Here is a 56,612-nt window from a genome sequence, read left to right as displayed (position 1 = left end):
CGGCAGATCGCCGCGCAGCACGATGCGCTCCTTGTTCGCCTCGATCTCCGGATCCGGGATCGGGATCGACGAGAGCAGCGCCTGCGTGTACGGGTGGCGCGGATCGGCGTACAGATCCTCGCTGTCGGCGATCTCGACGAGCTTGCCGAGGTACATGACGGCGATGCGGTCGCTGATGTGCTTGACCATCGCCAGGTCATGCGCGATGAACAGGTACGTCAGGCCTTCGGCGCGCTGCAGGTTCTGCAGCAGGTTGACGACCTGCGCCTGGATCGACACGTCGAGCGCGGAGATCGGCTCGTCGGCGACGATGAATTTCGGATCGACCGCGAGCGCGCGGGCGATGCCGATGCGCTGGCGCTGGCCGCCGGAGAATTCATGCGGGTAGCGCGTCAGATGCGAGGGGTTCAGGCCGACCTTATCGAGCAGGCGCTCGACGGCGACCTTGCGCTCCTTGGGACTGGACACGAGCTTGTGGATGTCCAGCGGCTCGGCGATGATGTTCTCGACCGTCCAGCGCGGGTTCAGCGAGGCGTACGGATCCTGGAATACCATCTGCATCTCGCGACGGAAAGCCTTGAGCTTGGAGCCTTTGAGATCGTAGATGTTGGAGCCATTGTAGCGCACTTGGCCGGAAGTCGGCTCGTACAGGCGCATGATCGTGCGGCCGGCCGTCGACTTGCCGCAGCCGGACTCGCCGACCATGCCGAGCGTCTCGCCCTTGCGGATGGACAGGCTCAGGCCGTTGACCGCCTTGAGCGTCTTGCCCTTGCCGACTTCAAAAAACTTGCTGAGGTTGTCCACCTCGAGCATCGCGTTCGGTTGGCTTGCCATCGGTTCTCCTCCTTACTCCGGCTTGGCGTGGAGCCAGCACTTGGATTCGTGGGTGTCGCTGTGCGTAAACATATACGGATCCTGCTCGAGGCAGACCTCCATCGCGTACGGACAGCGGGCGGCGAACGCGCAGCCTTGCGGAGGATTCGCCATGTCGGGAGGCGTTCCATCGATCGGGATGAGCGGCTCGTCCTTGCGCTGGTCCAGACGCGGCAGCGACTTGAGCAAGCCTTGGGTGTACGGATGCTGCGGCGACTTGAAGATCTCGAACTTGTTGCCGCGCTCCACGACTTGGCCCGCATACATTACGATCACTTTATCACACATGTCGGCGACGATGCCAAGGTCATGCGTGATAAGGATGATCGACGTGCCGAGCTTCTCCTGCATGTCCTTCATGACCTGCAGGATCTGCGCCTGGATCGTCACGTCGAGCGCGGTCGTCGGCTCGTCGGCGATCAGCAGCGTCGGGTCGCAGCTGAGCGCGATCGCGATCATCGCGCGCTGGCGCATGCCGCCCGAAAACTCGAACGGGTACTGCTTCACGCGGGCTTCCGGGTTCGGAATGCCGACGAGGCGGAGCATGTCGACCGCCTTTTTGGAGGCGGCGTCCTTGCTCATGTTCTGGTGGCGCGTCAGCACCTCGACGATCTGGGAGCCGATCGTCATCGTCGGATTGAGCGACGTCATCGGGTCCTGGAAGATCATTCCGATATCGCGTCCACGCACGGATTCCATCTGCTTCTCCGTCTTCTTGAGCAGGTCGCTCCCCTCAAAGACGATCTGTCCGCCCTTGTACGTGCCGGGCGGCGTCGGAATGAGGCGCATCATCGACTGGGCCGTGACGCTCTTGCCCGAGCCGGATTCGCCGACGATCGCAAGCGCCTCGCCCTTGGCCATCTCGAAGGATACGCCGCGCACGGCTTGGACTTCGCCGCCGCGCACGCGGAACGAGACGCGCAGATCATCGACTTTAAGAATCGGTTCCATGGTGCTTCACCTTCCTCATCTATCGGTTGCTTAGCGCAGGGGCCGCGCTAGGCCCGCTGCGAGAAGTCATATGAAATGCTGCCGCCCTGCCTTCACCGGCAGCCGGCGGCGGCAGAACGTTCATGGTCGGATCGGACGTTTTATTCCACCCGGGTCTTCGGATCGAACGCATCCCGAAGTCCATCGCCGAAAATATTGAACGCGAGCATGGCGAGGCAGAGCATGCCTGCCGGGAAGAGCAGCGTCCACGGGTAGATCGTCCAGCTCGTAAGCGAGTCGTTGATCATGACGCCCCATGATGCGGCCGGGGATTGCACGCCGAGGCCGAGGAAGCTGAGGAACGCCTCCGCGAAGATGGCGCTCGGTACGGTCAGCGTCATCGTGACGATGATCGGGCCCATCGTGTTCGGGATGAGATGCTTGAACAGAATGCGGAAGCCGCCGGAGCCCATGGCTCTGGCTGCCAGGACATACTCCTGGTTTTTGAGCTGCATGATCTGGCCGCGCACGATCCAGGCCATGTTGATCCAGCCCGTCGCGGTGAGCGCGATGATGAGCGTCCACATGCCTTGGCCGAGCACGACGCCGAGCAGGATGACGACGAGCAGGTAAGGAATGGAGTAGAGAATTTCGCTGATCTTGTTGAGCACCTCGTCGACCTTGCCGCCGAAGTAGCCCATGATGCCGCCGATGATGATGCCGAGGATGACGTCGGCGATGGCGGCGACGATGCCGACCGTCAGCGAGATCTGAGCGCCTTTCCAAGCGCGGGCGAACAGGTCGCGGCCGAGCTCGTCCGTACCGAAGTAATGCGTGCCGCCTGGCGCGAGGAACGTGTCCAGCAGCTGCTGCGAGCGGAAGTCATGCGGCGTGAACAGCGGGTAGATGACCGCCATGATGATCATCAGCAGCAGCACGACACCCGAAGCCATGGCGAACTTGTTGGCCGTCAGCTTCATCATGGCCAGCTTCCAGGTCGTGTAGCTCGGCGCCATTTGCTGCTGCGCGAAATCGCGCTTTTTCAGCGGCACGAACTTCTTCGGATCGGGAAGAGGCCGTTTCGTTTCTTTGATCTGGTCCATTGTTGATCAGCCTCCCTTGCTGCTCTTCTTCATCCGCGGATCCACCATCGCGTAGCCGATGTCGGCGAGGAAGCGGGCGAACATCAGGATGACCGCATAGAACAGGGTAATGCCCATGATGAGCGGATAGTCGCGGTTCGTGACGCTGTTCGTGAAGAACTGGCCGAGTCCCGGCACGTTGTAGATCTTCTCGACGACGACGCCGCCGGTGATGATGTTGGCGCTCATCGGCCCGAGATAGGTGACGACGGGCAGGATCGCGTTGCGCAGGCCATGGCGGAGCGTGATGCGCAGCGGCGACATGCCTTTGGCCTTGGCGGTGCGGATGTAGTCGGCCGTCAGCACCTCCAGCATGGAGGAGCGGGTCAGCCGCGCGATGAACGCGATCGGCAGCGCCGACAGCGCGAACGTCGGCAGCACGTAGCCGAGCGGCGAGTTGAGGCCGGAAACCGGCAGCCATCTCCACTCTGCGCCGATATAGTACTGCGTGACGGAAGCGACGACGAAGTTCGGGATCGAGATGCCCAGGATGGAGATTACGACGGCGAACTTGTCGATGAGCTTGCGGTTGTACATCGCGGAGATCATGCCGAGCGCGACGCCGACGATGACCGAGACGATGATCGCGAAGATGCCCAGCTTGGCCGAGTAGAGGAACGACTGGGAGATGATCTGCGTGACGGTTTGGCCCGGCGTTTTATAGGAAATGCCGAGATCGCCCTGCACGATGTTGCCCAGGTAGACGAGATATTGCTGCCAGAGCGGCTTGTCGAGGCCGTAAAAGGCTTTGAGAGCTTCTTGCGCAGCCTTCGGAGTCTTTTCATCCAGGAAAGGGTTGCCCGGCACCGCCTGCATGAGGAAGAAGGTCAGGGTTGCAAGGACAAACAGAGACAGGAGAATGTTCAGAAATCTCCGGCCGATGAAACGAATCATTCCAGCACCTCTTTTCATTACCTTGCCCAACCGCAAAGAAAGAAGGGACGTCCGGAGACGGTCCGGCGCCGGAAAGCGCCGGACGACGGCTCCTGCCGCGGTCCCTTCTTCTCTCTGTCAGTTGCTCAGGCGGTATGCTTATTTGGAGATGTAAGCGTAGTTGTAGTTGATGTTGCCGTTGTACGTCATGAAGGCATCCTTCACATAAGCCTTGACGAGGGAAGAGCTGGTGTCATAGTAAACCGGCATGACAGCCATGTCGTCGATCAGGATTTTTTCCGCTTGAGCGAGCAGCTTCACGCGCTCAGCCTTGTCGGCGGAAGCGTAAGCGTCCTTGATCAGCTTGTCGTAATCGGCGTTTTTGTAGCCGATGTCGTTGTTGCCGCTGCCCGTGATGTAGAGGTCGAGGAACGTCATCGGATCGTTGTAGTCCGCGCCCCAGCCTGCACGAGCGATGTCGTACTTCAGGTTGGTGCGGTTGTCGAGGAAGACTTTCCATTCCTGGACTTCGGTCTTCACTTCGATGCCGAGGTTCTGCTTCCACATTTCCGTGATTGCGGTCGCGATCTTGGCGTGCTTGTCCGACGTGTTGTAGATGAGCGTCGTCGCCGGGAAGGAGTCCATGCCCTCTTCCTTGAGGCCTTCGGCCAGCAGCGTCTTGGCTTCATCGACGTTTTCGGAGAAGTACGTCTCTTGCGTCTCTTCGCGGAAGCTCTTCTCGGCGCCGGTGATGCTAGGCGGCACGAATCCGAATGCCGGCTTCTGGCCTTCGAGCACGACGCGGTCGATCAGCAGCTGGCGGTCGATGGACATCGACAGAGCCTTGCGGACCTTGGCGTTGTTGAACGGCTTTTTGCTTTGGTTGAAGATGTAGTAGTACGAGCTCGCGGCGTCGGTGATCTTCAGCTGCGGATCGTTCTCCTTGCGAAGCTTGTCGATCTGCGGGCCCGGAATCGTGCCCGTCGGCTTGCCGGCCCAGTCGAGCTGGTCCGTGTTGAAGTTGTTCAGCTCGGTGTTGGAGTCCGCCATCATGGCGAAGTCGACCTTGTCGAGCTTCACGTCGGCTTGGCCGTAGTAGTTCTCGTTGCGCTCGATCACGACTTTGGCGTTGTGCTCCCATTGGGTCAGCTTGAACGGACCGTTGCTGGAGAAGGTAGCGGCTTCGTTCGCCCAGTTGGGATCTTTTTCGACGGTGACTTTGTCGACCGGGTAGTACGTGTAGAAGTTGACGAGGCTGAGGAAGTACGTCGTCGGGTTGACGAGCTTCACTTCGAGCGTCGTGTCGTCGAGAGCCTTGACGCCTACGCCGGCTGCATCGCCCTTGCCGGTGTTGTAGGCTTCAGCGCCTTCGATGTAGTACAGCTGGTAAGCGTAAGGAGCCGGCTTGGCCGCGTTCGGGTCGAGCGTGCGCTTCCAGGAGAATTCGAAGTCATGCGCGGTGACCGGGTTGCCGGAAGACCATTTGGAGTCCGAGCGGATCTTGAACGTGTACGTCTTGCCGTCCTCGGATACTTCCCAGCTCTCGGCCATGCCTGGAACGGTCTCGCCGTTCTTGTCGTTCTTGGTCAGGCCTTCGAAGATGCCGTCGGCTACCGTGCCGGACACGTTGTCCTGCATCAGGGCCGGGTCGAGCGTCGGAGGCTCGGACGTGAGGTTCATGCGGAACACTTGGTCGCCGGAAGGAGCTGCCGCTTCTCCGCCTGCATTGTTCGCAGCCGCATTCTCGTTGCCCGTATTGGCTGCGCCGGTGTTGCCTGCATTGCCATTATTGCTGTCGCCGCATGCAGCAAGTACGCCGCCCGCGATCATAAGTGCCGCCAGTGTCAATCCTGTCTTTTTGTACACTAACCTTACACGCCCCTCACATTAATGGTTGAATAGCATATATTGAATTATACTATTCTACTTGATGAAGCACAACTTGCATTATTTTCTTTTGCCAAATAAATTTATCACTATGCACTCATCGTGTAAATCATTTAAATTTACTGATAATTATGCAGTTTTATTGACTAATACGTTGTCGCTTTATTCAATTAACGCAAATGTTTGATAAAGTAAAACATCTGCATAATATAAGCTTTTTTTGCTTCCATTCCCTTCCTTGTCCGCTTGCGGCCTCTTGGAAGCCAGAAACCGAAATAAATATCCATTCATCTTTATTCATAATATTTCACGCCACTCCCGGCTCCGCAACGGCCGGGGCATCCGCATCCGCTCGGCTCCGGATTCGCTTCTCCGTTTCCGAGGCTCCTTGACGGGATCGTCCGCCTGTGTATTTTTACCTGCTCTCCTTGGTTTTATGTATCTGTCCCAAGGCCCTCCCCGACGCCGCATCCGCCCTACGCCAAAATCGTTTTCTGCGAGAACGGACCTAAGCCTCCTGTCCTGTCGAGACGGGAGGCCGGCCATAGATTCCATTCTGATGTCAGGTATTCGAAATGCCTGGAGCCGTGTTCTTCTTCTCTTGCCGATATTCTGTCGGCGTCATCTGGAATCGCTTGCGGAACACCTGCGTGAAATGCCGCATGTCCTGATAGCCGATCCGCTCCGCGATCTCTCCGAGCTTCAGATCGGACTCCCGCAGCAGCTGGCGCGCTTCCTCCAGGCGCAAGCCGATCAGGTAGTCCTTGAAGCCCTGGCCCGTCTTCTGCTTGAACAGCTGGCTGAAATAGACCGGATTGAGATAAACGACGGCCGCGATCCGCTCCAGCGACAGCGACTCCTCCCGATAGTGGGCGGCGATATATTGAAGGGCGACCTCGATCGCCTTGTTGTCGCTGCCGCCCTTGATGCGCAGCGGCGCCTGGCCCGGCTCGTCCGCGGCCGTCATCGTCCGGTACAGCTTCCGCACGGCGTCCGGAACTTCCCCGATCTCGCCGATCCGGCCGCTGGAGGCGATCTGGAACGGAATCCGCAGGTAGCGGCCGAGGTAGCCGCGCAGGCTGGCCAGCAGGCCGGACAGCGCCTCCTCCGCTTCCACGGCGGCGACGCCGATGAGCGTATGCCGGTCATAGCTGACGACGAATCCGTCGCCGCTGCGCTCCAGCAGCTCGCTGAACACGTTGTCCACGACAAAATGCTCCAGCCCCGCGTCGCGCAGTCCCGGCTCGAGGCGCACCATGACGAGATGGAACGAAGGATAGCGGTCCATCAGGGAAGGCACGTCCAGCTGCCCGACATCCTGGCCCGAGGCGAGCCGCTGGAACATCGCCTCGCGCAAGTATTTGCGGCTGCTGCGCAGCAGCTCTCCCTCCTTGAGGGCGCTGCTCTCCGCCGCGAGCTCGGCCGCCAGCTCCCCGACGAGCTCCAGCAGCCGCTTCTTGCCGATCGGCTTCAGCAGATAGTCCTTCGCGCCGAGCTGCACCGCTTTTTGCGCGTAGGCGAATTCCGAATGAGCCGAGATGACGACCCATTTGATGGCGGGATAACTGCGCCGCGACAGGCGCATGAACTCCAAGCCGTCCATGCCGGGCATGAGGATGTCGGTCAGCACGATGTCGATGGGATGCTCCGACAGCACGCGCGCCGCCTCGTCGGCCGAGGCGGCCAGATGGATGCCGCAGTCCGGCATGGACTGCTCCAGCGTCCGGCGGATGCCGGTGCGGATGATGCTTTCGTCGTCTGCGATCAGGATGTTCATGACTGCTGCGTCTCCTCTCCCTTTTGCGAGTCGGCTGCCGGCGCAGGCTCCGCCTGCGCTTGCGTCCGTCCGGCCAGCGGCGGAATCGGCAGCGTCAGCCGGATGACGGTGCCGCCGTCCGGCTCGCGGTCCGCCTGCAGGCCGTAGCCGGCGCCGAACGTGTGGCGCAGCCGGCGATGCACGTTGGCGAGCCCGATCCCGCCCTGCCTGCGCTCGGCTCCCGGCTGGATCTTGACCTGCGGCGCAGCCTCGAACGAGGCGCGCAGCCGCGCGAGCGTCTCCTCCGGCATGCCGACGCCGTTGTCGCGCACCGTCAGCAGCAGCCGACCTTCCCGCGCCTCGGCCGTCAGCTCCAGCCGGCCGTCGCCGGACAACGGCTCGAGGCCGTGCTTGACGGCGTTCTCGATGACCGGCTGCAGGATCATTTTAGGCATCGGCACGTCCAGCCATTCCTCCGGAATGTCGATGCCGACCGACACCCGGCCCTCCAGCCGGATCGTGATGATCGTCAAATAGTCGCGGATCTGCTCCAGCTCCTCCCTCAGCGTCACCGGCGCGCCCTGCTCCCAGTGGCTGCTGTAGCGGAACATCCGCGAGAGCGCGAGCACGACCTCTCCGAGATCGTCCTCCTCCCGCTCGTCCAGCATCCAATAGATCATGTCGAGCGTGTTGTACAGGAAATGCGGATTGACCTGGGACTGCAGCGCGAGCAGCTCGGCGTTCTTCTCGCCGGCCGCGCTCTGGCGCACCCGGTCGACGAGCCGTCCGATCTGCCGCACCATGCGGTTGAACGAGGACGCCATCGCGTCCATCTCGCGGTAGCTGCCCGATTCGATGACGCCCTGGAAGTTGCCGAGCTCGACGCGCTTCATCTCGCGGATGAGGCGGCGCATCGGCGAGGAGATCATGTTGGACAGCACCGAGGCGGCGACGATCGACAGCAGCACGAGCACGACGCCGACGATGATGAGATAGCGCTGCATTTCGACGAGCTCCACCTTGAGGTCGCGCGCCGGCGTCACCGTGATCGCCGTCCACTCCGCGAACGGCAGGCGCGAGGAGACGACGAGCTTGCCGTCCTTCTCCGTGACGAGCGATTCCCCGGCCGTCTCCGGACGCGGCCCCTCGGCGATCGCCGGCAGCTGCCGCGCTCCGCCGGTCGAGCTCACGAGCCGGCCGCCCTCGTCGATCAGATACACCTCGCTGCTCGGACTCAGCTTGAGGTTGGCGAGCGCCGCGACGATGGGGGCTGGACTCGACTCGTACAGCACGACGCCGATCGGGCGATGCTCGTCGAGGTCGAACAGCTGCCGTCCGAAGGCAAGCACCGGACGATGCTCGTTCTGGTCCACGATCGACGACGGATAGATGCCGAGCCAGACGATCTTGCCGCCTTCCTCGACGATCGAGCGGTACCAGTCCGCCGAGCGGTAGCCGGGCACCATCTCATTGATGTAATTGCCGTAATTGTACACCGGCCCGCGGTCGGTGATGATATGGATGCCGATCATATCGTCGCGGGAGAAGTAGTTGGTGCCGATGATGTTCGTGATCGCCCGCTCGTTCGCGAACCGCTCGCGCGGCTCGGTCGGGCTCGCCTGCAGCAGCCGCACGAGGTCGAAGTTGTTGGAGATCGACTTGGACAGGCTGTCGAAGCCTTTGTCCAGCAGGTCGAACAGGCCGATCGTCTGCGACACGTTGCGCTGGGACAGGTCGGTGATCTTGCGCTGCAGCTGCTCGGTCGTGCGGTTGTAGAACAGCAGGCTGACGACGATGACGATCCCGGTCATGCAGCAGAGCAGCACGAGAAAGAGCCGTTGCTGGAGCGTCTGGCTGCGCGGCCACATGAGCTTCCCCCCTTTGGACGGCAGAATGACGGCAAAGCCCCGCGCTCCCGCGCGAAAAAAATTCGCGCGGGAGGCGGGGTTCGCTTTTGAAGCGGATGAACCGAATAAGCGGTTGACGATGAAGGCTCCGGACCGCTCCGGCAGAACCGGCCCTGCCCGGCTCTGCCGAGAGCGTCAGCCCTTGACGGCGCCGGCCACCATGCCCTTGGTGATGCGCTCGGACAGGATGAAGTAGATCAGGATGACCGGAATCGCGCCCATCACGAGGAACGCGCCGATGTTGCCGTAATTGGTCGTGTACTGGCTGACGAAGCTGTTGACGCCGAACGGCAGCGTCTTGAGCCGCTCCGAGGATATGAACGTCGCCGCCAGGATGTACTCGTTCCAGATGTTGATGAACGTCAGGATGCAGACGGTCATGATCGGCGGCACCGAGATCGGCAGGATGATGCTGCGGAAGATCCGGTACACGCTCGCGCCGTCCATGAACGCCGACTCCTCGATCTCATGCGGGATGCCTTTCATGAAGCCGCTCAGGATGAACACCGCGACCGGCGTCTGGAACGCGATGTACGGCAGGATGAGCGACCAATGCGTGTTGAGGATGCCGATGTTCTTGAACATGACCATCAGCGGCAGCAGCGTCGCCTGCATCGGGATCATGAGGCCGAGCATGAAGACGAGCAGCGCGGCCGGCGCCAGCTTCCAGCGGAAGCGGGAGATCGCATAGGCGACCATCGACGCCAGCACGATGACGACGACCATCGTGATGACGGTGACGAAGATGCTGTTGAACAGATAGCGCAGATAGTTGCCCTGCTCGTACGCCTCCGTATAATTCGCGAAGCGCGGAGACGCCGGGAGCGCGAAGAAGCTCCCGCCTAGGATTTCCTCATTGGTCTTGAAGGAATACAGGATGAGCCAGAGCAGCGGGTACACCTGCGTGACGACAAGGATGCCGAGGAGAAGATACACGACTCCTTTTTTGATGGATGCCATAGACCGTATCTCCCCCTTAGCCGACCTTTTTCTCGATGCGGTTGAAGACGCCGTTGATGACGAAGGTGAACGCCAGGCAGATGAACACCAGCGTCATGGCCAAGGCGCTGCCGTACCCGTACTTGAAGGTCAGGAACGTGTTGTTGTACATGAGCGTCGAGATGACGTCCGTCGCGTGGGCCGGTCCGCCGCCGGTCATGACCATGATGAGGTCGAATGCCTGCAGGGAGCCGATGAACGCCAGCACGATGGAAATCTTGAACACCGGCACGATGAGCGGCAGCGTGATGTAGCGGTCCGCCTTGAAGCCGTCCGCGCCGTCGATCTTGGCCGCCTCGTAGATGTCGGACGGGATGTTCTGGACGCCGGTGAACTGGATGATGAGGTGATAGCCGAAATACTGCCAGAGCGAGACGAAGTACAGGCAGTACATCGCGAACTGCGGCGAGCTCAGCCAGGCGCGCATATGCCCCTGCATGCCGAGCGCGTTCAGGATGCCGTTGATCATGCCGCCCATGTCGAGCGGGTTGTAGATCGTCTTCCACAGCTGGCCGATGATGACGACCGACAGGATGACCGGCATGAAGTAGATCGACACGAGCCGGTTGCCGCGCTTGACGTAGCGGTTGATCAGGATCGCGAACAGCAGGCAGATCGGAATTTCCGCCATGGAGAACACCGCGTACATCAGCGTGCGGCGCACCGCCGGCCAGAAATGCGGGTCATGGAACAGGATGTCGACGTAGTTGTCGAGGCCGACGAACGTCTTGTTGACGCCGATGCCGTCCCACTCGACCAGGCTCGTATAGCCCGAGATGACGATCGGGACGAATACCATCATCATATACAGCAGCAGACAAGGAAGCACGAAGATTCCGATCGTCCACCAACGCACTTTGAGCACATTCATGGTTTTATCTCTACTCCTCTCCCGCAGCGGACGAGAGCCGTCCGCTGTGCCGAAAAGGCAAGGACAGCCCCCTTTCGGGGAAACCGTCCTTGCCGCCCGGCCTTTCTTCCGGCCAGGGGGCCGGCTAGCTGCCTATCGCAGGCTTACTTGTTGGCCGCGAACGCGTCTTGATGCTCTTTCGCCACTTGCTTGGAATCGACCTTCTGCACGAACAGGTTCTGGATGCTGCTCAGATGAGCCTGAGCTACGGCCGGGTTCATCGTGTTGTCGAAGGCGAGGTCGCCGCCGCTGACGCTCTTGAACAGATCGAGGATGCCGACCGCCAGATCGGAGTAGCCCGCTGCCGCGAAGTCGCCTTCGACGACTTGGCCGAGGCCGACTGCGTCCTTCAGCTCGAATTTCTTTTTCGGGAAGTTCGTCATGAAGTAGTTCAGGAAGTCCTTCGTTTCTTGCGGATGCTTGCTGTTCGCGCTGATCGCGAAGCCGGAGCCCGGCGCCAGCATGAACTGGTTGACGTCGCCCTTGCCGTTCACCGTCGGGAAGGAGAACGCGCCGACCTTGCCCGCTACGCTGGAAGCGTCGATGTTGCCCGTTTCCCACGAGCCGATGATGAACATGGCCGCTTTGCCCGTCTTGAAAATGTTGCCGCCTGCGTTGGCGTCGATGCTCGTCGCGCCCTCTGGGAACGCGCCGGCCTGCACCAGCTCCTGGAACGCGTCGACCGCTTCCGTGAACGCCGGATCGTTGAAGTCCTTCTTGCCGTCCATGACGTCCTGCAGGAAGCCCGGGCCGCCGTTCGTGCGGAGCAGGATGTTCATGAACAGGAACGAGCCGGTCCATGTATCCTTCTCGCCGATCGCGATCGGCGTGATGCCTTTCGCCTTGAGCGCCTTGACGTCCTCGAGCATCTCGTCGAACGTCTTCGGCACGTCGGTGATGCCCGCTTGGGCGAACAGGTCCTTGTTATAGTAGACGACCTCGATGTTGTTGCCGTCCGGCAGGGCGTATACGTTGCCGTCGAAGCTGTAGTAGTCGAGCAGCCCTTTTTGGAACGTATCCTTCAGGCCGTTCTGGTCGAGCATGTCGTTGAGCGGCGCCAGCACGCCCGCGTCGACGAACGGCTTCATCTGGGCGGCCGGGTTCACGATCGTGATGTCCGGCACTTCCTTGGAGGCCGCTTGCGTCTTCAGCTTCAGCTTCTGCTGGTCGGTATTGAGCGAGTCGAGCTCGATCTTGATGTTCGGGTTGGCCGCCTCGTAGTCGGCGACGAGCTCCTTCATGATCTTGTTCGTCACGGAGGTTTCGTCCGGGTAAATGTTCTGGAACGTGATCGTCACTTTTTTGCCGCTGTCGCCGCCGGAGGTTCCCGTATTGGCTGCCGCCTCGTTGGACGCGCCGCCCGTATTGGCCGCCGGCTCGTTGCCGCTGCCGCATGCCGCGAGGCCGACCGCCAGCGCGCCTGCCGTCAGCAGCAGCGCGGATTTCTTCAGAGCTTTCTTTTCGGACCTTCTCATCTGTTTTTCCACCTTTCAAGTCCCCCTTGGCAAGTTATATCTGGATTATGCGCTCGTGAAGCGGTTGCAACAAGGCAGGAACTTCAGGGGTGAGGTTTGATTTTTTCAGGTGTTGGTTCGGCAGCCCCTCCGTCTCGAGACGGAGGGGCCGCCGGGCTTTCGTCCGATTTTCGCGCCGCTATCTTGCCATGATGAATAGCGCGTGGTATGTTGGTTCCAGCGAACGGTATTCCTCATCGACAGCTATTACACATTAATCAATACCGTGCATAAGATAGGAGCCATGCGGATGAACGTGCAATTCAAAAAAGGCGTGCTCGACCTGTGCGTCCTCTCCCTGACCGCTTGGGAGGACCGCTACGGCTACGAGCTGGCGGTGGCCATGTCGTCCAAGTTCGAGGTCGCGGTCGGCAGCGTCTATCCGCTGCTCAACCGGCTGACGCAGGAAGGGTACTTCACGACCTACCTGCGCGAGTCGACGGAAGGCCCTCCCCGCAAGTACTACAAGCTGACGCCGCTCGGGCATCAGCATCTGATGGAGCTCGTGCGCGAGTGGCGGACCTTCTCGCATGCCGTCGACGAATTGATCAAGGAAGGTGTGGAACGATGACGAGGGAGCATTACTTGAACGAGCTGTGGCAGCAGCTCGCCCCCGTTCCCGAGGCGAAGCGGCGGGAATGGATGTACGACTACGAGGAGCATTTTCGGATCGCGGCGGAGCAGGGGCAGCCGGAGGAGCAGACAGCGGGGGAGCTCGGCGATCCGCGGGCGGTCGCGCGCGAGCTGCTGCTCGGCTACCGCGTCGAGGCAGCCAGCCAAGGAGGCGGAGGCGTGCGGCTCGTCTCGAGGGCGGTGTTCGCCGCGGTCGGGCTCGGCTTTTTCAATCTCGTGTTCGTGCTCGGCCCGTACCTCGCCCTGCTCGGGCTGCTGCTCGCGCTGTGGGCTGTCGCCGGCTCGTTCGTCATCGCCGCCTTCGCGGTCCTGCTGGAAGGATGGACCGGCGACGCGATCGCGATGCCGCTCGCTGTCTTCGGCGCGATGATCGCCGGCGGACTCGGGCTGCTGCTCGGAGCCGCGGCCTATAAGCTGACCGGAGGCATCATGCGGCTGACGCTGAAGTATTTGCTGGCCAACACGAAGATGATGAAAAGGAGCGTGGCGAGATGAACCGCAGCATGAGGAACGTCGTCCTGCTCGGCCTGATCCTGCTGCTCGGCGGCTTGATCGGCGCCGGCGTGACGTTTGGCCAAGGCGACCGGGAGTCGCTCCTCCAGTTCGGCACGGAAGAAGTGAGGCTGAGCGAGGAGGTGCCGGCGGACGGCATCTCGCGCCTTCGGGCGGAGGCCGGCAGCATGGACATCGAGCTGGCGGCAGGCGCGAGCGACGACAAGATCGTCGCGACGATCACCGGCCGCGCGAGCAAGAAGTCGCTCGACAAGATCAAGCTGGAGCTTGATCCGCAAGGCGACGAGCTGACGGTCAAGGGCAAGGAAGGCGGCGTCTTCACGTTCGGCTTCAACATCGTGAACGTGACGATGCGCATCGAGGTCCCGGCGCGGAAGTTCGAAGCGCTGCAAGCGGAGCTCGGCAGCGGCGATATCGACGCCCAAGGGGTCGAGGCCGGGGAGCTGACGTTCAAGACCGGCTCCGGCGACATCGAGCTGACCGGTGTCAAAGGCGGCGTCATCAGCCTGCGGTCCGGCTCGGGCAGCATCGACGGCGAAGGCGTCGTCGCGGAGGAGCTGGCGGCCAAGGCGAGCAGCGGCAACATCTCGCTCGAAGACGTGCTGGCCGCCCTCCAGCTCGATGCGGGCAGCGGCAACATCCGGGCCGAGATGGACCGGCTGGAGCTGCCGGTCACCGCGAGCAGCGGCAGCGGCAACATTACGCTGGCGACGAGAATCGCCCCGGCCTCCGCGACGGTCCAGTACTCGGTCGGCTCCGGCCGCTTCCGCAGCGACTGGAACGAGGACGAGGACGGCGAGCGCAAATCGCACGAGCTGGTCTTCGGCGACGGCCAGGTGCAGGTGAAGCTGAGCACAGGCTCGGGCAACATCTCGCTGCGGGAGGAATGACGCCTTCCGGCCTGCCGGCCGCAAGGGCTCCGGCACGGCGCAGATGGAAGCGCATCGCGAAAAACGGGAACAAACCGGCTCTTTCCGCCGGTTTGTTCCCGTTTTCACGCCGCTTCGCGCGCTCGGCTCCCGCCGCGCCCGCTCGGCTACTTCTTCTCGATGGCCGCCTGATAGATGTCGATGTACTGCTTCAGGTTCAGGCCTTCGAAGCCTTTGACATACGCGTCCCAATCCGCGTCCAGATCCTTGTTGCCGATGACGAACTGGGCGAGGTTGGTCATGACGTACTCCTTGATTCCCGTCGTCAGCTGGGCCGCCGTCTCCGTATCCTCCGGACGCAGGTACGCGCCGGACGGATAGAACTCTGCGGGAGCGTACGGCTCGTACAGCTTGGTCGCTTGGGCGAGCCGCGTCTCGTAGCCCTTCGAGCTGAGCGGGTTCTGACTGGAGGCGAACGCGTCGCGGAACTCCTTGGACATATCCTTCGGTCCGAGCAGCGACCAGCTGTCGTTGCGGATCTCGTTCTCGTCGGCGGGCGGCAGGTTGTCGAAGCTGTACTTGGCCGGCTTGCCCCAGATGTTGAGCTCGCCCTCCTTCGCCTTGTTCCAGCCGATGCCCTCTTGGACGCCGTATTCGCTCAGCAGCGCGCCTTCCTCGCTGAACGCGTAGTCCACGAGCTGAATCGCCGCGATCTGCTGCCGCTCGGACGCCTTGTTCGTCAGCGCGAAGGCGAAGTCGGTGATGCCCTGCTGCACGCCGGTCAGCTGCACGCCTCCCGGTCCCTTGAGCGGCGGCACGGCGACCCAATGCTGATGGCGCGTGATGCCGTCGTCCCACACATTGACGAGATAGCTGAGCAGCGCCGTCGTCATCGAGCCGACGATCTCGTCTCCCTCGCGATTGCCGAGCTGGCTGATCGCCTGGTCGTTCTGCGTGAACGCGGCCGGATCGATGAGCCCTTCCTTGTACAGCTTGCGCATATAGGCGAGGCCCTCCCTCCACTCCGGCTTGTCGGCCGCGAAGCCGACCTGGCCGTCCTGGAGCGTCAGGTACTTGTCATTGTCGTTATAGATGAAGGCATTCATCAAATAAGCGTCGAAATTGCCGTTCCAGACGTTTTTGTTCGGAGCCCCCGTAAGCGGGATCTCGTCGGCCTTGCCGTTGCCGTTCGGATCCTTCGTCTTGAAGGCCCGGAGCACCTCGTACAGCTCGTCGGTCGTCGTCGGCACCTGCAGCCCGAGCTTGTCGAGCCAGTCCTTGTTCATCCAGTACTTCTCGGAATAAGTGCAGTGGTAGCACTCGTTGAAGCGCGGGATGCCGTAAATGTTGCCGTCGGGAGCCGTCATCGACTCCTTCAAGTACGGCTTCTTCTCCATGAGCGCCTTCAAGTTGGGCGCGTACTGGTCGATCAAGCCGTTGAGCGGAATCAGCACCCCCTGCTTGCTGTACGTCAGCAGGTCGGTGTTGGAGAACTTGCCCTCGAGGAACACCTCCGGGTAGTCGCCGCTGGCCAGCAGCAGCTGCCGCCGGTCCTTGAGCGCGTCCTGCGGAGCGAGATCCCACTTGATCTTGACGCCGAACTTCTCCTCCACCCGCTTCGTATACTCGTTCTCTTCCAGCGGAGCCTTGCCCTGGACGGCAAAAAACGTCATCTCGACCGGCTTTCCGTCCTCCGCCGCTCCCGCTGCCTCGCCCCCGGCCGCTCCGTTCTCGCTCCCGCTCGAGCAGGCTCCCAGCAGCAGGCCCGTCGCCGCCAGCAGCACGGCCAGCCGCTTCCCCTCGCGCTTCCATCCCATACGCTCAGCCCCCTTCGATATGGTCCAATCCGATCATGCTCAGCCTTGCTCCGGCCCGTCCGGCTTTTCGCGGACGAGCCGGCCGTGCTGTCTCCCGCGCCTCCTCCCAGGGAAGAGGCGCGCAGACGGAAAGCATCACCTCCTTGAAGCCGCGCGCCGGTCAGCCCTTCAGCGAGCCGACCATGACGCCCTTGGCGAAATGCTTCTGCACGAACGGATACAGAACCAGCACCGGCACGCTGGCGACGACGATGAGCGCATACTTCAGCGCCTGCTCAAAGCCCTGGTCGCGCATCCCCTTGGTCGTATTGGCCAGCATTTCCGGATCCGACGCGTTCAGGATGAGCAGGTTGCGCAGCACGTACTGCAGCGGGAACAGATGCTCCGACCGCAGGTAGATGAGCGCGTCGAAATAGGCGTTCCAGTGGCCGACCGCATACATGAGCGTGAGCACGGCGAGGATCGGCTTGGACAGCGGCAGCACGACGCTCCACAGGTAGCGGATATCGCGGCAGCCGTCGATCTCGGCGGCTTCCTGCAGCTCGGCCGGAATCGACGTCTGGAAGAAGGTGCGGGCGACGATGACCTGGAATACCGAGAACACGCCCGGCAGCCACATCGCCCAGCGGGTATCGAGCAGATGCAGCTCCTTCACGAGCAGATAGGTGGGAATGAGGCCGCCGCTGAAAAACATCGTCGTCATCATCAGCACCATGAAGAAGCCTCTTCCGGCCAGGCGCCGCTGCGACAGCGGAAAGGCCATGAGCACCGTGAACGCCACGTTCAGGAACGTGCCGACGACGGTGTAGACGATGCTGTTCCAGTAGCCGAGCATGAGCTGCGAGCTCTGGAAGATCGAGGCATAGGCCCGCAGCGAAAAGTCGACCGGCAGCAGCCACACCTGTCCGGAGACGACCGCTCGCGGAGAGCTGAAGGACGAGCTTACGATGTAGAGCAGCGGATAGGCGACGGCGACGGCGACAAGAGCGAGAGCCGCGTAGATGGCGGCGACGAGCATGCGGTCGCCGATCGGCTCCTTGATGCGCCGGGAGCGGAGCATGGGCATCCTCCCTTCTTTTACCACAGGCTGTTCTGCGACACCCTGCGGGAGATCGTGTTGACCGCGACGAGCAGGATGAGGTTGATGACGGAATTGAACAGGCCGACGGCGGACGAGAAGCTGAAGTTCGCCCCGAGCAGGCCGACCTTGTACACATAGGTCGCGATGACTTCGGAGGTGGCGACGTTGAGCGGGTTCTGCATGAGGTAGATCTTCTCGAAGCCGACGCCCATGATGTTGCCGAGGCTCAGGATGAGCAGGATGACGGTGATCGGCACGAGCGCGGGCAGGTCGATGTGGAGCATCTTGCGCAGCCTCGACGCGCCGTCCATCCTCGCCGCCTCGTACAGCGACGGATCGACGCCGGCCAGCGCCGCCATATAGATGATCGAGGCGTAGCCCATCTCCTGCCAGACGCCGGACCAGACGTAGATGGACTTGAAGAAGCCCGGCTCGCCCATGAAGTTGGGCGCGGTCCAGCCGAACAGGCCGTACAGCCGGTCGGCGATGCCCACATGCGGCGAGAGCATCAGGATGAGGATCGAGACCATGACGACGGTGGAGATGAAATGCGGCGCGTAGGTGACGAGCTGCACCGATCGCTTGAACAGTCCGGTCCGCACCTCGTTCAGCGCCAGCGCCAGCAGGATCGGCACCGGGAAGCCCGCTGCGAGCGAGTACAGGCTGATGAGCAGCGTGTTCTGGATGAGGATCGGAAAGTTCGGCGAGCGGAACAGCGCCTCGAAATGCTTGAGGCCGACCCATGGGCTCCCGAGGATGCCCTGGACGATGTTGAAATCCTTGAAGGCGATCAGGACGCCGAACATCGGAACGTACTTGAAGACGATCAGATACAGGACAGGCAGCAGCAGCAGCACGTACAGCTCCCAGCTGCGCTTGACCCTTGTCCATGCATGAGCCATAGGCATCTCCTTTCGCAACCGCTTGGATGGGACCGGCTCGGCCCGGGCGGCCGGCGTCGCTGATTCGATGGTAGCCCGCCCGCCTCCGCAGCCGCAATGCGTAAGATTCGTTGACTTCACGATTTTCTCCGCGCCGTTTCGGGCCGAAACGGCCGCCATTCCGATCCGGTCGCAGCCGTCTCTGTGACGTCCGCGTCATATTATCTGACCCGATCGGCGAGCGGAATAGAAAAAAGCCTTGCCTGCGCCAAATGGCGTAGGCAAGGCCGGAAGGCCGGAAGGCTGCGGATCACCCGGCGCTCGGTCGCGGCGCCCGCTTGCGGAAATCGCTCGGCGACATGCCGGTATGGTTCTTGAACGCGCGGTTGAAGGAATTGTAGTTGTAATACCCGATGTGCCGGCTGATCTCCTGCAGCGACAGCGACGGTTCGCCGAGCATGCGCTTCGCCTGCTCCATCCGAAGCCCCATCAGGAAGTCGATGAAGTTTTCGCCGAACTGCTCCTTGAACAGCTTGCTGATCGTCTTGGGATGGATGGAGAAGCGATCGCCGAAATAGTCCAGCGACAGCTCCGGGCTGCCGAAGTTCTCCTCCATGTAAGCCCGGATCTGAGCGATCTCGCTGCGGGCCGACTGCGAGTCGCGCAGCTCGCTCATCCGCGCGTCCATCCGCTCCAGCGCGCCGAGGCAGCCTGCCTCCAGCTCGTCCAGCGCCTCCCACTCCCGGTCGAGGGCGAGCAGCTCCGCCTCCGCCTCCTTCCACGCCGTCCAGTACTCCTTGGCCAGCTCCAGGAACATCCGATCCATCTGCTGGTACAGCACCTGCTGCAGGCTCTCGATCTCCTGACGCGAGAAGCAGGACTGGCGGATCTGCGCGTACAGGCTGCGCAGCCGCTCCCTCCAGCCGGGGTCGCCCGTGCGGAACGCCTGGGCGAGCTGCTGGATCGTGCCGAAATGGTCATGCAGCGGACTGCCGCCGCTGCCGAGACGATCCGGCGTGATGACCTCGCCCGTGCCGAGCGCGGCCTTGTAGGCCAGCAGGCTGGCGGCGATGTCCGCCGAGCGGCGGATCTCCTCGAGCGGTCCGGCCGGACCGTGCAGCGCCATCGTGGCGCCGAACGCCAGATTGTCGCGGATCCAGTCCGACGCCTCGGCGGCCAGCCGCCTCGCCTCGTCCAGCCCCGCCTCCGGCGGCAGCCAGACGATCGCGCTCATGCGCCGGTCTCCCGTCCATTCCGCCCAAGCCGCTCCGCCGCCGCCCTGCACCGTCTCCGTTACGACGCTTGCGAGCACGAACTTGAGCATCGCCTGGTCGTGGGCGCTGTAGGCTCGGGAAAAAGCGGCATGGCGGTCGATCTCCAGCGTCCACGCAAACGCCGTCCGCCCGCGGGGCTCGAAGCCAAGACGCTCCAGATCGGACTCCCACTCGGCCTAGGAGATCGGAGCGCCGCCCGTCAGCGCCTCCAGAAAGCGATGCCGCTTGCGCAGCAGCCGGTTCTCCGTATCCTGCTGCTTGGAGCGCTTCATCTCCTCCATCAGCTGCTCCAGCGACAGGCGGATGAAGCCGAGCTCGTTGCGATCGGCTCCCGGGCCGTCCTGCGGTACGAGCGAGCTGGATCGGATCAGCGAGACGAGCTGGCTGATCGGCCGGTAATTGCGGCGGGTGACATGCACGACCCAGGCGATGCCGAGCAGGACGGCGCCCAGCGCCAGCACGAGCCAGACGCTGTACAGGTCGAGCGTCAGCTTCAGCCCTTTGCCCGTCGGGCCGCTGGAAACCGTCCAGCCTGTGTACGGCGAGACATACTGGGCCAGAACGAGCTCGCCGCCGTCCAGCCTCGGCCCGATCGCAGGCTGGCCGCTGCGGTCGGACATGGCGATGAACGTCTGGCCGGGGTCGTACATGGAAGCCAGCTCCTGCCCCAGCTTGGACAAGCTGACGTTTACGACGACGTAGCCCGTCTTGGCGCTGGAAAAGCCCGGGTAGGCCCGCACGATCGTCATCACCTCCGCCGGCTTGGACATGGCATACGGCTGGAACGAGCGCTTGTCGCTCCATTGGCCGATCGGCCGCTCCCCGTCGAGATAGGATCGGAGGAAGGCGGCGTCGCGGAACGGCTCGGTCTTGAGCGAGCCGTCGCCGAAGACAAAGCCGTCGCGGGGGCGGTACAAATAAATGGAGTCGATGGCGGGATTGCCGAACGCCCATGAGTCCATCAGCCGGTCCGCCTGCAGGTTGACGAAGACGTCCTCCGCCTCCGCCCGGTAGAAGTCCTTGAGCACGGCGGAGCCGAGGATGTCCTGCAGGATGCGGTAGTCATGGCGCGCAACGAGTTGTCGGCATGGCGGATCGCCTGCTGCACGAGGAAGTCGTTCGCCTTGGCCGCTTCCTTGCGGCTCTGCTCGTTCAGAGCTTGAAAAAAGACGACGAACAGGATCGACACGACGATGAAAAAAGCGGGAAGGTACGAGAGCAGAAGCTTGCGGAACCAGCTGCTTTTCATCAAGATCCTCCCTTCAGCCATGGTAGACGAAGCCCGAAGCGGCCCTACGGCGCGGCGCTTGCGCGATTGGCGGCCGTTATTCAGACGCGAAGGCGCAGCATAGGCGCGATCGGAGCGGGACGGTCCGCGGCGGGTTCGGTTGCGGGGCGCGCGGATGCGGCGGCGGATTCGGTTGCAGGGGTCGCCGAGGCGGCGGTGGCTGCGGCTGCGGCCGCTTCGGTTGCAGGGGTCGCCGAGGCGGCGGATTCGGTTGCGGCGGATTCGGTTGCGGCGGATTCGATTGCGGGGGTCGCCGAGGCGGCGTCAGCTTCGGATGCGGCGGCTCCGGTTGCGGGGGTCGCCGATTCGGCGGCGGACTCGGCCGCGACGGCTTCGGGTGCGGGGCTCTCCGGGGCGGCGGCGGCTTCGGGTGCGGCGGCGAACTCGGCTGCGGCAGGACGAGGCCCGCCGGGGCTTTCTAGGCTTCGCTTTGCTTTTTTCTCCATGCTAACCTATCCTCCTCTCTCAGGCTACCATACGCAGGAAGACGAGCTTTGCCAATTCTCAACATTCGCCGACTTCACGATTTTCCCCGCCGCTGATCCGGCCTCCGCCGCAGCCCGCTTTTTCGCCGGTGATGCGGCATGCTCCCCCGCTTCGCCCCCTCTCCCTTGCGCCGCGCCGCCTCCCACGCGCTCACGCCGTTTTCCGTCCTGACGCGCGGCTTCCTTGAATCCGGCAGCCCGCAGGAGTATCGTTAGAGGAAGCAGCCGAACCTGCCCCGGCCTCGCCGCGCCCATGCGGCCCGAGGACCGGCAGGCGGCACATCCGAGGAAAGAGGTCCATTCCGAATGAAAAAACGTATCCTGCCCGACCCGCCCGCCTATGTCCTGATCGTCGCCGCCGTCGAAGCAGAGCGGGATGCCGTCGTGCGGGGCCTGATGAAGGCTTGCCCCGAAGAAAGCTGCGGCGAGGCGGAAGGCCCCCTGCGCCGGGTCGGGCGCTACATCGTCGTCGCCGGCGGCGTCGGCCCGGCCGCTGCGGCAGCCAGCACGGCGCTGGCGATCGCCGGCGGGCCGCCGCTGCGCTATGTCGTCAGCGCCGGCATCGGCGGCGGCTTCCCCGGAGCCGCGCCGGTCGGCTCCGTCGTCGTCGCGACCGAGATCGTATGCGCCGATCTCGGAGCGGAGACCGCGCAGGGCTTCGCCAGCGTGGACGAGCTCGGCTTCGGCTCGTGGCGCGTGAAGACGGACCCCGAAGTCGCCGAGGCGCTGGCCGAGGCGCTGCGGCAGGCCGGCATGGCCGCGACAGCGGCGCCGGTGCTGACGCTGTCCACGGTGACGGGCAGCGGAGAGACGGCCGCCGAGCTGCTGCGCCGGGTGCCCGGCGCGGCGGCGGAGGCGATGGAAGGCTACGGCGCGGCGCTCGCCGCCTCGATGCACGGCATCGAGGCGATGGAGGTCCGCGCCATCTCGAACGCGGTCGGTCCGCGCGACCGCGACGCCTGGCGCATCGGCGACGCGCTGGCGGCGCTGGAGCGGACGGCCGCGATTTTGCCGGAGGTGCTGAACATCCGATGAAGATGAAAATCGCTTATTCTCCTTGTCCCAACGATACCTTCGTGTTCCATGCCTGGGCGCACGGCCTGATCGCGGGCGCGCCCGAGCTCGACGTGACGTACGCCGACATCGACGTCACCAACGGCTGGGCCGCTCGCGGCGAAGGACCCGAGGTCATGAAGATCTCGTATGCCGCTCTCCCCTACGTGCTGGACCGCTACGCCCTCATCCCATGCGGCGGCGCGCTCGGCCGCGGCTGCGGCCCGCTCGTTCTGACGGCCGGCGGCGGCCGGATCGCTGCGGAGCGGGCGGAAGTTGGCGGCGCTGCGGAGCCGACCGCAGGGACCGATCGGCGAGAAGCCGGAAATGCCGCGGCGAGCTCGCAAGGCGGCAGCGGCGCAGCGGCCCGCCCGTCGGCCGACGCGTCAGCCGGAGCGGCTCGCTCCCATGTCGGCGCTGCTGCGCCGGGCATGGACCCGTCCTGGCTGAGCGGCCGGACGGTCGCCGTGCCGAGCGACCGCTCCACGGCGTACCTGCTGTTCCGGCTGTGGACGGCGCAGCAGATCGCCGGCGAGCCGCCGCGCATCGTCGTCCTGCCTTTTCACGAAATCATGCCCGCCGTCCGAGACGGCCGCGTCGATGCGGGCCTCGTCATCCACGAGGCGCGCTTCACCTATCCCGACTACGGCCTGACGCTCATGGCCGACATGGGCGTCTGGTGGGAGGCCGACACCGGCCTGCCGATTCCGCTCGGCGCGATCATCGCCCGCCGCGGCATGGACGTCGAGTCGCTGGCCCGTTGGACGCGCGCCTCGGTCGAATACGCTTGGGCGCATCCGGACGAATCGGCGGGCTATGTACGCGAGCACGCCCAAGAGATGTCGCCGGACGTCGCGCGTTCCCACATCGCGCTTTACGTCAACGAGTTCACGCGGTCGCTCGGCGAGGACGGGCTGGCCGCCGTCCAGTCGCTGCTCGGCCGCGCCGCCCGCGAGGGCCTCGTCCCCGACTTCGACCCGGCGCTGCTGCGGAGCTAGGCGCGGCGCGAATGTCCCGGTGCGGAGCCTTTGCGGGAATGGCGCTGCGGTCCTCCAGGCCATACGAGCAATTAGCCTCGAACAGCTGCGATCCGCCCTGATTCGCAGCTTGGATCGGGGCTTTTTTGCAGCTATTCGAGCGATAAACCATGCCGGCCTCTTCGTCGCGCTTCGTCCCGATCGCGTGCATCGCACCTTCGCTCCAGCGGAAGGCGCTCCGTTTTGCAAGCGGCTTCTCCGGTCGATACATGACGGCTGCTGACGACGAATCAGATCGTTAGCAGCCCTAAATGGGGCAGCTTCAATATCTAACGACGCGCGAGGAGCTTAGCGATGCCAAAACGCCGGAAAAACATGCGGAAAGAGGCGAATTGCTAGTCTAAGCGTCTGAGGAGTCGTTCGAGTTTTGGAGACGCGAAAAAAGGGCGGCTAAGCGTCTGAGGAGTCGTTGGCATCGAATGGGAAGCGCATGGTTCTCCAGGCGAGCGCCGTTCTCGACTCTCTATTCAGCCTCCCTCACGGCTTGACATGACGAGGCGGCTCAACTAAACTCAATATATGAACAAATGCTCATATATTATCATGGGATAAGGGGGCTCTTTATGAGTCATGAACCGGATCTAAGGCGCAGAGTTGGAAAGGACACGCCTCCATTCGAAAGCACGCGCAGCCTTGGGCAGGCAGAGCCAGGGCAAACCCACAACCATGACCACCTCAGCCGCTCCCACGACGGACACAGCCACGCCCGCTCTGCCCATAGCCGCTCCCACGACGGACACAGCCATTCCCATTCTGCCCATAGCCACTCCGGCAACGGACACAGCCATTCCTACGCGGGCCATAGCCACTCCCACAATCACGGCCACTCCCACGCCGGGCACGGTCATTTCCACGGAGGCGGGAGCGGCAACAAGCGCGGGCTGCTCATCGCCCTCCTCATTACGACCGGCATCATGGTGCTGGAGTTCGTCGGCGGCCTGGCGACGGGCAGCCTGGCGCTGCTGTCCGACAGCGGACATATGCTCAGCGACGCCGGCGCGCTGCTGCTGAGCCTCGTCGCCGTCGGCTTCGCCGCCCGCCCGTCCTCGCCGAAGCGCACGTTCGGCTTCCGCCGGTTCGAGACTCTGGCCGCCTTGTTCAACGGCGCGACGCTGATCGCCATCGCGATCTTCATTGTCGTCGAGGCTTGGGGCCGATTCTGGGAGCCGCCGACGGTCGCCAGCCGCTCGATGCTGCTGATCGCCGCGGTCGGGCTGCTCGCCAATCTCGCCAGCGCCTGGTTCCTGATGCGCCAGGGCGACGTGAAGGGCAACGTCAACCTGAAGAGCGCCTATCTGCATGTGCTCGGCGACGCTCTCGGCTCGGTCGGCGCGATCGCGGCCGGGGCGCTGATGTGGGCGTTCGGCTGGTACTGGGCCGATCCGGCGATCTCCGTGCTCGTGTCGCTGCTGATCGTAAAAAGCGCCTGGGGCATGCTCAGAAGCACCGTCCATATCCTCATGGAAGGCGCTCCCGAGACGGTGGATACGCAGCGGGTGCAGCTCGAGCTGGAGTCGCTGCCCGGCGTCATCGACGTGCATGATCTCCATGTCTGGACGATCACCTCCGGCTTCGACGCCATGACCTGCCATCTGCTCGTCGAGGACGACGCCGACAGCCGCCGCGTCCTGCAGCAGGCGATCACCCTCCTGCGGGACGGGCACGGCATCCGCCACTGCACGATCCAGATCGAGGATTCCAGCGTCCGGCACGAAGAGCTGGGCTGCTGATCGCTCCGGCATTCGCCCCGAGCCCAGCCGCGAGGCCCCTTTCCTTGCCGTTCCACGCCAAAAAGCCCATCCCGGCGATCCTCTCGCGGGATGGGCTTTTAACTATCGTTTCATTGCGCGGTTATGAACTGAATGACGCCGATTGAAAACAAAAATAGAATGAGAACAGCCGCGACGACGCCGAAGCCGGTCAGAAAGCTTTTGCCGAACCCTTTCTCCTTTGCCACAGCAGGCGCATATCTCCGCTCCGACGGCCCTCGACCTACCGCCCGCTCCCGCTCCTCCAGCTCCTCGACCCGCCGCTTCAAGTCCTGCACTTCCCGCTCCAGATCCATAGATGCATCCCTCCTCGCCATACCCTATCACAGTTCATCCGGATTTTGGAAGATCACAGAAACCTTTCCATTCCCTTTACGTCTAAAGGAAAGGAAAATAAGAGCCCCGCTCCTCAGGCTCCACTACAGCGCCAAGGAGAGAGAATCCATGCTGCATCACATCGAGCTATATGTCTCCGATCTGCAAAAGTCCGCTTCTTTCTGGGGCTGGTTCCTCGGCGAGCTCGGGTACGAGCCCTTTCAGGAATGGCCGGAGGGCCGCAGCTGGAAGCACGGCTCGACCTACCTCGTGTTCGTGCAGGCCAAAGAGAAATACTTGGACGTGCCGTACCACCGTGCCCGGGTCGGACTGAACCATCTCGCTTTCCACGCCGCCTCGCGCGAGCAGGTGGACCGGATGACGGGCGAGGTCCGCGCCAGAGGAATGAACCTGCTCTATGAAGACCGCCATCCCCATGCGGGCGGGGCGGGGACGTACATCCTCTTTTTCGAGGATCCGGACCGGATCAAGGTCGAGCTCGTCGCGCCGGCCGAGGAGCAGAGACTGCCCGAATGACCGATCAAAGGAGATGAGCTTATGAACCCTGTCCGCCATGCTCATGCAAAAGCCCGCCTCGGAACGAGGCGCGCCGGCCGCAGCGCGCTCGGCATGCTGCTCGCCGGGCTCCTGCTGTCCGGCTCGGCGACGACGCCCGCAGCGGCTGCCGAGCCGGCTGCTTCACCAGCGCCAGCGACCTCCTTCAAGGAGCGGGCCGCTTCCTGCGGGCCAAGCACGCTGAAGTCGGTGCTAATCGGCGGGGCGAGCGGCGTCGACGACCAGTTGTACGGAGCCCGCAAGGAGGATTCTGCGCGGATCAAAAAGGTTTGCGGGATGGTGCAAGCCTTTGCGAAGAAAGGCAAGCCCGTCAAGGCTTTCGATGCTACGCCCTACAGCTTCTTCTATGGGCTCAGCCTGACCTTCTCCAACTAAGGGCGATGCCTCCATCTTCGGCTCGACCGGCGGCCTGTACCTGGAATCCGGCTCCACCTTCCTGCAGCTTGACGACATCAGCGTGTCGAAAGACTACAGCTCGCTGTTCGTCAGGAATGAGGAAATCGCCGAGATTCCCGCGACCGCTCGCTTCGGAGAGAAGATTCGGCTGAAAGGACATGATCCGCTCCTTTTCTCCCCGGAGCTCTTTGTGTATTGGACGCCGAATGCCGAAACCTATGCCTCCTCCTCGGATTCATCCGGTTATCCCTATGACCACTCCCTGCTGATCGGCACAGGCACGCAGCAATTCGGCTACTACGACTTCTCCATCACGCTGCCCGCCTATGGCAAAGCAAAGGATGGAACGATGAAATTCCTTGAATCAAAAGGTTCTCTCAGCCTATACGTCGCCTATGGAGGCAATGGCAGCCGAACGTTAGGGGAGATGTCGCTGCTCCCCGCCGACGAGCCGTTCCTGTCCGTGGACGGCAAGCCCGCGCTGGACGCTGCGCTGCGCCCCATCCTGCGCGAAGGGCGCGCCCTGCTGCCGCTGCGCTCCATCGCCAAGCTCGCCGGCAAGTCCGTCGTCTGGGACAAGGCGTCGTGGAGCGCGCTCATCCGCTCCGAGCCGCCCGCTCCGCGCACCGGCGCCTACTCCTTCCCGCAGCTGTGGATCGACGGCAAGCTCGCCGCTCCGGAGCTGCAGCCGATTCTGCGCGACGGGCTGACCTACGTGCCGATCCGTGCGCTGACCGCGGCGTTCGGCATCTCCGTCTCCTGGAATGCGGCCAGCCGCAGCGTCGATATCGAGCTGCCCTGAGCTATGGTATAATGGCCGGAGCCAAGCCCGATCCGGGCCATCCCCCTTTGCAAAGGAGCGCCGCCGCCATGGCCTATATCCGACCTCTCCATACCGATGCCGACTTCCAGGAAGCGCTCGACGAGCGCATCCCGGTCCGCGTCTTCCGCGACGACCATATGGTCGAGTCCGGCAGCTGCATTGTGCGCTTCGACGAGCGCACCGTCGTGCTGCAATCGGGCGTCGCCGATCTCGCCTACCACGCGCGGGCGCAATGCGAGTTTTTCGAGCTGCGCAAAAAAAGCTGAACCCGCCCGGGCCAGGCGCGCGGCGGAACTCCCGCATGCGCGGTCCAGATTTAAATCAAGCAAAAAAAGCCTGCCGCTTCGGCAGGCTTTTTTGCACTATTCAAACTATATACTCCAAGCCTACATCTGAAGCTGCTTGAGGTTGTAGAACTCGCCCTTGCGCGCGATCAGCTCGTCGAACGTGCCGACCTCGGCGATGCGTCCGCGCTTCATGACGACGATGCGGTCCGCATGGCGGATCGTCGAAAGTCGATGGGCGACGATGAACGTCGTGCGCCCCTGGATGAGCTGCTGCATCGCCTGCTGCACATGATGCTCGGAGGCGTTGTCGAGCGCGGACGTCGCCTCGTCGAGCAGGATGACGCTCGGATCGCGCACGAGCGCGCGGGCGATCGCGATCCGCTGGCGCTGGCCGCCGGACAGCTTGCCGCCATGCTCGCCGACCATCGTGTCGATGCCCTTCGGCAGGCGCGAGACCATCTCGGTCAGATGCGCCCGCTCCACCGCCTCCATCACCTGCTCCTCCGTAATGCCCTGCAGGCCGTAGGTGATGTTGTCGCGGATCGAGCCGGAAAACAGGATGTTCGTCTGCGGCACAACGGCCAGATGGCGGCGGTACTCGGACAGATCAAGCGCGGACAGCGGCACGCCGTCGACGAGCACCCGTCCGGAGGTCGGGTTCAAGAACCCGATGACGAGGTTGAGGATCGTCGACTTGCCCGCGCCGGACTCCCCGACGAACGCGATGCACTCGCCCGCGCGCACGTCGAGCGATACTTCCTCGAGCACATGCTGGTCGCCGTCCGGGAACTTCAGCTGCACGTCCTCGAAGCGGTACTCCCCGCTCAGCCGGGTCAGCTTGAGCTTGCCGGCGTTGTCCTCGATGTCGGTCGAGCGCAGGATCTCCGTGATCGAGGAGATCGACTCCGTGCCCTTGGCGATCATCGGGTAGACGTTGATGAGCGCCGTGATCGAGCCGAGGATCATGCCGAAGTAGCCCTGGTACATGACGATGTTGCCGACCGGGATGCTGCCCGTGTAGGCGAGATAGGCGGTGAACAGCAGGCAGAAGACCTGCACGATCTGGAACGTCACCCAGCCGGAGGCGCCGAAGTACGCCTCGACGAGGTCCATCCGGTAGCCCTTGCCCTGCAGGCGCCGCAGCGTCGTGTCGATGCGGTCGATCTCGACCTGCTCGAGCCCGTGCGCCTTGGTGACGGGGATCATCTCCACCATCTCGGAGACGTGGCTGCTCATCGTCTCGATCTCCTTACGGAACTCGCGGTTGCTCTGCCGGATGCGCCGCTTGAACATCTGCATGACGCCGATCGCCGCCGGCACCGTCAGCACGTAGAAGAGCGAGACGAGCCAGTTGGAGTAGAGCGTCAGCCCGAAGGCGATGACGACGTTGAAGATCGCCGGGATGAACGCCAGCATGAGCTGCTTGCTCATGCCCTCGACGGCCTCGACGTCGCGCAGCACCTTGGACTGCAACCGGCCGGCGGCAAGCTCGCGATGCGAGTTGATCGACAGCTGCTGCAGCTTGCGCACCATCGCGCCGCGCAGGCCCGCCTCGACCGAGCGGATCGCGCGGCTGAGGAAGCTGACGTAGGCGGCGTGGGTCGGGATGTTCTGCAGGACGACGGCGATCAGCACGGCGAAGTTGATCCACAGCTCCCGCAGGCTGTGCTGGTCCGGCTGCGCGACGATGTTGATCATGTTGGCCGTCACGATCGGCAGCACGTAGACGGGCAGGCTTTTGACGAGGAAAAAGACGATCGAGATCGTCAGGTTGAGGAAGTTCCCCTTGTACAGCGACATCAGATACTGGAATGCCGTCCGGTTCTCCGTCGTCGCCGCCTGCTGGAAGGCGCTCTCGAAGGAAGCGCTGGAAATCGGGGCCGGCGCGGTCCGGTTCATCATGTTGGATCATCCTCTTCCGTTAGGCTAACACCCGTTCGACAGGTCAAAGGAAGAATAAGAGATGGCCGGGCTCGGTGTCAATGGCCCGCATGCGGATGAGAGGGGACGAAGAAAGGAGGTCGAATTAGAAATGGAATAATACTGGAAGGGGACGAATAAAATGGGAGTTGCAGAATCCATGACCAACATGCTTTTGCTCGCCATCCTCGTCGTGCTGCTCCTGATCTGGGGGCGCATGCCGAAGGACAAGCCCTACTCGCAGCGCAAGCTGGAGGAGGCCATGGAAAGGGATCGCCTGGAGCGGGAAAAGCACGAAGAGAAGCACCCTCAAAGTTGGTAATAAGAGAATATTCACCCTTTTAAATGGATAAATACCCCTCAAAATATGGATATTATATGGAATAATTTCCTTGTAGTTCTTCACTGGCCAGTGAACTCATTCCTTATATCCAGGAGGAAAACCACTTGAAAAAAAGCAAGCTGAAAGCCTTTGCCGTCTCCGCCGCGGCACTTGCCCTGATCGTCTCTGCCCAGCCAGCCTTCGCCGCCTCGTCCGTATCCGGATCCGCAGGCGGGGCCTGGACTTCCGGCAGCTCGAGCATCGGCAGCTCGAGCGGCAGCGGCAATACTTCAAGCGGCAGCGGCTCCGCCTATGTGTCCGTAGAAGTGACATACCGCTATTATTACGGCTTAGCCACCAGTCCTCGTTCTGTCATCAAGTCTAACTCCGGCTATCAACCTGGAGTGTCCGTTACGGCAAGCGCAGAATATCTTCCAGCGCAATCGATTGATAGCACAGCAAAACATGTGGTTAAGGTCGGGAACGCTACCTGGACCGACACGAGCTCCACAACGCCTTAGTTAAGCTCAGCCGCTGCGCTTTCAGAGCAGCGGCTTTTATACCTATTTTCGGGGGACTTCATAATGAACCTTATCTCAAGCAACTACAGACAAAAGGAAAGATTTACCTTGTTTGCTGTTCTTCTTATCGCACTTCCCATTCTTTTCTCTGGATGCTCCGACAAGGCGTTCTTTTCAGAGAGCAATGAGTACGATCCCAATTTCGACTATCCCTACGCCTTCCATCGGCAAGGCTACGCCCTGAACTTCGCTCCTTCCGAAGACGGGTATTACGTCACATATAGAAATTTATTGTACTTTATCGATGCGGAGCGCCTGCAGCCCATCGTGCTGGACGCGCGTCCGAACAACGGCTGCAAGTCCGATCCAACCGTGGAGACCTGCCGGGCGCTCGTATCAAACGAACAGAATTTCATCCGATTTACCCAAGTTTACGACAGACACTTATACAGTCTCGAAAGCATGACCATTGACGGAGATGGAGGATTTCCTCAAACGGAATATACGCTCATTCGCATGCAGCTTGATGGGACAAGCCGGGAAAACGTCATGACGTTCCCCCTTCGACCTACAACCATCGCTCTTCACCGGGGTTATCTCTATTTCACCATGACCGGATCGGACAAGGACGGCCGTTACACCAGCACCGTCAATCGAGTATCCCTGAAACATCCTTCCAGCAAGCCGGAAGTCCTCGGTGAGACAAGGGATGAGAAATCCCAATTTCTAGATGTATTGCCTTATGGAAATCAAATTTACTGGCACATGCTCGGAAACCCTTATCATGCCTATCGGTACGACCCCATTCGTGGCGAGACAAAAATGCTTTGGGACAACGCCGATTCCAGCTCTACAAATCTCCATGCCGTAGCCGGCGACAAGCTCTACTTTGGTCGATTTTACGGAGATCCTGGTGATAAGAGAAGCTTTATTCGCTATCAATCGGATCTGAACGGCAACCACATAAAAGAAGTGTCGACTCCGCATCCGGCGGTTCTGAGCTTCCTGACGGTGGATTCGTCCTATTTGTACCAAATGCCAATCATTCCTTATTTAGAAGATGCTCCGGAAGTGCCTAATCGGCTCGACATCTACCAAAACCATGACTTTTCTAAAGCAATGAGCGTGAATACGAGCTTCGCGCCTCGTAGTTTTGGCATCATTTCCGGTGATGACCGGCACCTCTTTGGAACCTACCTGCAAGAAGGAGAACTGCTCTACACAGCTCTGAAGAAGGATGAAATTAAATTGGGCAAGGCCGCCTTCATCTCCTTCATGGAGAATCTCTGACATGGAGCTTCGCTGGAGGCTTCTGACGCTGGAACTCCGCAAGCTCCTCGGCCAAAAGCGGACGATGGCGCTCATCCTCGTATTGCTTGCGGCTGGAACCTTCCTTCGGCACGAGCAGCAGCTGCGGGAGCAGCCGGAGCTCATCGCGGCACGAGAGGACTATGAAGCTCTTGAAGCTTCCTACGCCGGGCGGAGCGAGACGGAGGGCAGGATGAAGGCCGAGGAGGCCGTTCAGCGGCTAAAAGCCTTTCAGGCGTTCTCGCTCGCCGCAACGGCCGAAGGGGATTCGCCCTGGAGCCGGATGGCGGAGGTGATTCTGGCGAAGCAGCCGGAGCTGCTGGAAGCCTACCGCGCCAGCGTCTATGTCAACGATCCGAACCGCATCGCCCAAGAGCTGTTCCTGCAAGCCAAGATTCGGGAGCAATACGAGCACTTCCAGCAGCACCGCGACTTTCTCGCCGACATGGCGGGCTATTCGGAGACGATCGGCTCGTATGCCATCTTCGCCGAGGACTCGCCGTTCCTCACCCGCAACCGGAGCCAGACGGTGGAGGATTTTCGCAAGCTGGAGGGAATCTCCTGTGGCCTCGGGCTGCAGGAAGGGGTCGTGGCAAGCACGGAGCAGTCGGCGCTGGATCTGCTTGACCTGCTGATCCTGTTCCTGATCGGCTCGGCAGTATTCCTGCCGGACCGGACCAGCGGCCTGCGCCCGCTGCAGCTGGCCTCGCGCTATGGGCGATTGCCTCTGTTCGGGACGAAGCTGACGCTGCTGCTCCTCGCCGTCTCGCTGCTGACGCTGGCTTCGACGGGACTTCGGCTGGCCGACATGGGGCTGTTGTACGGGTTCGGAGACATGTCCCGCCCGCTTGCCTCGATGCCGGCCTTCCAAGCCAGCGCCGAACGGTGGACGGTCGGCCAATTCCTGGCGCTTTATGCCGTCTGCAAGCTGTTCGTCCAGCTTTTTCTGGCGCTGCTGCTAGGCCTCCTGTTCCTGATCTTCCGCCAACCTGCCGCCATTTTCGGCATCGCTGGCCTGCTGGCAGCCCTGGAGCTTTTCCTCTATGAGTCGATTCATCCGGCGTCGACATGGCATGGGCTCAAATGGATCAACCTCGCTGCATGGGCAGACTCCTCGCAGCTGCTCGCCGCCTATGAAAATCTGTCGCTGCTGGGCTACCCCGCATCCAAACGGACCGCCGGGCTGATCGCCCTGGCCCTGCTTTCGCTCGCACTGCCCGCCTGGAGCGCCTGGCTGTTCTGCCGCCACGAGCCGTACCGGCTTCGCCTGCTGCCCGCCGCCTGGGTGGAGCGGCTGAACCGGCTGCCGCTGCGCCTGGCCCGCCGCAATTCCCTGCTGGTCCATGAGCTGCGGAAGCTGCTCGTCTCCGGCAAAGCGATCTTCGCCATCCTCGCCGCCTGCATCCTGTGCTGGCAGCTGCTTCAGCTCCAGGGAAGATGGTATGAGCCGGATGAAGCGGCCTACAACGGGTACCTGAGCCGGCTCCGCGGGGAACTGACCGAGGCCAAGCTGCGCTGGATGGACGAGGAGCGCCAGCGGCTCGACCGCATCCCGGGCCAGCTGGCGCAGGCGCTGGAGCAGCTGCGCTCCGGCGAGCTGGATCCGGCGGGCTACTTCGAGCAGACGAGAGAGCTGGAGATCCGCGGCCAAAAAGAAAAGGCGTTCCAGCGGGTCGAGGCGCAGCGCGACGAGCTGCTGGAACAACGCAGCCGCGGCGTAGAACATCTCGGCTTCGTCAATCGCTTTGCCAGCGATTCGCTGTTCAACTCCGAGAAGAAGGACCTCGGCATCGGCCTGTGGATCTCGGCGCTGCTGCTCATCGGCATCAGCCCGCTGGCGGCGCTGGACCGGCAAGCGCACATGGAGCCGCTCCTGCATGCCGCTCCGCGGGGACGCGGGACGCTGCTGCGGAGCAAGCTGCTCGCCGCCTCCATCCTCAGCTGGACGATCGCGCTGCCGCTGATCGCCGTAAAGTATGTCAACAGCTATCGGAACGATCCGCCGTGGGACGGGTCGCTCGCCGTGCAGAGCGTCGAGTCGCTGGCCCGGATCGGCGGCGCCTTCTCCATCCGCGACTACATGATCGTCACTGGAGCGCTTCAAGCCATCATGCTCCAATGTCTTGTGCTGCTGCTCGCCGCGCTGGCAATCTTCGCCCGCAGCCAGACCGGCTTCCTCATCCAGGGCACCCTGATCTTCGTGCTTCCGCTTGCGCTGCATGCGGCAGGTCTGGAATGGGTCTCTTCGTTCAGCTTCACCTTCCTGTTCCACTTTCCGCAAGCGTTCGACGGTTGGAGCTACTGGCCGTCCGTCCTGCTCGCTTGCGGCCTGACCGCCGGACTGGCCGCCGCTGGCTGGAGGCTGGCCTGGGTGCGGTACGTCCAGGACCCATCGGAGAGAAAGGGGCGACAGCATGACGCTCACGCTGGATGAAGTGACCAAGCTCTATCCCGGACGCAAGACGCCCGCCGTCCGCTCGTTCACATCTGAGCTGACAGCGGGCGTATATGGCTTGCTCGGGCCGAACGGCGCGGGCAAGTCGACGTTGATGAAGATGATGACCGACCAGCTGAGGCCTACGGCTGGAGCGGTCCGGTATGAAGGACGCCCGATCGGCTCCCTCGGCAAGTCGTATCGCCATGTGCTCGGCTACATGCCGCAGCAGCAGGGCATGTACGCCGATTTTACCGGGAGGCGCTTCCTCTGGTACATGGCTGCCCTAAAAGGGCTGGACCGCAGGACGACGGCCGCACGCACCGAGGAATGGCTGCAGCGGGTGAACCTGGAACGGGATGCGGACCGCAAGCTGGGCGACTATTCAGGCGGAATGAAGCAGCGGCTGCTGCTCGCCCAGTCGCTGCTGAACGACCCCAAGGTGCTGATTCTGGACGAGCCGACGGCCGGGGTCGATCCGAAGGAGCGCATCCGCATCCGCAACATGATCGCGACGCTCGCCGGCGACAAGATCGTCCTGCTCGCCACCCACGTCGTCGAGGACATCGAAGCGATCGCCAAGGAAATCGTCCTGATCCGGGGCGGCGAGAAGATCGCCCAAGCTCCTCCTCAAGCCGTGCTGGCGATGGCGGAAGGCCGCGTGCGCGAGTATCGGATCGGCGAGGAGGAGCTGCAAGCGTTCCAGGAGGAGCACCGCGTCAGCCAGATCAAGCGCGATCCGGGCGGCATCTGGGTCCGGGTCGTGCAGGACGAGCCGCTGTCCGGCCTGACTATGCGCGAGGCGGCGCCGAGCCTGGAGGACGTCTACCTGCATCTGTTTCAGGATGCGCCTTGAGGCGGCGCGGCTCCGCTTCTGCGGGTGCTGCTCCCTTACGGCAGCTTTCCGATCATCGCGTGCGCTAGGCGAATCCACTCGATTCGCCTAGCGCCGCTTCTTTTTACGCAGGTCCTCCATCAGCTTCTTGCCGGTCAGCGTCTGGGCCAGTCCGCCGCCCGCCGTCTCGCGGTGCTTCTCCGGCATCGCCGCGCCGACCTCGAGCATGACCTGCACGACCTCGTCGCTCGGGATGACGCTGCGCACGCCGGCCAGCGCCATGTCGGCCGCGGCGAGCGCCGTGACCGCGCCGAAGCCGTTGCGCACGATGCACGGGATCTCGACGAGCCCGCCGACGGGATCGCAGATGAGGCCGAGCGTGTTTTTGAGCGCAAGCCCGACCGCGTGCACCGCCTGCTCCGGCGTGCTGCCGCGCAGCTCGGCGAGCGCGCCCGCCGCCATCCCGATGGCGGAGCCGACCTCCGCCTGGCAGCCTCCTTCCGCGCCGGAGACAAAGGAGTTGTTGGCGATGACGTAGCCGATCGCGCCCGCGGCGAACAGCGCCTCGGTCATGACGTCGTCATCCCAGCCGAACCGCTCCTGCGAGCTGACGAACACGCCGGGGATGATGCCGCAGGAGCCCGCCGTCGGCGTCGCCACGATGCGGCCCATCGAGGCGTTCACCTCGGAGACGGCGAGCGCGTACGCCATCGCGCGTCCGGCGTCGCCGCCGAGGCTCGGCTCGGCGCTCTCGTTGTAGGCGGCGACCCGCTGGGCGTCGAGGCCGGTGAGGCCGCTGCGCGACGTCGTGTCGCGGGTCAGGCCATTGTGGACGGCTTCCTTCATGATGCCGTAGTACGCCTTCATCGTCGCGAATTCCGCCGCTTCCTCGCGTCCCGATTCCTTGGCCTGCTGCTGCAGCATGAGGCGTCCGATCGTCAGGCCGCTCTCGCGGCAGCGCTCACTGAGCTCCTTCAGCGTCCGAAAGTTCATCCGCCATCTCCTCCTCTTCTCCGTTCAGATCGACATAATCGGTGCCGAGCACATGCGGCAGCCGCCGCACCCGCTCCAGCAGCGTCCCGGACGCCTCGCCGTCCAGCTCGACGACCGCCAGCGCCTCGCCCTGCCGCTCCATCCGGCTCAGCGACAGGCCGGCGATGTTGAGCCCCGCCTCCTCCAAGGCGGCGGTCAGCCCGGCGATGACGCCCGGCTGGTCGCGATGGCGCACGAGCAGCGCCGGACACGAGCAGCCGAACTTGACGGCGAAGCCGTTCACCTCGACGATCTCCACGTTGCCGCCGCCGATCGACGTGCCGAGCAGCGACAGCTTGCGCCCGTCCGCCGCCTGCAGGTCGAGCCGCACGGTGTTGGGATGGGGGAACAGCCCCTTGCCCTCGCGGAAGGCCAGATCCATGCCCGCCTCCTCGGCGAGCTCGATCGCATCCGGCAGGCGCGGATCGTCCGTGCGCATGCCGAGCAGCCCGCCGGCGACGGCCGTGTCCGTGCCGTGGCCTTGGTACGTCGCGGCGAAGGAGCCGAAGAAGCTGACGCGAGCCGACTCCGGCATCGCGCCGAGCAGCCTGCGGGCGGCCAGCCCGATGCGCGCCGCGCCGGCGGTATGCGAGCTGGAAGGGCCGACCATGGACGGCCCGATGATCGAGAAGACATCCTTGAAGCGCATGCGCTTCCTCCTTTTTGTATCGCTGAAATGAAAAGGAACAGCGCGGCGGAATGCGTCGAAGCAAAGGCTCGCGCGAGCCCTCTGCTTCCCCGTATTCCACCGCTCTGTCCCTTGTACCTGAGAGTTGCCCTCGATCGCGCCGCGATGCGGCCCGATGAAGTTTCCCCTTGGGTGATTCCGACGCGCCGCCTCGGGGGCGAACCGAGGGCTTGCAAGCCCGCTCGGCCGTCCGCAAGGCGGCGCGGAATGCTCTCCAGAGCTGCGTCCGGCAAAGGTCCTTTTGCCTGAGAGATTCCCCTGCGTGCAGGTTGCTCCTTCGGCGCTGCCTCGATCATGCAGGCAATCTCTCCCGCTGCCATCATCCGCTGTGCCTTCTCATTATATGCAGGAGGACAGCCGGCTTCAACCCGGGCGGGCAAGTTCGGCCTCAGCCGCTCGGCAGCCCAGGCGATGGCACTAGGAGGGCAAGTTCGACTTTAGCCGTTCGGCAGCCTGGACGATGCCAGCCGGGAGGGCAAGTTCGGCTTTAGCCGTTCGGCAGCCTGGACGATGCCAGCCGGGAGGGCAAGTTCGGCTTTAGCCATTCGCCCCCCTACTCTCCGACGCCTCTGGGGCTTATGCTGGTTGCAGAAGGAGGAGATGCGCATGACGTTGAAAGGAAGGGCGGCTCTCGTCACCGGCGTCAGCCGGGAGGCGGGCATCGGCACGGCGATCTGCCGCGCGCTGGCGGAGGGCGGCGCCGATCTGTTCTATACGCATTGGCGCGCTTACGACGCGGAGGAGGGCTGCGGCCTGCAGGAAGGCTGGCCGGACCGGCTGCAGCAGGAGCTGGAGGGCATCGGCGTGCGGGCCGGACAGATGGAGGCCGACTTCATGGACCCGGACGTGCCCTTGCAGGTGCTGGACGAAGCCGAGCGCGCGCTCGGACGGCTGCCCTCGATCATCATCCACAACGCGTGCTACTGCGCGCCGACCAGCTACCGGACGCTGACGCAGGAGTCGCTGGATCGGCATTATATCGTCAACAATCGGGCTCCGGCCCTGCTGAGCATGGAGTTCGCGCGCCGCTTCGAGCAGGCGCATCCGGCCGGCGGGGCGGGACGCATCCTGTTCCTGCTGTCCAAAGGGGCGGACGCCGACAACCTCGCCTACCTCGCGACGAAGCAGCTGCTGGCGGGCCTGATCGAGCCGCTGGCCGCCGGACTCGCTCCGCTCGGCATCACGGTCAACGGCCTCGATCCAGGCCCGACCGACTCCGGCTGGATGTCGGACGAGCTCAAGCGGCAGCTGCTGCCGCTGTTCCCGATGGGCCGCATCGGACAGCCGGAGGACGCGGCCCGCGCGATCGCCTTCCTGGCGAGCGACGAGGCCCAGTGGATCACCGGCCAGTCGATCCGCTCGGAGGGCGGGTTCCTCGGGCGCTAGCGAGGGGGCGCCGGGGGACCGCCAGCCAAGGCTCTCTCGACTCCCTGGTTGTGCTGGTGGGTCGAGGGTCTGCGGGCCAAAGCACTCTCGACTCCCTGGTTGAGTCGATGCGCCGGGGTTCCGCCAACCAAGGCACTTTCGACTCCCTGGTTGAGTCGATGCGCCGGGATTCTGCCAGCCAAGGCACTCTCGACTCCCTGGTTGAGTCAATGCGCCGGAGTTCCGCCATCCGAGGCACTCTCGACTCCCTGGTTGAGTCGATGCGCCGGAGTTCCGCCATCCGAGGCACTTTCGACTCCCTGGTTGAGTCGATTCGCCGGGGCTCTGCCGACCAAGGGACTCTAGACTCCCTCGTTGAGACAATGCGCCGGAGTTCCGCCATCCAAGGCATTCTCGACTCCCTGGTTGAGTCGACGCGCCGAAGTTCCGCCATCCAAGGCACTTTCGACTCCCTGGTTGAGTCGATTCGCCGGGGCTCTGCCGACCAAGGGACTCTAGACTCCCTCGTTGAGACAATGCGCCGGGGGGCTACCATTCAAGGCACTTTCGACTCCCTGGTTGAGTCAATGCGCCGGGGGACCGCCATCCAAGGCACTTTCGACTCCCTGGTTGAGTCGACGCGCCGGAGTTCCGCCATCCAAGGCATTCTCGACTCCCTGGTTGTGTCGACGCGCCGGAGTTCCGCCATCCAAGGCATTCTCGACTCCCTGGTTGTGTCGACGCGCCGGAGTTCCGCCAACCGAGGCACTCTCGACTCCCTGGTTGTGTTGACGCGCCGGGGGACCGCCAGCCAAGGTACTTTCCACTCCCTGGTGCTGCCACTCCGGACGAACCGACGACGCATCACGTTGTTGTCGACCTCCGAGAAACGGTTGGCGAACCGGCTTGCTATTCCCTCGAGAGCGCGATGCGAAAAAGACCGTCCGCCGACCGCGATGCCGCCGCGCGCAGCAAAAAAGCCTTCCCGCCTCGATCCGAGGCTCGGGAAGGCTTTTATGCTTGGGCCGTGCTTAACCGGCCAAGCCCCAGATGGCGCAGCCGGCCAGACCGGCGGGATAGCCGGCTGCGGAAGCTCCGCTCCAGGTGGCACCGACGCCGCTCCAGGTGGCAAGCGCCTGCGGCGCGACCGCATCGGAAACGGCGTTCCAGCCGGCTTGCGCCTGCGGCGCGCCATCGCACGCGCCGCGGCCCTCCGCCGGCACGGCGGCTGCGCCGGCCGCGGCACGCGCCTGCACGCGCCCCGCCAGCGCGGCGGCGGCTACGGCCGGCTCCAGCGCTTCCTGCTCGGCGAGCGCCGCGATCGCGGCGGCGTCGCCCGTGCGCAGCGCCGCCGCCAGGCCGCGCACGCGCGCGAGCAGCGACTCGTCCGCCGGCTCGCGCAGCCCGCCGGCGGCCAGGTCGCGGCGGACCGCGCCGAGCGCGCGGCGGGCGCGGTGCATCGCCGCCTTCACGGCGCCCTCGGTCATGCCGAGGCGGAGCGCCGTCTCGGCGATGCTGCTGCCGTGCATTTCACGCAGCAGCCACACCGCCAGCTGCAGCGGCGTCAGCCGCCGGCCAAGGGAGTGGAGCATCGTCCCCAGCTCCCACCCGCCGGCGGCCTCGCCGCTTGCTTCCCGGTTCGGCTCGGCTGCGGCAAGCTCCGGCAAGGAGCGTTGGTGCAGCGCCTTTTTCCTCTGCTGGTCGGTCCACAGATTGCGCGCGATGCGCAGCAGCAGCGCCTCGCGGTTGGCATGCGCCTCCCAGCCGGGGTAGGCCAGCGCGCGGCACCAGGCGGACTGCTCCAGGTCCTCGGCGTCCCAGCGCGAACCGGCCAGGGCGAGGCAGTAGCGGCGAAGGGCGCTGCGCTCCTCCTCGGCGGCCATGCGAATTGCGTCCATGCGGGCAGCTCCTTTCCAACGTGCGGATCTCGGTATTCGGTAAACGAACGGCCGCCTCGAAAGGATACGCGAACCGGCGAAATTTATTTCTCCCGCAGCCCCGTATCCTCGACTGGCGCCGGTTCGTTTACCGGGGGCAAAAAGCAAACCAGCGGCCGACCGCCCCTGAAGCGGCCCGGCTTACGAGGAGGAACCCCGATGAACCACGTGCCGTACGTCGTCGAGCAGACCGCCAAGGGCGAGCGCTCCTACGACATCTATTCCCGCCTGCTCAAGGAACGCATCATCCTGGTCGGCTCGGCCATCGACGACGCCGTCGCCAACTCGGTCATCGCGCAGCTGCTGTTCCTGGCGGCGGACGATGCGGAGAAGGACATCACCATGTACATCAACAGCCCCGGCGGCTCGACGACAGCCGGGCTGGCGATCTACGACGCGATGCAGCTCGTGAAGCCGGATGTCCAGACGATCTGCACCGGCGCGGCGTACTCGTTCGGCGCGATCCTGCTGCTCGCGGGGACAAAAGGCAAGCGCAGCGCCCTGCCCCACAGCGAGGTCATGATCCACCAGCCGCACGGCGGCGCGCAAGGGCAGGCGAGCGACATCGCAATCTCCGCCCGCCGCATCCTGAAGACGCGCGAGACGCTCAACCGCATCGCGGCGGACCGGACCGGCCAGCCGCTCGAGCGGATCGAGCGGGATATGGACCGCGACTATTTCATGTCGGCGGAGGAGGCGCTGGAGTACGGGATCATAGACCGTATACAAATCTAGCGGCAGCGCGCTTGTTCCAAGCTCGATCATAGACCGCATACAGATTTAGCGGCAGCGCGCCTTTTCACCCATTCTATTCCCTGATAGGGTAAGATGGAAGCAAGACCTATTCCGCTCAAGCGAGGTGAACCGTTCATGCTGGATAAGCTCATTGGAAAAAAGGTTCTGATCCACTTCATCGACGGCACGCTGGCCGAAAACGGCGTCCTCGAGCAAGCCGACGACAAGTTCGTGAAGTACGTCACCGACTACCAGGAGCTGTACATCCCCATCACGTCCATCCGCACGATCAACCTGCCTCTGAAGGAGAGGGAAAAGCCGAAGGTCGGCTTCGCCTGACCTCGATGATTGCCGTTCCGCTCCGCCGCCTCGGCTGCTGCCGGGGCTTTTTCTTTGCCTCCGCGCCCCTCGCCCGCCTCCATCTCCGGATGAACCTTCATTGCCTCGCAGCTATGAAAAATAGCCCTGATGCTGCATCAGCAAGCCTAAGGGCCTCTCTCGACCCGCCAGCCGCCCCAGCAGCAGGTTCGCCCCCGCATACAGCAGCCCCGCCAGCCCGAACATCCACCACGACGTCCACGGGCTGAGGCCGTAGCCCTCCCGGAAGTCCAGCGGGTAATCCCGGTACTGCAGCTGCCCCGCCCATAGGAACAGCCCGGTGAACAAAGCCGTCTGCAGCAGCGGGTGGCGCAGCCAGCGGTTTGCCGCGAGCGTGATCGGCAGCATCACAACGGCATAAAGCGCGACCGCGAGGAGCAGCGTCAACGCGATGAAGATGCCTCCAATATTCATTAATCCGTAATACTCCGTCGTCGCGATCTTATACCCCTCGATCCGCTCCACGCCGAGCACCGCCCCCATGAACAGCGCGATGAAAATGAAATTCAGCAGCAGCAAATAAGTCACGATGGCGCTGCCGTTTTTTCGACCGTTTTGGGAGCCGCCGCCGGCTAGTTGTCCGGACCTTCCCGAAACCGCCGCTCGCTCCCTTGTCGTCGACCTGTTCTTCTCCATCATCGCCCGCCTCCTTCTCTGCGGAATCCCGGCGCAAGCGCCAACCAAGCCCTCGCCAACGCCAAAGCCAGCGCTCCGCCGCTGAACAGCAGCACGCCCCACAAGCCTGCCTGAGCAAGCGGCGATTCGTGGTCCCAAGGCGTATCGTCCGCATGGGTCAGTCCGTACCGCAGCAGCGCGAGGCTGCATCCCGCGAGCAGCAGAGAGCCGCCAAGCGCGGCGCTGACGAGGCGCTTCGCCCTCTTGTCCGCCCCGCCGGCCGGTCCGATCCGACCTTTGTGCCCACCCTGGCGCCCGCCCCGATCTTGGCCGCTGCCGGATTCGGCATGGCCGCCCGTCCCTTCGCCCCGCTCCTGCCGCCTCTTGTCCGAACCGCCGCCTCGCCTCATCCGGTCCCGCTCCTCTCCATAGCTCGCTGTTATCCGGTTAGACGCCTCTCCCTGCAAGAAAGTTCCAGATGCTGCCCTTGCCATCTGTCGCCCCGGTTGCTATAATGTCGGGAATCAGTTGCCTAGGGTTCCGCGGCGCAGCGCGCCGGACTGGTCCGAGAGGGAACGGCACGGCCGCATGGCCGCGCAGACACGGAGGGATAAAAGCCCGGGAGATGACCGCGTATTCAGCGGCTGTCTTCCGGGCTTTTTTGCGGGCATCTCCTGCGCGGGATGGGGCATACTGGAAACGGCGGTCGCACGGAGCGCGTCCAGCGAGCCGCAGCAAGTGCGGCATCAGAAAGGGGACTTCATCATGAATCGTTACTGGCTTCAAATCGTCGGCGCCTGCGTGTTCGAGGTAGGCTGGGTCATCGGTCTCAAGCATGCCGACACGGCGCTCGAATGGGCGCTGACCGCCGTCTGCATCCTGATCAGCTTCTATGTGCTGCTGAACGCGGCGCGCCACTTGCCCGTCGGCACCGTCTATGCGGTATTCGTCGGACTCGGCACGGCCGGCACCGTCCTGGCCGACATGATCCTGTTCGGCGACCCGGTCAAGCCGATCAAGCTCGCGCTCATCGGCGTGCTGCTGATCGGAGTCGTCGGCCTCAAGCTGCTCGGCCACGAGCCGGCGGCGGACAAGTCCGGAAAGGAGGCGGTCTGACATGGCCTGGGTGTATCTGATCGGCGCAGGGCTGTGCGAGGTGTTCGGCGTGACGATGATGAACCGGCTCAACGAACGCCGCAGCTTCGCGAACTTCGCCCTGCTGGCCGCCGGCTTCATCCTCAGCTTCCTGCTGCTCAGCCTGGCGATGCGCGATCTGCCGATGGGCACCGCGTATGCGGTGTGGACCGGCATCGGAGCGGCGGGCGGCGCGGTCGTCGGCATGCTGTTCTTCGGCGAGTCGCGCAGCGTCCTGCGCATCCTCTGCATCACGCTCGTGCTCGGCGCGGCCGTCGGCCTGAAGGCGCTCGGCTGAGCAGGATGAGCGAGAGAGCAGGATGAGCGAGGGAGCAGGATGAGCGAGGGAGCAGGGCCAGATGCAGCATGAAGGACAATTCAGGCAAGCGGCGGCATCCCTTTCGGCGAATCAGGATCGGCGAGCTCGGGCATCATTTATAAAAAAGCGTCCCGCCCCATTCATCAAGAATGGGCGGGACGCTTCTTTAATTGGGACCGAGCCGCGCTCCGGCTCATCCAAGGCACTTTTCTGCCTTGGATCCATCGCTACGGCCGGGCTCCGGCTCATCCAAGGCACTTTTCTGCCTTGGATCCATCGCTACGGCCGGGCTCCGGCTCATCCAAGGCACTTTTCTGCCTTGGATCCATCGCTACGGCCGGGCTCCGGCTCATCCAAGGCCCTTTTCTGCCTTGGATCCATCGCTCCGGCCGGGCTCCGGCCCATCCAAGGCACTTTTCTGCCTTGGATCCATCGCTACGGCCGGGCTCCGGCCCATCCAAGGCACTTTTCTGCCTTGGATCCATCGCTACGGCCGGGCCCTGGCCCATCCAAGGCACTTTTCTGCCTTGGATCCATCGCTCCGGCCGGGCTCCGGCCCATCCAAGGCACTTTTCTGCCTTGGATCCATCGCTCCGGCCGGCCGCCGGCTCATCCAAGGCACTTTTCTGCCTTGGATCCAGCGCCCCGGCCGGACTCCGGCTCATCCAAGGCACTTTTCTGCCTTGGATCCATCGCTCCGGCCGGAACCCAGCCCATCCAAGGCCCTTTTCTGCCTTGGATGAGCCGCGCCTTTTCCACCGGATGCCGCTCGCCCCCTCGCCCTACTCCCGGGCCGCCGGCTGCCGCTCCGCGCCCGTCTCCTGATAGAAGCGGTTCAGATCCGCCTCGCGCACCTCGAGCTTGAGGCGCGTGCCGGCCTCTTCGTACTCCGTCTCCTGCACATGGGCATGCTCGTTGAAAAACGACACCCACGCGCCCTGGTGGAAAGGCACGACGACCTCGGCGGCGATGTAGTCGCGGAAGATCTGCTTGCGAATCTGCGCGACGAGCTCGTCGACGCCCTCGCGCCTGGAGGCGGACAGATACACCCGGTCCTGCTCTACGCGCGGGTAGCTTCTGCCGGCGAGGTCGGATTTGTTGAACGCATACAGCATCGGGATGCCGTCCGCGCCGAGCTCCTTGAGCGTCTGCTCGGTGACCTCGATCTGCTGCTTGAACTCCGGGTTGGAGGCGTCGACGACATGCACGAGCAGGTCGGCCTCGGCGACCTCCTCCAGCGTCGAGCGGAACGCCTTGATGAGATGATGGGGCAGCCCGCTGACGAAGCCGACCGTGTCGGTCAGCAGGAACGACTTGCGGTCCGGCAGCTCGATGCTGCGCACCGACGTCTCCAGCGTGGCGAACAGCATGTCTTTGGCGAGCACGTTCTTGCCGGAATCGGGGTGGAACGTATCGACGAGCGCGTTCAGCAGCGTCGACTTGCCGGCGTTGGTGTAGCCGACGAGCGCGAGCACGGGGATCTCGTTCTTCTTGCGGCGCTTGCGCTGCACCTGGCGCTGATGGACGAGCTTCTCGAGCTCCGTCTCCAGCAGGTGGATGCGCTCCTCGATCCGCCGGCGGTCGAGCTCCAGCTTGGTCTCGCCCGCGCCGCGGTTGCGCAGGCCGGCTCCGCCTCCGCCGCCTTGGCGGCCGAGCGACTCGCGCAAGCCGACGAGGCGCGGCAGCATGTAGTTCAGGCGGGCTACCTCGACCTGCAGCTGCGCCTCCTTCGTCTGCGCCCGCTCGGCGAAGATGTCGAGGATGACGATCGTGCGGTCGATGACCTTCGTCTTGACGGCGGCCTCGAGGTTGCGGATCTGCGAAGGCGACAGCTCGTCGTTGCAGATGACGGTCGGGGAATCGTACGCCTCCATGAGAGCCGCCAGCTCCTCGAGCTTGCCGGAGCCGAGGTAGTGCGTGCTGTGGATGCGCTCCGCCTTTTGCGTCAGCTCGGCCACGACCTCGATGTTGCAGGCTTCGGCCAGCCCTTGCAGCTCCTGCATGGAGTAGGCGAACTGGTGGTTGTTCTGTTCGTGCACGCCGACGAGAATCGCGCGCTCGCGGGGGTGTTGGTTGGAATGTGTTGTCATATGGGAAATCATCCTCTCTTGGGGCAGGTATGAAAAAACACGGACCTAGCGGCCCGTGTTCGCAGTTATGCAGGATGGATCGGCTTCGTCCCTGTCCGCCTCGCCGCATGGCAGCGGCGCCCGGAGGGACGCGGACGGCAGCATGCCGCCGCGCCGCTCTCCGGCCGGACAGAAAGGCTCCTCCGCGGACGGAAGAGGCGGCCTCGCCGACATCCCCGCCTAAAGGGCCGAAGCCTCCGGGAGACGGGAGATGCGAAAGAGGCGCGTCAAAGCGATGAACGTGGATTCATCCACGATTCGAGATCCCTGCACAAAGGCAGAACATGGGCGTTATTCCATTAGCGACGCACCGTGCGGATCCGAATCGAATGAATCACACGCAACCCTCCGTTCGATCGCGAGCCGCCCGGCTGGAGCCTGACGGCCCGCGGACGGCTTTCGCGTTTGATTGCTACGAGTGTAGCATAGCCGCTTTCCGTCCCGCAAGCGCTCCACATCACTATAGGAGAACTTTACCACTCTAGTCTGGTCGCCAAGCGGAGGCGTTATCCGTTCATCGACTCTCGCTCCTTCAAGCGCGATGGATAAGAAAAACCCACCTCTACATGAGGTGGGTTTAAGTATTAGTGGGAGATTAACGCCGCAGCCATCTCAATCTTGGTAAGAGGATCTATGCCAGAGTCGGACTTGCTTTGCTTTGACACTTTGCGGATGTTGGCTGCGGAGCGGGCGGGGGAAATGTTTTTCTCCACGCACTTAGCAATGGCCTCAGCGTGCTCGTAAGGCGGGTCATAGCTACCAATAAGATGGATAGGAGTCCGGTAACGGATGACCAATTCTTCACCCTGCTCTTCGGAAAAGCCGAAGTGATGGTGCAATTCCCTGGCAATTGCCGTTTCATACGGAGTCAGCTTTTCGCTCTTCATGGTTCCACGCTCCTTCCTCGCTATAAACATAATACCCGGTGAGTGCCAGCCGCGAATCCCACACGTCGGAGCAAAATGCAATCTGCGTTCCTAATCTAGGGAGACTGAGCTTTTGATTTTGTCGGGAATGAATAATCCTGTCGTAGAACCAGTCGAACCCGTACTGGTATTGTATCTCTTGTTGAACAATAGCGCCAGTGTCGTTGTCGGCCATAGGCCCGATTACAACAGCGGGGTGTTTTTTACAAGGGTCTCCGGATTGGCTAGAAGCTAACCGGTGTTGATAAATAAAATACGCCCACGAGCGCGAGACACCACTGAAAATAGTCGTCTCGTTCTCCACGCCACCATCATCATCTATGTAGGGTTGAGGGAGAAAATCAACCTCCAGAACGCAGGGTCGGACAAACTCACCCACACGCGCTCGTTTCTCCGCCGCTTTGTGCGCCCATTCACGTGCTTGGTCAATGTCGGGCGTTGCGTAAAAGCCCGGTCCGAAATCTCGTCCCGGCCTCCAGTATTCGGAGTTGATCAGCTGACGGGAAAACCCAGCTAAGCTGTCATCTGTCGTTCCGTGGTAGAGCTTTTCAATCACGAGCTGCAAATAGGATCCTCCTAAGATCAGTCTATGCTCCCTATGTTATCATGTCGGTTGACTTAGAGGGAGTATCTTCCACTTGAACAGGAAAAGGTTCCCTGCCGACATTTACAAAAATATGACGGACATGCCCCTCACATCCCTCTATCCGAACTCCCTCCTCTCGCCTTATAGTAGTCTCAGCCGGAATGGAAGAAGATTCCGCGCCCATCGAAAGGGGACGAGTTATGAAACCAGCTTTGTCATGGAAGAAACGCCTGCTCGGCGCGGCCGTCGCCGCAGCCCTCCTGCTCCCTGCCCCGCTGGCGCAGCCCGGAGGCTACCGCGCCTATGCGGAGGGGCCGTCGGACCCTGCGCCGTCCATCGCCGCCAAGGTCGTGAACGGCAACGCCGGCAAGAAGATCCTTTTCGACAACACCCATGCCCAGACGGCCGGCGCCGCGGACTGGGTCATCGACGGCGGCTTCTCGGACTTCGGCAACGCGCTTGCGTCCGCCGGGTTCTACGTCAAGGAGCTGCGCAAGACGACTCCGATCACCCTCTCCGACCTGACGCCGTACAACGTGTTCATCACGGCCGAGCCGAACGTGCCGTACAAGGCGACGGAGCAGGCGGCGATGGCGCAATACGTGCAGAACGGCGGCAGCATCTTCTTCATCGGCGACCATTACAACGCGGACCGCAACAAGAACCGCTGGGACGGCAGCGAAGCGATCAACGGCTACCGCCGCGGCGCCTGGACGAACCCGGCCAAAGGAATGAGCGCCGAAGAAGCCGCCTCCCCCGCCATGCAGGGCGTCGTCAGCTCGGACTGGCTCGCGACGAACTTCGGCGTGCGCTTCCGCTACAACGCGCTCGGCGACGTGAACGCGACGCAGATCGTCGCGCCGAGCCAGGCGTTCGGCATTACGCAGGGCGTATCGTCCGTGGCGATGCATGCCGGCTCGACGCTCGCGATCATCGATCCGGCCAAAGCCAAGGGCATCGTCTACCTGCCGCAGACATCCGCCAAGTGGGGCAGCGCCGTCGATCAGGGCGTCTATGCCGGAGGCGGCGTCGCCGAGGGGCCGTATGTCGCGGTCGCCAAGAAAGGCGCGGGCAAAGCGGCGTTCATCGGCGACTCCTCCCCTGTCGAGGACGCCTCGCCGAAGTACAAGCGCGAGGACACCGGAGCGAGCAAGACGACGTACGACGGCTTCAAGGAAGTCGACGACGACACGCTGCTCGTCAACCTCGTGAACTGGCTGGCCGTGCCGGAGAGCTACACGAGCCTGTCGCAGGTGAGCGGCCTGACGCTCGACAGCCCGACGCCGCTGCTCGCCTTTGAAGATCCGGCCTCCTCGACCGAGCCGCAGGCGGAGCCGTGGGCCGCGCCGGCCGCCGGCTACAAGTGGTACGACTCGTCCACGTTCAAGACGGGCTCCTACGGCTACGGCGCCGCGTCTCCGACGCCAACGCCTACCGTGACGCCGACCCCGACGCCGACCGCTTCGCCGACGGCAACGCCGACTCCGACGCCGGGCGTGCTCAGCTACAGCTTCGTGACGCCAGCGACGCTGCCGAGCAACGGCACGTCGTTCCAGATCACGGTCAAGGCAAGCGGCTTGACGCCGAACGGCACGACAAGCGGGTACAACGTCGGCATCTACCTGACCTCCGGCGGCACGCAGATCGCCCAGGTGCAGAACGCCGACGGCAGCTGGCCGACCGCCTACGGCTACAGCTCCTCGTTCAGCCTGACGGCCGACAGCAGCGGCAGCGCCTCCAAGCAGCTCACCGTCCGCATCAAGTCGGGCTCGAGCGGAGCCGCCAGCCTGCGCCTGCGGCAGAACAGCACGAACCTGACGACGGTGTCCGTCACGCTCGGCAGCTAGGCGCTTGAAGGAGCGGCCAGGCCAGCGCTCCGGCGCAAGGGCTTGGCGCGAGGTCCAGATCGGATCCGGAGCGTCGGCTTGCATCCCGTCAAATCGCATAGCAGCGAGTAGACCGCCTAACCTTTTACGAGGTTCGGGGCGGTCTGCTTTTTTTCGAGCGGCTCCGGCGGCTGGCGGACGGGCTCCTCAGTGCCATATTTACCACTGAGGAGGGCCGTTCCTCGGCGGCGGGGCCTCTCAATGCCATTTTTACCACTGAGGAGAGCCGTGCCCCACGCTCCTTCCACCCCGCATCGTTGAAAGTGTATCTCTTTTTGTTGACCCGCTGAATGGGTGCGCTTTCACCTGTTCCCTACAATAGGAGAGACAACGGTACAAGGGGGAATCATCATCGTGCATACCAAGCTGCTGCGCCGACTCGGCGCCGCCATGCTGGCGCTCGTCATCGGGCTCGCCGGACTCGGCCTGCCGGCAGGAGGAGCGGTCGCCGACGCGGCCGCTTCGTCCGACCCGGACGGCTTCATCAAGGGCGTAGACATCTCCACGCTGCAGGCGCTCGAGGACAAGGGCGTCGCCTTCTACGACGACGGAACCGAGCGCGACCTGCTCGCGATCCTCAAGGAGCATGGCGTCAACTACGTGCGCCTGCGCCTGTGGAACGATCCCGTCCAGGCGGACGGCTACAACGACAAGGCCCATCTCATCGAGATGGCCAAGCGGGTGAAGGCCGCCGGCATGGGGCTGCTCGTCGACTTCCATTACAGCGACTTCTGGGCCGATCCCGGCCAGCAGGTCAAGCCCGCCGCCTGGGCTTCGCTCGGCTTCGACGAGCTGAAGGCGGCGCTCTACGGCTACACCCGCGAGGTGATGGACGAGCTGCTCGCCGAGGGCGCATACCCGGACATGGTGCAGATCGGCAACGAGATCAACTCCGGCATGCTGCTGCCGGACGGCTCGACGAGCCGCTTCGCGCAGCTGGCCCAGCTGCTGTCCGAGGGCGTGCGCGCGGTGCGCGAGACGACGCCCGCCGGGCACGAGACCAAGATCATGCTGCATCTGGCCGAAGGCGGCAGCAACGCGAAGTTCCGGACGTTTTTCGACCAGGCGCGGCTGCAGGGCATCGACTATGACGTGATCGGACTGTCCTACTATCCGTACTGGCACGGCACGTTCCAAGAGCTCAAGAGCAACATGGACGATCTGGCGGCCCGTTACGGCAAAGAAGTCGTCGTCGCGGAGACGGCCTACCCGTACACGCTCGAGGACGCGGACGGCCACGGCAACATCGCCGGCGAGGCGCAGGCGAAGCTGACCGGCTTCGAGGCGAGCGTGGCGAGCCAGAAGCTCGTCACCGAGCTCATTCTGAACACCGTCGCTCATGTGCAGGGCGGCAAGGGGCTCGGCGTCTTTTACTGGGAGCCGGCCTGGCTGGCGGGCGTCGGCTGGAAGGCCGGCGAAGGCAACGCGTGGGAGAACCAGGCGATGTTCGACTTCGACGGCAACGCGCTGGAGTCGCTGGATGCGTTCCGGTTCGTGCCGGGCGATCTGGACGACATCAAGCCGCTGCTCGTCTATCCCTCCCTGGACGTGACCGCGAGCGCCGGCTCCGCGCCGGAGCTGCCGGCCGAGGCCGAGGTGCTGCTCAGCGAGGGCAGCATCGAGAAGCGGGCAGTCGTCTGGGACGAGCCGGCCGATCCGGATCAGTGGAAAGTGCCGGGGACGTACGAGCTGCAAGGCTCCGTGCAAGGCGTGGACGCCGCGATGCGGGCCGCCGTGACCGTCAAGGTCGTGGACAATCCGAACCTCGTCCGTAACCCCGGCTTCGAGCAGGACGGCCTGGCCGGCTGGACGCTGAGCGGCACGGAAGGCGCGGCCAAGCTGTCCAAGGAAGCGGGCAACGCGCATAGCGGCGGGCATTCGGTCAACTATTATTACGGAACGGAGTACGGCTACCGCATCAGCCAGACGGTGACGGGGCTGGAAAACGGCACGTACCGCCTCAGCGCCTGGGCGTCGGGCGGCGGCGGCGAGACGAAGCTGCGGCTGTTCGCCGAAGGGTACGGCGGCGATCCGCTCGGCGCGGATGCCGTGAATGCGGGCTGGAACGTATGGAAGCCGTACGCCGTCGAGGAGATCGAGGTGACGAACGGACAGGTGACGATCGGCTTCGACGTCGAGGCTCCGGGCGGCACATGGGGGTATTTGGACGATTTCGAGCTGGTGAAGGCGCCGGAGAAAAATCCCGTGCAGAACCCCGGCTTCGAAAACGGCGACCTGACCGGCTGGACGCTCGGCGGCACCGCCGGCGCGGGCAAGGTCGAGAACAATGCGGCCAATGCCCATGCGGGCACGCATGCGTTCAACTATTGGTATGAGGATCCGTACCGCTTCACGCTGACGCAGATCGTGAGCCAGCTGCCGAAAGGCGTCTACGAGCTCACGGCCGCCGCATCGGGCGGCGGCGGCGAGACGAAGCTGCAGCTGTACGCCGAGACGGGCATCGGCTCGCGCTGGAACGCGGACATCGTCAACACCGGCTGGAATGTATGGAAGGAATACAAGGTCAGCGGCATCGAAGTGGCCAACGGCCAGGTGACGATCGGCTTCGACGTCGAAGCGCCCGGCGCGGCATGGGGCTACTTCGACGACATCCGGCTGACGCGGACCGGCGACCTGCCGGGCACCGGCGAGCCTCCGGCGACCGGCGAGCCTCCGGCGACCGGCGAGCCTCCAGCGACCGGCGAGCCTCCGGCGACGGGCGAGCCTCCGGCAACGGGCGAGCCTCCGGCGACGGGCGAGCCTCCGGCAACGGGCGAGCCTCCGGCGACCGGCGAGCCTCCGGCGACCGGCGAGCCTCCGGCGACGGGCCAGCCTCCGGCAACGGGCGAGCCTCCGGCAACGGGCGAGCCTCCGGCAACCGGCGAGCCTCCGGCGACCGGCGAGCCTCCGGCAACACCGACGCCGACGCCGGAGCGGACTCCGGCGCCAACCGCTACGCCGGCGCCAAGCGCGGCAGCCTCGCCGACGCCGAGCGCCGGCAGCGGCGTCGTCGCCGTGCAGGCCGGCCAGCTGTCCGGCGATGCCGGAGCCGCCGCCGTCCTCAAGCTGGACGGAGCGGCGACCGTGCGCCTGGGCGCCGAGCTGAAGCCGCGGCTGGCGGACGGCCTCCGCCTCGAGCTGCCCGGCCTGAGCGCCGAGCTGTCCGGCGACGAGCTGCGCCAGCTTTGGCAGCAGGCCGGCGATGCGCCGCTGTCGATCCGCCTGAGCGCGGCGGCCGGCGTAGGAGAGCAGCTGGCTCCGCTGCAGCAGCCGGGCAGCCGCGCGTATGCCGCCGCAGGCGGCAGCGTGGAGCTCGCCATCGGCTCGATCGCCGCGGACGGCCGGGAGCTGCCGCTTGAAGCGGCTTCGATCCGGCTGAAGCTGAGCGCGGCAGCCGGCTTCGATCCGGAGCGCTCCGGCATCTTCCGCCTGGACGCGAACGGCGCGCCGGCCTACCAGCTCGGCTCCCGGCTCGCAGGCGGCGATTGGACCGCCGACGCCGACGTCCGCTCCGCCGGACGCTACGCCGTGCTGGAGCTGAGCGTCGCGTATGCCGACGTGCCGGCCGGCCACTGGGCGCAGGCGGGCATCGCCAGCCTGTCGGCCAAAGGCATCGTGCAAGGCGCAGGCGCGGCAGGCTTCCTGCCCGCCAAGTCCGTCAGCCGCGCGGAGCTGGCGGCCATGCTCGTCCGGGCGCTCGGCCTGAGCGCCTCCGGCAGCGCCGCGGCAGGCTTCGCCGACGTCTCGGCGGACGCCTGGTACGCCGGAGCGGTCTCGGCCGCTCTGGACGCGGGCATCCTTCGCGGCCAGGCGGACGGCATCGCCGCTCCGCAAGCTTTGCTGAGCCGCGAGCAGATGGCGGCGATGCTCGTGCGCGCCGCCGCCGCAGCGGGCAAGCCGCTCGTGGCTGCCGCCGGCGAACGGCCGGCTGCCGCCGACGCGGGAGCGATCGGTGCCTGGGCGGCGCCGTCCGTCGCGGCCGCCTACGAGGCCGGCCTGCTGCAAGGCGACGCGAACGGCGCGTTCCGGCCGCAGGCGGAGCTCACCCGCGCGGAAGCCGCCGCCGCGGTGCAGCGCCTGCTGAAGCTGCTGCAGGCGTAGGTTCATTCGCCCGCAGCGGTCCGTTCTGACGCAAGCACCCTCATTAAAGAGGCTAACGACGAATCCGCTCATTAGACGGCCGAATTCAGCCCTCGCCGAACTTTAATGACTCGTGAGAAGCTTAGCGTCGGGAAAACAGCGTCCAACGAGTAGAAATACCGCCATGCGAACGTTTAAGCGTCTGAGGAGTCGTTAACGCAGAGGAAAGCGGAAAAACAGGCGTCTAAGCTTCTGACCCGTCGTTAGAACACAAACCCGCATCGAAGCAAAGCGGCTCCGAAAGGCTGCTGCCTATATCCTCAAGCCCGCCACCGGCCTCGGCCGGTGGCGGGCTTTTTTATCGCGCTGCACGGGGCGAACCGCTTCCCGATCCGCCGCGAAGCGCTCACCCGGCCGCGGCCAGCGCCGGCCGATCGAGCTCCCTGCCGATGGCGGCAGCGCTCGTCAGGCAGGCTCATCCTTCGGCTTGCGGGCGGGCAGACGCTTGAGCTGCCGGGCCAGCCTTTTCAAATACAGCGCCTGGAGCAGGAAAACCAGTCCATATAGACCCGGCAGCAGGATGATCTCGAACGGATAGCCGCCCAGGCGGGCGATGTAGACGACCACAAGCGCGAGGCCCAGCCCCGAACCGATCAGCGAAACCCAGAAGCGGCGAAGCCTGCGGGCGAGATCGCCTCCGTACAGCGTCAGCGCCGCCGCCGTGATCAGCACGCAGAGATTGTAAAAAAGCTGGCGGTTGATCGGGAAAAGGAGCCTCTTCGAAGAGGCATAGCTGATCGTCCACTCCTCCAGGGGCAGGCGGTCGAGCTTCACCCGGCAGACGCCGTCCTCGCAGCGCAGCGGCACGTTGCTATGCAGCCTCCAGCCCCAGCTATCCGGCAGCCGGGCCTCCAGCTCGACTTCAGGCTGCCCTTTCCAATAGGCGGCCGGCGAAAGATAGTACCGATTCGCCCCGACCGCAGTCGCCACCGAGATCGTCTCCATCCCGCCCTGGTCGCGGTAGCGGATGGACAGGCGCTTCGTTTCGCCGGGAGCGAACGTCAGCGAGTAGCGCGAGCCCGCAAGCGTGAGCAGCTCGGAGGGAGGCGGGAAGGCGCGTCCGTCGATCGGGTCGATAATCGTCTCATCGTTGCGCCGGCTGTTCATCATCCCCTTCAGCGAAGCCGGATCGACCGCCTGCGCGGGCAAAAGGCCGCCGTCCGCCTCGCGAACGTCCACGCTCTGCTGCCCCGGTCGGACGAACAGCATTTCGACGCTCTGCCTCGCTTCGCTCTCGTTCTGGAGCTCGTACTCGACGGACACCTCGGCTTCTTCGTGCGCCTCGATGCCGGCCGGCAGCTCGAGCACGACCTTCTCGCGCACGAGCCGGATCGTCTCGGAGGGTTCGAATGTCAGCGGTCCGAAGCCTGGGGCAGCTTCCCGGACCGGCCCTCCGTTGGCGGCGGCAGGCTCAGGCGCAAGCGCGGCGCTTGCCGCGAGCAGCAGGATCAGCGCAAGCGGCGCCCGCCGCAAGGCCGCGAGAATGCGCCAAGCCTTCGACAAGCCTCCCGATGCGCCGCCATCCGCAAAGCCGCGCAAGCCTCTCCCCACGCCTCGGCGCGGAGCCTCCTCCGCAAGCCCGCGCGCCGCGCCGACCTGCGCCCGAGACGGCAAGCCTTGCGCCGCGTCCGCCCCTTTTGCCGCAATCGCCATCCGCGCCCTTTGCTGCATCCACCGTCCGCCCCTTTTGCTGCATCTGCCATGCCCCTTTTGCCGCATCCGGCCGTCCTCCTGTCCCTTACTCCTCATCCCGGCGCTCCCGCTTCGGCAGCCGCTTCTCCAAAAAGACGAGCGTCAGCCGTTCGTCGACGAGCCTTTCCTTGAAGGGCTCGTAGCCGAGCTTGCGGTAGAACGCCAGATTTTTCATGCTGCGATGGCCCATGAACAGCTCTGCGCGCGCCGCATCCGGCCAAAGCCGCTCCGCCTCCAGCAGCAGCCGCTTGCCGAGGCCTCGGTTCTGGGCGGACGGATGCACGATCAGCTTGCCGATGCGCACGCTGTCCCCGTCGCGCTTGGCGCGGACGGAGCCCACGATGTCGCCGCCTTCCACGACGATCAGCACGACGCCCTCCCGATGATCCTGCTCCAGCTCCTCCAGCGTCTGCGTCAGCGGGGGGATCGCCATGCCGTCATACAGCTCGGCCTCGCTCAGATAAGCGAGCCTCTGCAGCGAAAGGATGGCCGGCAGGTCCTCCCGTTTCGCTCGTTCGATCATCCGTTCTCCTCCTCCTGGATCGATTGCGGCCATCCCGGCCGGCGGATGGTCCGGATGCCGCTTCCATCTCTTCCAGTATATCGAGGATTTCCCGCTTGCCTAGAGCGCTTTGCGCTGGAATCTCCCGCTGCGAGGAGTGCGGCGCCCATGCCGATCGCACGTCAAAAAGCCGGCCCCCGAGGGCAATGCCATCAAGTCAAGCTGATCTTGATGGCATTGCCCCTGAGGGACCGGCTTGGCGACAAGCTTGAAGCCGCTCGCAGACGCCTGCGAGCGGCTCCTGCATCGGCGCTGCCCTGGCGGCGGCGAGGCCGGCTCGCCTCAGCGGCAGGCGAGGCCGCCGCTGGCGCTCAGCGCCAGCCGCCGCCGGGCGCCTGCTGCGGCGCATACGCCGCTGGCGAGCCGTAGCTCCGCTGCGCGTACGCCGCGGACGCTCCGTAGCCCTGCGGCGCGTAGGCCGCCCAGCCCTGCTGCGGCTGCCCGTAGCCGGCGTAGTAGGCCGCCTGCGGCGCATACGCCCGGGCGGCGGCCGCCTGATGAGCCGCGTAGCCGGCCGCATACGGCTGGCCGGCCTGCGCGTAGGGCTGGCCGTACGGCGGCTGCGCCTGGAAAGGCGACTGGCCGTACACATAGGCCGGCTGGCCCGACACGCCGGTGCCGGCCCAGGAAGGCGCGGTCCGGTAGGCGGAGATCGCGCCGACCGTCGGCGCGTCCTCCAGCTCCTCCGCTCCCTGCGGCCCTCGAGCTCCTTGAGCTCGCGTCTCCCTCGCCCCCTGCGGGCCTTGAGCTCCTTGAGCTCGCGTCTCCCCCGCTCCCTGCGGCCCTCGAGCTCCTTGAGCCCGCGCCTCCGCAGCCTGCCCTTCCTCCCCGCTCTCGCGCGCCTGCTTGCAGCTGTCGAGCGGACCGATCGCGACGGTCTGCTTGATCGGCGCGATCGCTTCCTTCCATTTCGCCTCGTCGAGGCAGTACGTCTGGGCGATCGCCTTGGCCGGCGTCAGCCGCAGGATGTCGGAGCCGAGGATGACCTGCGGCGTCGGCGCGTCGAAGATCGCCAGAATATGCGTGTCGTCCGAAGTCGCCTCCTCGAAGTGCCACCAGCCCTGCGGCACGATGACGACCTCCTGCGGCACGATCGGGATGGAGATGAGCTTGTTCGTGAACGGATTGATCATGCTGACGGTCGCGCTGCCCGAGATCAGATAGACGAGCTCCGAGGCGTTCTGATGATAGTGCGGCTCGACATAATGCCCCCGGCTCAGGAAGATGTCCAGCAGCGAGGCCGAGCCGAGCGTCGGCAGC

At 64.0% G+C, this 56,612-nt stretch carries 51 protein-coding genes, 1 pseudogene and 2 riboswitches (2 of these 54 cut by a window edge); of the genes and pseudogenes, 22 read left to right on the top strand and 30 right to left on the bottom strand.

Translation table 11 applies throughout. From position 1 onward, the window contains the following. The 10 genes from NYE40_RS02560 to NYE40_RS02515 all read right to left on the bottom strand — a co-directional run. Positions 1–834: the 5' portion of an oligopeptide/dipeptide ABC transporter ATP-binding protein gene (locus tag NYE40_RS02560; protein WP_028599447.1), read on the bottom strand. 138 nt of this gene lie to the left of the window's left edge; the window shows 834 of its 972 coding nt (coding positions 1–834); its start codon is at positions 832–834; the stop codon falls past the left edge of the window. 12 nt (positions 835–846) lie between these two features. After that, positions 847–1,824, bottom strand: a complete 978-nt coding sequence (locus NYE40_RS02555; protein WP_028599446.1) for an ABC transporter ATP-binding protein — start codon at positions 1,822–1,824, stop codon at positions 847–849. A gap of 140 nt (positions 1,825–1,964) precedes the next feature. After that, a complete protein-coding gene (locus NYE40_RS02550; protein ID WP_028599445.1) occupies positions 1,965–2,906 on the bottom strand; it encodes an ABC transporter permease in 942 nt (313 codons plus the stop codon). Positions 2,907–2,912: 6 nt separating this feature from the next. Further along, a complete protein-coding gene (locus NYE40_RS02545; protein WP_028599444.1) occupies positions 2,913–3,839 on the bottom strand; it encodes an ABC transporter permease in 927 nt (308 codons plus the stop codon). 138 nt (positions 3,840–3,977) lie between these two features. Then, positions 3,978–5,684: a peptide ABC transporter substrate-binding protein gene (locus NYE40_RS02540; RefSeq protein WP_028599443.1), complete on the bottom strand. Its 1,707-nt coding sequence runs from the start codon at positions 5,682–5,684 to the stop codon at positions 3,978–3,980. Positions 5,685–6,267: 583 nt separating this feature from the next. Further along, positions 6,268–7,482 (bottom strand): response regulator, encoded by a 1,215-nt coding sequence (locus NYE40_RS02535; RefSeq protein WP_028599442.1) that lies wholly within the window; start codon positions 7,480–7,482, stop codon positions 6,268–6,270. Beyond that, positions 7,479–9,329: a sensor histidine kinase gene (locus NYE40_RS02530; RefSeq protein ID WP_028599441.1), complete on the bottom strand. Its 1,851-nt coding sequence runs from the start codon at positions 9,327–9,329 to the stop codon at positions 7,479–7,481. Before NYE40_RS02530 ends, NYE40_RS02535 begins: the two co-directional genes overlap by 4 nt. A 174-nt stretch (positions 9,330–9,503) precedes the next feature. Next, entirely contained in the window at positions 9,504–10,328 is an 825-nt protein-coding gene (locus NYE40_RS02525; protein ID WP_028599440.1) for a carbohydrate ABC transporter permease, read from the bottom strand. Between the two features lie 16 nt (positions 10,329–10,344). Then, complete coding sequence (locus NYE40_RS02520; RefSeq protein WP_028599439.1) at positions 10,345–11,238, bottom strand: sugar ABC transporter permease; 894 nt, start codon at positions 11,236–11,238, stop codon at positions 10,345–10,347. Between the two features lie 143 nt (positions 11,239–11,381). Beyond that, a complete protein-coding gene (locus NYE40_RS02515; RefSeq protein WP_339279258.1) occupies positions 11,382–12,752 on the bottom strand; it encodes an extracellular solute-binding protein in 1,371 nt (456 codons plus the stop codon). 289 nt (positions 12,753–13,041) lie between these two features. Here NYE40_RS02515 and NYE40_RS02510 point away from each other — a divergent pair, with 289 nt between their 5' ends. The 3 genes from NYE40_RS02510 to NYE40_RS02500 are packed head-to-tail and all read left to right on the top strand — an operon-like array spanning position 13,042 to position 14,827. Beyond that, a complete protein-coding gene (locus NYE40_RS02510; RefSeq protein ID WP_101808440.1) occupies positions 13,042–13,362 on the top strand; it encodes a PadR family transcriptional regulator in 321 nt (106 codons plus the stop codon). Further along, positions 13,359–13,919 carry a DUF1700 domain-containing protein gene (locus tag NYE40_RS02505; protein WP_339279257.1) on the top strand — a complete coding sequence of 187 codons (561 nt, stop codon included), beginning with the start codon at positions 13,359–13,361 and terminating at the stop codon, positions 13,917–13,919. The genes NYE40_RS02510 and NYE40_RS02505 overlap by 4 nt, the downstream gene beginning before the upstream one ends. Then, positions 13,916–14,827: a DUF4097 family beta strand repeat-containing protein gene (locus NYE40_RS02500; RefSeq protein WP_339279256.1), complete on the top strand. Its 912-nt coding sequence runs from the start codon at positions 13,916–13,918 to the stop codon at positions 14,825–14,827. Before NYE40_RS02505 ends, NYE40_RS02500 begins: the two co-directional genes overlap by 4 nt. A gap of 146 nt (positions 14,828–14,973) precedes the next feature. On the opposite strand, the gene NYE40_RS02495 is transcribed toward NYE40_RS02500, so the two are convergent. The 7 genes from NYE40_RS02495 to NYE40_RS02465 all read right to left on the bottom strand — a co-directional run bounded on the left by NYE40_RS02495 (position 14,974) and on the right by NYE40_RS02465 (position 21,593). Beyond that, positions 14,974–16,623, bottom strand: a complete 1,650-nt coding sequence (locus NYE40_RS02495; protein WP_339279255.1) for an extracellular solute-binding protein — start codon at positions 16,621–16,623, stop codon at positions 14,974–14,976. Positions 16,624–16,783: 160 nt separating this feature from the next. Beyond that, entirely contained in the window at positions 16,784–17,683 is a 900-nt protein-coding gene (locus NYE40_RS02490) for a carbohydrate ABC transporter permease (RefSeq protein ID WP_028599433.1), read from the bottom strand. A 17-nt stretch (positions 17,684–17,700) separates the two neighbouring features. After that, a complete protein-coding gene (locus tag NYE40_RS02485; protein WP_043111471.1) occupies positions 17,701–18,612 on the bottom strand; it encodes an ABC transporter permease subunit in 912 nt (303 codons plus the stop codon). 283 nt (positions 18,613–18,895) lie between these two features. Continuing rightward, positions 18,896–19,897, bottom strand: coding sequence for a helix-turn-helix domain-containing protein (locus NYE40_RS02480; RefSeq protein WP_339279254.1), 1,002 nt, complete (start codon positions 19,895–19,897; stop codon positions 18,896–18,898). Between the two features lie 138 nt (positions 19,898–20,035). Further along, on the bottom strand, positions 20,036–20,887 hold the full coding sequence (locus NYE40_RS02475; RefSeq protein ID WP_339279253.1) for a hypothetical protein: 852 nt from the start codon (positions 20,885–20,887) through the stop codon (positions 20,036–20,038). After that, on the bottom strand, positions 20,821–21,108 hold the full coding sequence (locus NYE40_RS02470; RefSeq protein WP_339279252.1) for a hypothetical protein: 288 nt from the start codon (positions 21,106–21,108) through the stop codon (positions 20,821–20,823). The genes NYE40_RS02475 and NYE40_RS02470 overlap by 67 nt, the downstream gene beginning before the upstream one ends. A gap of 80 nt (positions 21,109–21,188) precedes the next feature. Beyond that, on the bottom strand, positions 21,189–21,593 hold the full coding sequence (locus tag NYE40_RS02465) for a hypothetical protein (RefSeq protein ID WP_339279251.1): 405 nt from the start codon (positions 21,591–21,593) through the stop codon (positions 21,189–21,191). Positions 21,594–21,938: 345 nt separating this feature from the next. Between NYE40_RS02465 and NYE40_RS02460 the strand changes: the two genes are divergently transcribed. From NYE40_RS02460 to NYE40_RS02450, 3 genes are all read left to right on the top strand, one after another. Continuing rightward, entirely contained in the window at positions 21,939–22,667 is a 729-nt protein-coding gene (locus NYE40_RS02460) for a futalosine hydrolase (protein WP_339279250.1), read from the top strand. 2 nt (positions 22,668–22,669) lie between these two features. Then, positions 22,670–23,683, top strand: coding sequence for a 1,4-dihydroxy-6-naphthoate synthase (locus NYE40_RS02455; protein ID WP_339280006.1), 1,014 nt, complete (start codon positions 22,670–22,672; stop codon positions 23,681–23,683). 602 nt (positions 23,684–24,285) lie between these two features. Then, entirely contained in the window at positions 24,286–25,452 is a 1,167-nt protein-coding gene (locus tag NYE40_RS02450) for a cation diffusion facilitator family transporter (RefSeq protein ID WP_339279249.1), read from the top strand. A 110-nt stretch (positions 25,453–25,562) separates the two neighbouring features. Here the strand turns inward: NYE40_RS02450 and NYE40_RS02445 are convergent, their stop codons facing one another. After that, positions 25,563–25,787 (bottom strand): hypothetical protein, encoded by a 225-nt coding sequence (locus NYE40_RS02445; RefSeq protein ID WP_339279248.1) that lies wholly within the window; start codon positions 25,785–25,787, stop codon positions 25,563–25,565. A 148-nt stretch (positions 25,788–25,935) separates the two neighbouring features. Here NYE40_RS02445 and NYE40_RS02440 point away from each other — a divergent pair, with 148 nt between their 5' ends. From NYE40_RS02440 to NYE40_RS02425, 4 genes are all read left to right on the top strand, one after another. Further along, the gene (locus NYE40_RS02440; RefSeq protein ID WP_339279247.1) at positions 25,936–26,343 is read left to right on the top strand and encodes a VOC family protein; all 408 of its coding nucleotides are present in this window, start codon (positions 25,936–25,938) and stop codon (positions 26,341–26,343) included. A gap of 21 nt (positions 26,344–26,364) precedes the next feature. Further along, positions 26,365–26,757, top strand: a complete 393-nt coding sequence (locus NYE40_RS02435; RefSeq protein ID WP_339279246.1) for a hypothetical protein — start codon at positions 26,365–26,367, stop codon at positions 26,755–26,757. Positions 26,758–26,968: 211 nt separating this feature from the next. After that, the gene (locus tag NYE40_RS02430; RefSeq protein ID WP_339279245.1) at positions 26,969–27,580 is read left to right on the top strand and encodes a copper amine oxidase N-terminal domain-containing protein; all 612 of its coding nucleotides are present in this window, start codon (positions 26,969–26,971) and stop codon (positions 27,578–27,580) included. Between the two features lie 68 nt (positions 27,581–27,648). Then, positions 27,649–27,867: a hypothetical protein gene (locus NYE40_RS02425; RefSeq protein WP_028599425.1), complete on the top strand. Its 219-nt coding sequence runs from the start codon at positions 27,649–27,651 to the stop codon at positions 27,865–27,867. Positions 27,868–27,987: 120 nt separating this feature from the next. Here the strand turns inward: NYE40_RS02425 and NYE40_RS02420 are convergent, their stop codons facing one another. Beyond that, a complete protein-coding gene (locus NYE40_RS02420; protein WP_339279244.1) occupies positions 27,988–29,790 on the bottom strand; it encodes an ABC transporter ATP-binding protein in 1,803 nt (600 codons plus the stop codon). Between the two features lie 178 nt (positions 29,791–29,968). Here NYE40_RS02420 and NYE40_RS02415 point away from each other — a divergent pair, with 178 nt between their 5' ends. From NYE40_RS02415 to NYE40_RS02395, 5 genes are all read left to right on the top strand, one after another. Next, complete coding sequence (locus tag NYE40_RS02415; protein ID WP_339279243.1) at positions 29,969–30,130, top strand: hypothetical protein; 162 nt, start codon at positions 29,969–29,971, stop codon at positions 30,128–30,130. Between the two features lie 125 nt (positions 30,131–30,255). After that, on the top strand, positions 30,256–30,651 hold the full coding sequence (locus tag NYE40_RS02410; RefSeq protein ID WP_339279242.1) for a hypothetical protein: 396 nt from the start codon (positions 30,256–30,258) through the stop codon (positions 30,649–30,651). Between the two features lie 63 nt (positions 30,652–30,714). Then, entirely contained in the window at positions 30,715–31,941 is a 1,227-nt protein-coding gene (locus tag NYE40_RS02405; RefSeq protein ID WP_339279241.1) for a hypothetical protein, read from the top strand. 1 nt (position 31,942) lies between these two features. After that, entirely contained in the window at positions 31,943–34,393 is a 2,451-nt protein-coding gene (locus NYE40_RS02400; protein ID WP_339279240.1) for a hypothetical protein, read from the top strand. Next, complete coding sequence (locus NYE40_RS02395) at positions 34,374–35,249, top strand: ATP-binding cassette domain-containing protein (RefSeq protein WP_339279239.1); 876 nt, start codon at positions 34,374–34,376, stop codon at positions 35,247–35,249. Before NYE40_RS02400 ends, NYE40_RS02395 begins: the two co-directional genes overlap by 20 nt. A gap of 87 nt (positions 35,250–35,336) precedes the next feature. Here NYE40_RS02395 and sdaAA read toward each other — a convergent pair whose 3' ends face one another. Together sdaAA and sdaAB are read right to left on the bottom strand one after the other, a co-directional pair. After that, complete coding sequence (sdaAA, locus tag NYE40_RS02390; protein WP_339279238.1) at positions 35,337–36,221, bottom strand: L-serine ammonia-lyase, iron-sulfur-dependent, subunit alpha; 885 nt, start codon at positions 36,219–36,221, stop codon at positions 35,337–35,339. Then, a complete protein-coding gene (gene sdaAB, locus NYE40_RS02385) occupies positions 36,190–36,909 on the bottom strand; it encodes an L-serine ammonia-lyase, iron-sulfur-dependent subunit beta (protein ID WP_339279237.1) in 720 nt (239 codons plus the stop codon). Before sdaAB ends, sdaAA begins: the two co-directional genes overlap by 32 nt. Positions 36,910–37,171: 262 nt before the next feature. Then, positions 37,172–37,271: riboswitch (glycine riboswitch) on the bottom strand. A 283-nt stretch (positions 37,272–37,554) separates the two neighbouring features. On the opposite strand from sdaAB, the gene NYE40_RS02380 reads away from it, so the two are divergent. Continuing rightward, entirely contained in the window at positions 37,555–38,334 is a 780-nt protein-coding gene (locus NYE40_RS02380) for an SDR family oxidoreductase (RefSeq protein WP_339279236.1), read from the top strand. A gap of 1,010 nt (positions 38,335–39,344) precedes the next feature. Here NYE40_RS02380 and NYE40_RS02375 read toward each other — a convergent pair. Beyond that, positions 39,345–40,211: an RNA polymerase sigma factor gene (locus NYE40_RS02375; RefSeq protein WP_339279235.1), complete on the bottom strand. Its 867-nt coding sequence runs from the start codon at positions 40,209–40,211 to the stop codon at positions 39,345–39,347. Positions 40,212–40,409: 198 nt separating this feature from the next. On the opposite strand from NYE40_RS02375, the gene clpP reads away from it, so the two are divergent. Both clpP and NYE40_RS02365 read left to right on the top strand, forming a co-directional pair. Continuing rightward, on the top strand, positions 40,410–40,985 hold the full coding sequence (gene clpP, locus NYE40_RS02370) for an ATP-dependent Clp endopeptidase proteolytic subunit ClpP (RefSeq protein ID WP_339279234.1): 576 nt from the start codon (positions 40,410–40,412) through the stop codon (positions 40,983–40,985). 135 nt (positions 40,986–41,120) lie between these two features. Continuing rightward, the gene (locus NYE40_RS02365) at positions 41,121–41,324 is read left to right on the top strand and encodes a hypothetical protein (RefSeq protein WP_028599415.1); all 204 of its coding nucleotides are present in this window, start codon (positions 41,121–41,123) and stop codon (positions 41,322–41,324) included. Positions 41,325–41,435: 111 nt separating this feature from the next. Here NYE40_RS02365 and NYE40_RS02360 read toward each other — a convergent pair whose 3' ends face one another. Both NYE40_RS02360 and NYE40_RS02355 read right to left on the bottom strand, forming a co-directional pair. Continuing rightward, positions 41,436–42,002 (bottom strand): hypothetical protein, encoded by a 567-nt coding sequence (locus tag NYE40_RS02360; protein ID WP_146000490.1) that lies wholly within the window; start codon positions 42,000–42,002, stop codon positions 41,436–41,438. Continuing rightward, positions 41,999–42,388, bottom strand: coding sequence for a hypothetical protein (locus NYE40_RS02355; RefSeq protein WP_101808432.1), 390 nt, complete (start codon positions 42,386–42,388; stop codon positions 41,999–42,001). Before NYE40_RS02355 ends, NYE40_RS02360 begins: the two co-directional genes overlap by 4 nt. Before the next feature lie 111 nt (positions 42,389–42,499). Next, positions 42,500–42,605, top strand: a riboswitch (guanidine-I (ykkC/yxkD leader). Positions 42,606–42,743: 138 nt separating this feature from the next. Between NYE40_RS02355 and NYE40_RS02350 the strand changes: the two genes are divergently transcribed. Both NYE40_RS02350 and NYE40_RS02345 read left to right on the top strand, forming a co-directional pair. Next, positions 42,744–43,094, top strand: coding sequence for a multidrug efflux SMR transporter (locus NYE40_RS02350; protein WP_028599413.1), 351 nt, complete (start codon positions 42,744–42,746; stop codon positions 43,092–43,094). A 1-nt stretch (position 43,095) separates the two neighbouring features. Beyond that, complete coding sequence (locus NYE40_RS02345) at positions 43,096–43,410, top strand: multidrug efflux SMR transporter (RefSeq protein WP_028599412.1); 315 nt, start codon at positions 43,096–43,098, stop codon at positions 43,408–43,410. An 803-nt stretch (positions 43,411–44,213) separates the two neighbouring features. On the opposite strand, the gene hflX is transcribed toward NYE40_RS02345, so the two are convergent. The 3 genes from hflX to NYE40_RS02330 all read right to left on the bottom strand — a co-directional run bounded on the left by hflX (position 44,214) and on the right by NYE40_RS02330 (position 47,042). Then, entirely contained in the window at positions 44,214–45,521 is a 1,308-nt protein-coding gene (gene hflX, locus NYE40_RS02340) for a GTPase HflX (RefSeq protein ID WP_153782674.1), read from the bottom strand. Positions 45,522–46,144: 623 nt separating this feature from the next. Next, positions 46,145–46,447, bottom strand: coding sequence for a hypothetical protein (locus NYE40_RS02335; RefSeq protein WP_028599410.1), 303 nt, complete (start codon positions 46,445–46,447; stop codon positions 46,145–46,147). Then, positions 46,419–47,042 carry a DUF3990 domain-containing protein gene (locus tag NYE40_RS02330; protein ID WP_228551789.1) on the bottom strand — a complete coding sequence of 208 codons (624 nt, stop codon included), beginning with the start codon at positions 47,040–47,042 and terminating at the stop codon, positions 46,419–46,421. Before NYE40_RS02330 ends, NYE40_RS02335 begins: the two co-directional genes overlap by 29 nt. A 230-nt stretch (positions 47,043–47,272) precedes the next feature. Between NYE40_RS02330 and NYE40_RS02325 the strand changes: the two are divergent. After that, a pseudogene (locus NYE40_RS02325) lies at positions 47,273–48,916 on the top strand (endonuclease); the annotation flags it as partial. Between the two features lie 396 nt (positions 48,917–49,312). Beyond that, positions 49,313–53,059 (top strand): glycosyl hydrolase 53 family protein, encoded by a 3,747-nt coding sequence (locus tag NYE40_RS02320; RefSeq protein WP_339279233.1) that lies wholly within the window; start codon positions 49,313–49,315, stop codon positions 53,057–53,059. Positions 53,060–53,503: 444 nt separating this feature from the next. On the opposite strand, the gene NYE40_RS02315 is transcribed toward NYE40_RS02320, so the two are convergent. The 3 genes from NYE40_RS02315 to NYE40_RS02305 form a co-directional block, all read right to left on the bottom strand. Then, positions 53,504–54,769, bottom strand: coding sequence for a hypothetical protein (locus NYE40_RS02315; RefSeq protein ID WP_101808429.1), 1,266 nt, complete (start codon positions 54,767–54,769; stop codon positions 53,504–53,506). A 67-nt stretch (positions 54,770–54,836) separates the two neighbouring features. Beyond that, a complete protein-coding gene (locus tag NYE40_RS02310; protein WP_101808428.1) occupies positions 54,837–55,313 on the bottom strand; it encodes a GNAT family N-acetyltransferase in 477 nt (158 codons plus the stop codon). A gap of 350 nt (positions 55,314–55,663) precedes the next feature. After that, positions 55,664–56,612, bottom strand: the 3' portion of a protein-coding gene (locus NYE40_RS02305; RefSeq protein ID WP_084137381.1) for a cupin domain-containing protein. Its footprint extends 119 nt past the window's final position; the window shows 949 of its 1,068 coding nt (coding positions 120–1,068); its start codon lies off the right edge, out of view — the gene reads right to left on this strand; the stop codon is at positions 55,664–55,666.

The sequence above is a fragment of the Paenibacillus sp. FSL W8-1187 genome (genome assembly GCF_037965485.1).
Lineage (GTDB): Bacteria > Bacillota > Bacilli > Paenibacillales > Paenibacillaceae > Paenibacillus_O > Paenibacillus_O pasadenensis.
The sequence above is the reverse complement of the archived record's forward strand: the minus strand, read 5'-3'. Positions and strand labels throughout refer to the sequence as shown.

Bases quoted from the DNA above. Each gene is read 5' to 3' on its own strand.
- NYE40_RS02495 (WP_339279255.1), bottom strand. From the start codon at position 16,623: ATGGGATGGAAGCGCGAGGGGAAGCGGCTGGCCGTGCTGCTGGCGGCG.
- sdaAB (WP_339279237.1), bottom strand. From the start codon at position 36,909: ATGCGCTTCAAGGATGTCTTCTCGATCATCGGGCCGTCCATGGTCGGC.
- NYE40_RS02510 (WP_101808440.1), top strand. From the start codon at position 13,042: ATGAACGTGCAATTCAAAAAAGGCGTGCTCGACCTGTGCGTCCTCTCC.
- NYE40_RS02365 (WP_028599415.1), top strand. From the start codon at position 41,121: ATGCTGGATAAGCTCATTGGAAAAAAGGTTCTGATCCACTTCATCGAC.
- NYE40_RS02530 (WP_028599441.1), bottom strand. From the start codon at position 9,329: ATGTGGCCGCGCAGCCAGACGCTCCAGCAACGGCTCTTTCTCGTGCTG.
- NYE40_RS02490 (WP_028599433.1), bottom strand. From the start codon at position 17,683: ATGCTCCGCTCCCGGCGCATCAAGGAGCCGATCGGCGACCGCATGCTC.
- NYE40_RS02445 (WP_339279248.1), bottom strand. From the start codon at position 25,787: ATGGATCTGGAGCGGGAAGTGCAGGACTTGAAGCGGCGGGTCGAGGAG.
- NYE40_RS02515 (WP_339279258.1), bottom strand. From the start codon at position 12,752: ATGAGAAGGTCCGAAAAGAAAGCTCTGAAGAAATCCGCGCTGCTGCTG.
- NYE40_RS02375 (WP_339279235.1), bottom strand. From the start codon at position 40,211: ATGGACGCAATTCGCATGGCCGCCGAGGAGGAGCGCAGCGCCCTTCGC.
- NYE40_RS02360 (WP_146000490.1), bottom strand. From the start codon at position 42,002: ATGATGGAGAAGAACAGGTCGACGACAAGGGAGCGAGCGGCGGTTTCG.
- NYE40_RS02550 (WP_028599445.1), bottom strand. From the start codon at position 2,906: ATGGACCAGATCAAAGAAACGAAACGGCCTCTTCCCGATCCGAAGAAG.
- clpP (WP_339279234.1), top strand. From the start codon at position 40,410: ATGAACCACGTGCCGTACGTCGTCGAGCAGACCGCCAAGGGCGAGCGC.
- NYE40_RS02310 (WP_101808428.1), bottom strand. From the start codon at position 55,313: ATGATCGAACGAGCGAAACGGGAGGACCTGCCGGCCATCCTTTCGCTG.
- NYE40_RS02425 (WP_028599425.1), top strand. From the start codon at position 27,649: ATGGCCTATATCCGACCTCTCCATACCGATGCCGACTTCCAGGAAGCG.
- NYE40_RS02505 (WP_339279257.1), top strand. From the start codon at position 13,359: ATGACGAGGGAGCATTACTTGAACGAGCTGTGGCAGCAGCTCGCCCCC.
- NYE40_RS02470 (WP_339279252.1), bottom strand. From the start codon at position 21,108: ATGAAAAGCAGCTGGTTCCGCAAGCTTCTGCTCTCGTACCTTCCCGCT.
- NYE40_RS02465 (WP_339279251.1), bottom strand. From the start codon at position 21,593: ATGGAGAAAAAAGCAAAGCGAAGCCTAGAAAGCCCCGGCGGGCCTCGT.
- sdaAA (WP_339279238.1), bottom strand. From the start codon at position 36,221: ATGAACTTTCGGACGCTGAAGGAGCTCAGTGAGCGCTGCCGCGAGAGC.
- NYE40_RS02520 (WP_028599439.1), bottom strand. From the start codon at position 11,238: ATGAATGTGCTCAAAGTGCGTTGGTGGACGATCGGAATCTTCGTGCTT.
- hflX (WP_153782674.1), bottom strand. From the start codon at position 45,521: ATGACAACACATTCCAACCAACACCCCCGCGAGCGCGCGATTCTCGTC.
- NYE40_RS02355 (WP_101808432.1), bottom strand. From the start codon at position 42,388: ATGAGGCGAGGCGGCGGTTCGGACAAGAGGCGGCAGGAGCGGGGCGAA.
- NYE40_RS02405 (WP_339279241.1), top strand. From the start codon at position 30,715: ATGAACCTTATCTCAAGCAACTACAGACAAAAGGAAAGATTTACCTTG.
- NYE40_RS02400 (WP_339279240.1), top strand. From the start codon at position 31,943: ATGGAGCTTCGCTGGAGGCTTCTGACGCTGGAACTCCGCAAGCTCCTC.
- NYE40_RS02545 (WP_028599444.1), bottom strand. From the start codon at position 3,839: ATGATTCGTTTCATCGGCCGGAGATTTCTGAACATTCTCCTGTCTCTG.
- NYE40_RS02350 (WP_028599413.1), top strand. From the start codon at position 42,744: ATGAATCGTTACTGGCTTCAAATCGTCGGCGCCTGCGTGTTCGAGGTA.
- NYE40_RS02415 (WP_339279243.1), top strand. From the start codon at position 29,969: ATGACCAACATGCTTTTGCTCGCCATCCTCGTCGTGCTGCTCCTGATC.
- NYE40_RS02335 (WP_028599410.1), bottom strand. From the start codon at position 46,447: ATGAAGAGCGAAAAGCTGACTCCGTATGAAACGGCAATTGCCAGGGAA.
- NYE40_RS02485 (WP_043111471.1), bottom strand. From the start codon at position 18,612: ATGCCTATGGCTCATGCATGGACAAGGGTCAAGCGCAGCTGGGAGCTG.
- NYE40_RS02315 (WP_101808429.1), bottom strand. From the start codon at position 54,769: ATGCAGCAAAGGGCGCGGATGGCGATTGCGGCAAAAGGGGCGGACGCG.
- NYE40_RS02555 (WP_028599446.1), bottom strand. From the start codon at position 1,824: ATGGAACCGATTCTTAAAGTCGATGATCTGCGCGTCTCGTTCCGCGTG.
- NYE40_RS02500 (WP_339279256.1), top strand. From the start codon at position 13,916: ATGAACCGCAGCATGAGGAACGTCGTCCTGCTCGGCCTGATCCTGCTG.
- NYE40_RS02420 (WP_339279244.1), bottom strand. From the start codon at position 29,790: ATGATGAACCGGACCGCGCCGGCCCCGATTTCCAGCGCTTCCTTCGAG.
- NYE40_RS02395 (WP_339279239.1), top strand. From the start codon at position 34,374: ATGACGCTCACGCTGGATGAAGTGACCAAGCTCTATCCCGGACGCAAG.
- NYE40_RS02380 (WP_339279236.1), top strand. From the start codon at position 37,555: ATGACGTTGAAAGGAAGGGCGGCTCTCGTCACCGGCGTCAGCCGGGAG.
- NYE40_RS02450 (WP_339279249.1), top strand. From the start codon at position 24,286: ATGAGTCATGAACCGGATCTAAGGCGCAGAGTTGGAAAGGACACGCCT.
- NYE40_RS02345 (WP_028599412.1), top strand. From the start codon at position 43,096: ATGGCCTGGGTGTATCTGATCGGCGCAGGGCTGTGCGAGGTGTTCGGC.
- NYE40_RS02435 (WP_339279246.1), top strand. From the start codon at position 26,365: ATGAACCCTGTCCGCCATGCTCATGCAAAAGCCCGCCTCGGAACGAGG.
- NYE40_RS02535 (WP_028599442.1), bottom strand. From the start codon at position 7,482: ATGAACATCCTGATCGCAGACGACGAAAGCATCATCCGCACCGGCATC.
- NYE40_RS02460 (WP_339279250.1), top strand. From the start codon at position 21,939: ATGAAAAAACGTATCCTGCCCGACCCGCCCGCCTATGTCCTGATCGTC.
- NYE40_RS02455 (WP_339280006.1), top strand. From the start codon at position 22,670: ATGAAAATCGCTTATTCTCCTTGTCCCAACGATACCTTCGTGTTCCAT.
- NYE40_RS02440 (WP_339279247.1), top strand. From the start codon at position 25,936: ATGCTGCATCACATCGAGCTATATGTCTCCGATCTGCAAAAGTCCGCT.
- NYE40_RS02525 (WP_028599440.1), bottom strand. From the start codon at position 10,328: ATGGCATCCATCAAAAAAGGAGTCGTGTATCTTCTCCTCGGCATCCTT.